Source organism: Colwellia sp. MB3u-4 (genome assembly GCF_014077065.1).
Taxonomy (GTDB): Bacteria; Pseudomonadota; Gammaproteobacteria; order Enterobacterales; family Alteromonadaceae; genus Cognaticolwellia.
Window position 1 is genome coordinate 1 of record NZ_JACGVE010000066.1, and the last position, 57,671, is coordinate 57,671.

Annotated in this window: 52 protein-coding genes and 1 pseudogene (1 of these 53 running past the window's edge); 38 read left to right on the forward strand and 15 right to left on the reverse strand. The window is 36.8% G+C overall.

What is annotated here, in order from left to right:
- Positions 1-247 precede the first annotated feature (247 nt).
- Complete coding sequence (locus tag H4J61_RS02930; RefSeq protein WP_182183530.1) at positions 248-1,132, reverse strand: LysR family transcriptional regulator; 885 nt, start codon at positions 1,130-1,132, stop codon at positions 248-250.
- 366 nt (positions 1,133-1,498) lie between these two features.
- Here H4J61_RS02930 and H4J61_RS02935 point away from each other — a divergent pair, with 366 nt between their 5' ends.
- Positions 1,499-2,329 (forward strand): sulfite exporter TauE/SafE family protein, encoded by an 831-nt coding sequence (locus tag H4J61_RS02935; protein WP_182183532.1) that lies wholly within the window; start codon positions 1,499-1,501, stop codon positions 2,327-2,329.
- A 128-nt stretch (positions 2,330-2,457) separates the two neighbouring features.
- Here H4J61_RS02935 and H4J61_RS02940 read toward each other — a convergent pair whose 3' ends face one another.
- Complete coding sequence (locus H4J61_RS02940) at positions 2,458-3,501, reverse strand: methionine synthase (RefSeq protein WP_182183534.1); 1,044 nt, start codon at positions 3,499-3,501, stop codon at positions 2,458-2,460.
- A gap of 103 nt (positions 3,502-3,604) precedes the next feature.
- Entirely contained in the window at positions 3,605-4,585 is a 981-nt protein-coding gene (locus H4J61_RS02945) for a DUF1852 domain-containing protein (RefSeq protein ID WP_182183536.1), read from the reverse strand.
- Positions 4,586-4,990: 405 nt separating this feature from the next.
- On the opposite strand from H4J61_RS02945, the gene trxC reads away from it, so the two are divergent.
- A complete protein-coding gene (gene trxC / locus H4J61_RS02950; RefSeq protein WP_182183538.1) occupies positions 4,991-5,437 on the forward strand; it encodes a thioredoxin TrxC in 447 nt (148 codons plus the stop codon).
- Positions 5,438-5,779: 342 nt separating this feature from the next.
- On the opposite strand, the gene H4J61_RS02955 is transcribed toward trxC, so the two are convergent.
- Positions 5,780-7,909 (reverse strand): S9 family peptidase, encoded by a 2,130-nt coding sequence (locus tag H4J61_RS02955; protein WP_182183540.1) that lies wholly within the window; start codon positions 7,907-7,909, stop codon positions 5,780-5,782.
- Between the two features lie 665 nt (positions 7,910-8,574).
- Between H4J61_RS02955 and H4J61_RS02960 the strand changes: the two genes are divergently transcribed.
- The 11 genes from H4J61_RS02960 to H4J61_RS03010 all read left to right on the forward strand — a co-directional run bounded on the left by H4J61_RS02960 (position 8,575) and on the right by H4J61_RS03010 (position 18,383).
- Positions 8,575-8,805, forward strand: coding sequence for a DUF904 domain-containing protein (locus tag H4J61_RS02960; protein WP_182183542.1), 231 nt, complete (start codon positions 8,575-8,577; stop codon positions 8,803-8,805).
- On the forward strand, positions 8,805-9,086 hold the full coding sequence (locus H4J61_RS02965; RefSeq protein WP_182135755.1) for a cell division protein ZapA: 282 nt from the start codon (positions 8,805-8,807) through the stop codon (positions 9,084-9,086). Before H4J61_RS02960 ends, H4J61_RS02965 begins: the two co-directional genes overlap by 1 nt.
- Before the next feature lie 147 nt (positions 9,087-9,233).
- Positions 9,234-9,941, forward strand: a complete 708-nt coding sequence (minC, locus tag H4J61_RS02970; RefSeq protein WP_182135754.1) for a septum site-determining protein MinC — start codon at positions 9,234-9,236, stop codon at positions 9,939-9,941.
- A 28-nt stretch (positions 9,942-9,969) separates the two neighbouring features.
- Positions 9,970-10,779 carry a septum site-determining protein MinD gene (gene minD / locus H4J61_RS02975; RefSeq protein WP_182135753.1) on the forward strand — a complete coding sequence of 270 codons (810 nt, stop codon included), beginning with the start codon at positions 9,970-9,972 and terminating at the stop codon, positions 10,777-10,779.
- Between the two features lies 1 nt (position 10,780).
- A complete protein-coding gene (gene minE / locus H4J61_RS02980) occupies positions 10,781-11,059 on the forward strand; it encodes a cell division topological specificity factor MinE (protein ID WP_182135752.1) in 279 nt (92 codons plus the stop codon).
- 385 nt (positions 11,060-11,444) lie between these two features.
- On the forward strand, positions 11,445-11,852 hold the full coding sequence (locus H4J61_RS02985) for a TlpA disulfide reductase family protein (protein WP_259363071.1): 408 nt from the start codon (positions 11,445-11,447) through the stop codon (positions 11,850-11,852).
- Positions 11,853-11,917: 65 nt separating this feature from the next.
- Positions 11,918-13,045 (forward strand): carboxypeptidase family protein, encoded by a 1,128-nt coding sequence (locus tag H4J61_RS02990; RefSeq protein WP_182183547.1) that lies wholly within the window; start codon positions 11,918-11,920, stop codon positions 13,043-13,045.
- A gap of 266 nt (positions 13,046-13,311) precedes the next feature.
- Positions 13,312-14,808: a sodium:alanine symporter family protein gene (locus H4J61_RS02995; protein ID WP_182135749.1), complete on the forward strand. Its 1,497-nt coding sequence runs from the start codon at positions 13,312-13,314 to the stop codon at positions 14,806-14,808.
- A 77-nt stretch (positions 14,809-14,885) separates the two neighbouring features.
- Positions 14,886-15,215, forward strand: coding sequence for a zinc ribbon domain-containing protein (locus tag H4J61_RS03000; RefSeq protein WP_182183549.1), 330 nt, complete (start codon positions 14,886-14,888; stop codon positions 15,213-15,215).
- Positions 15,216-15,240: 25 nt separating this feature from the next.
- Positions 15,241-15,525, forward strand: coding sequence for a YeaC family protein (locus tag H4J61_RS03005; RefSeq protein ID WP_182135747.1), 285 nt, complete (start codon positions 15,241-15,243; stop codon positions 15,523-15,525).
- Positions 15,522-18,383, forward strand: a complete 2,862-nt coding sequence (locus tag H4J61_RS03010; protein ID WP_182183551.1) for a DUF349 domain-containing protein — start codon at positions 15,522-15,524, stop codon at positions 18,381-18,383. Before H4J61_RS03005 ends, H4J61_RS03010 begins: the two co-directional genes overlap by 4 nt.
- A gap of 370 nt (positions 18,384-18,753) precedes the next feature.
- Here H4J61_RS03010 and ansA read toward each other — a convergent pair whose 3' ends face one another.
- Entirely contained in the window at positions 18,754-19,758 is a 1,005-nt protein-coding gene (gene ansA, locus H4J61_RS03015; protein WP_182183553.1) for an asparaginase, read from the reverse strand.
- A 160-nt stretch (positions 19,759-19,918) separates the two neighbouring features.
- The gene (sppA, locus tag H4J61_RS03020) at positions 19,919-21,781 is read right to left on the reverse strand and encodes a signal peptide peptidase SppA (protein WP_182183555.1); all 1,863 of its coding nucleotides are present in this window, start codon (positions 21,779-21,781) and stop codon (positions 19,919-19,921) included.
- Positions 21,782-22,132: 351 nt separating this feature from the next.
- Here sppA and H4J61_RS03025 point away from each other — a divergent pair, with 351 nt between their 5' ends.
- The 11 genes from H4J61_RS03025 to H4J61_RS03075 all read left to right on the forward strand — a co-directional run bounded on the left by H4J61_RS03025 (position 22,133) and on the right by H4J61_RS03075 (position 34,717).
- On the forward strand, positions 22,133-22,681 hold the full coding sequence (locus H4J61_RS03025; protein ID WP_182183557.1) for a nitroreductase family protein: 549 nt from the start codon (positions 22,133-22,135) through the stop codon (positions 22,679-22,681).
- Between the two features lie 570 nt (positions 22,682-23,251).
- The gene (locus H4J61_RS03030; protein WP_182183560.1) at positions 23,252-26,923 is read left to right on the forward strand and encodes an ATP-binding protein; all 3,672 of its coding nucleotides are present in this window, start codon (positions 23,252-23,254) and stop codon (positions 26,921-26,923) included.
- On the forward strand, positions 26,920-27,555 hold the full coding sequence (locus H4J61_RS03035) for a condensin complex protein MksE (protein WP_182183562.1): 636 nt from the start codon (positions 26,920-26,922) through the stop codon (positions 27,553-27,555). The genes H4J61_RS03030 and H4J61_RS03035 overlap by 4 nt, the downstream gene beginning before the upstream one ends.
- Positions 27,556-27,566: 11 nt before the next feature.
- Positions 27,567-28,775, forward strand: coding sequence for a hypothetical protein (locus tag H4J61_RS03040; RefSeq protein ID WP_182183565.1), 1,209 nt, complete (start codon positions 27,567-27,569; stop codon positions 28,773-28,775).
- A gap of 625 nt (positions 28,776-29,400) precedes the next feature.
- Positions 29,401-29,742 carry a PDZ domain-containing protein gene (locus tag H4J61_RS03045; RefSeq protein ID WP_182183567.1) on the forward strand — a complete coding sequence of 114 codons (342 nt, stop codon included), beginning with the start codon at positions 29,401-29,403 and terminating at the stop codon, positions 29,740-29,742.
- A 124-nt stretch (positions 29,743-29,866) separates the two neighbouring features.
- A complete protein-coding gene (locus H4J61_RS03050; RefSeq protein WP_182183570.1) occupies positions 29,867-31,684 on the forward strand; it encodes a serine hydrolase in 1,818 nt (605 codons plus the stop codon).
- A 656-nt stretch (positions 31,685-32,340) separates the two neighbouring features.
- Positions 32,341-32,694 carry a hypothetical protein gene (locus tag H4J61_RS03055; RefSeq protein ID WP_182183572.1) on the forward strand — a complete coding sequence of 118 codons (354 nt, stop codon included), beginning with the start codon at positions 32,341-32,343 and terminating at the stop codon, positions 32,692-32,694.
- A 131-nt stretch (positions 32,695-32,825) separates the two neighbouring features.
- A complete protein-coding gene (locus H4J61_RS03060; protein ID WP_182183574.1) occupies positions 32,826-33,227 on the forward strand; it encodes a hypothetical protein in 402 nt (133 codons plus the stop codon).
- A 213-nt stretch (positions 33,228-33,440) separates the two neighbouring features.
- The gene (locus H4J61_RS03065; RefSeq protein WP_182183576.1) at positions 33,441-33,680 is read left to right on the forward strand and encodes a DUF1272 domain-containing protein; all 240 of its coding nucleotides are present in this window, start codon (positions 33,441-33,443) and stop codon (positions 33,678-33,680) included.
- Entirely contained in the window at positions 33,673-34,077 is a 405-nt protein-coding gene (locus H4J61_RS03070; protein ID WP_182135722.1) for a hypothetical protein, read from the forward strand. The genes H4J61_RS03065 and H4J61_RS03070 overlap by 8 nt, the downstream gene beginning before the upstream one ends.
- Positions 34,078-34,354: 277 nt before the next feature.
- Entirely contained in the window at positions 34,355-34,717 is a 363-nt protein-coding gene (locus H4J61_RS03075) for a hypothetical protein (RefSeq protein ID WP_182183578.1), read from the forward strand.
- Between the two features lie 44 nt (positions 34,718-34,761).
- Here H4J61_RS03075 and H4J61_RS03080 read toward each other — a convergent pair whose 3' ends face one another.
- The 3 genes from H4J61_RS03080 to asnS all read right to left on the reverse strand — a co-directional run bounded on the left by H4J61_RS03080 (position 34,762) and on the right by asnS (position 37,547).
- Positions 34,762-35,079: a CcdB family protein gene (locus H4J61_RS03080; RefSeq protein WP_182183581.1), complete on the reverse strand. Its 318-nt coding sequence runs from the start codon at positions 35,077-35,079 to the stop codon at positions 34,762-34,764.
- The gene (locus H4J61_RS03085; protein WP_182135720.1) at positions 35,079-35,324 is read right to left on the reverse strand and encodes a type II toxin-antitoxin system CcdA family antitoxin; all 246 of its coding nucleotides are present in this window, start codon (positions 35,322-35,324) and stop codon (positions 35,079-35,081) included. Before H4J61_RS03085 ends, H4J61_RS03080 begins: the two co-directional genes overlap by 1 nt.
- An 822-nt stretch (positions 35,325-36,146) precedes the next feature.
- Positions 36,147-37,547, reverse strand: a complete 1,401-nt coding sequence (gene asnS / locus H4J61_RS03090; protein WP_182135719.1) for an asparagine--tRNA ligase — start codon at positions 37,545-37,547, stop codon at positions 36,147-36,149.
- 139 nt (positions 37,548-37,686) lie between these two features.
- On the opposite strand from asnS, the gene H4J61_RS03095 reads away from it, so the two are divergent.
- Complete coding sequence (locus H4J61_RS03095) at positions 37,687-38,055, forward strand: hypothetical protein (protein WP_259363072.1); 369 nt, start codon at positions 37,687-37,689, stop codon at positions 38,053-38,055.
- A 40-nt stretch (positions 38,056-38,095) separates the two neighbouring features.
- Here the strand turns inward: H4J61_RS03095 and bioA are convergent, their stop codons facing one another.
- Positions 38,096-39,400 carry an adenosylmethionine--8-amino-7-oxononanoate transaminase gene (bioA, locus tag H4J61_RS03100; RefSeq protein WP_182183583.1) on the reverse strand — a complete coding sequence of 435 codons (1,305 nt, stop codon included), beginning with the start codon at positions 39,398-39,400 and terminating at the stop codon, positions 38,096-38,098.
- A 234-nt stretch (positions 39,401-39,634) separates the two neighbouring features.
- Between bioA and bioB the strand changes: the two genes are divergently transcribed.
- The 6 genes from bioB to H4J61_RS03130 all read left to right on the forward strand — a co-directional run bounded on the left by bioB (position 39,635) and on the right by H4J61_RS03130 (position 45,108).
- The gene (bioB, locus tag H4J61_RS03105) at positions 39,635-40,615 is read left to right on the forward strand and encodes a biotin synthase BioB (RefSeq protein WP_404842470.1); all 981 of its coding nucleotides are present in this window, start codon (positions 39,635-39,637) and stop codon (positions 40,613-40,615) included.
- A gap of 5 nt (positions 40,616-40,620) precedes the next feature.
- Positions 40,621-41,784 carry an 8-amino-7-oxononanoate synthase gene (locus H4J61_RS03110; protein ID WP_182183588.1) on the forward strand — a complete coding sequence of 388 codons (1,164 nt, stop codon included), beginning with the start codon at positions 40,621-40,623 and terminating at the stop codon, positions 41,782-41,784.
- Positions 41,784-42,569 (forward strand): malonyl-ACP O-methyltransferase BioC, encoded by a 786-nt coding sequence (gene bioC, locus H4J61_RS03115; protein ID WP_182183590.1) that lies wholly within the window; start codon positions 41,784-41,786, stop codon positions 42,567-42,569. The genes H4J61_RS03110 and bioC overlap by 1 nt, the downstream gene beginning before the upstream one ends.
- 92 nt (positions 42,570-42,661) lie before the next feature.
- Entirely contained in the window at positions 42,662-43,339 is a 678-nt protein-coding gene (bioD, locus tag H4J61_RS03120; protein WP_182183592.1) for a dethiobiotin synthase, read from the forward strand.
- Between the two features lie 277 nt (positions 43,340-43,616).
- Positions 43,617-44,135: a hypothetical protein gene (locus H4J61_RS03125; protein ID WP_182183594.1), complete on the forward strand. Its 519-nt coding sequence runs from the start codon at positions 43,617-43,619 to the stop codon at positions 44,133-44,135.
- A 409-nt stretch (positions 44,136-44,544) separates the two neighbouring features.
- On the forward strand, positions 44,545-45,108 hold the full coding sequence (locus tag H4J61_RS03130; RefSeq protein WP_182183596.1) for a YSC84-related protein: 564 nt from the start codon (positions 44,545-44,547) through the stop codon (positions 45,106-45,108).
- Positions 45,109-45,534: 426 nt separating this feature from the next.
- Here H4J61_RS03130 and H4J61_RS18125 read toward each other — a convergent pair.
- Positions 45,535-45,687, reverse strand: a pseudogene (locus tag H4J61_RS18125) (IS3 family transposase); the annotation flags it as partial.
- 822 nt (positions 45,688-46,509) lie between these two features.
- Between H4J61_RS18125 and H4J61_RS03135 the strand changes: the two are divergent.
- A complete protein-coding gene (locus H4J61_RS03135) occupies positions 46,510-46,962 on the forward strand; it encodes a YidC/Oxa1 family membrane protein insertase (protein ID WP_259363073.1) in 453 nt (150 codons plus the stop codon).
- 569 nt (positions 46,963-47,531) lie between these two features.
- On the opposite strand, the gene pepE is transcribed toward H4J61_RS03135, so the two are convergent.
- From pepE to H4J61_RS03150, 3 genes are all read right to left on the reverse strand, one after another.
- Complete coding sequence (gene pepE / locus H4J61_RS03140; protein WP_404852056.1) at positions 47,532-48,269, reverse strand: dipeptidase PepE; 738 nt, start codon at positions 48,267-48,269, stop codon at positions 47,532-47,534.
- A gap of 138 nt (positions 48,270-48,407) precedes the next feature.
- The gene (locus H4J61_RS03145; protein ID WP_182183603.1) at positions 48,408-48,824 is read right to left on the reverse strand and encodes a type II toxin-antitoxin system HicB family antitoxin; all 417 of its coding nucleotides are present in this window, start codon (positions 48,822-48,824) and stop codon (positions 48,408-48,410) included.
- Positions 48,825-49,712: 888 nt separating this feature from the next.
- A complete protein-coding gene (locus H4J61_RS03150; RefSeq protein WP_182183605.1) occupies positions 49,713-50,609 on the reverse strand; it encodes a hypothetical protein in 897 nt (298 codons plus the stop codon).
- 229 nt (positions 50,610-50,838) lie between these two features.
- Between H4J61_RS03150 and H4J61_RS03155 the strand changes: the two genes are divergently transcribed.
- The 5 genes from H4J61_RS03155 to H4J61_RS03175 all read left to right on the forward strand — a co-directional run bounded on the left by H4J61_RS03155 (position 50,839) and on the right by H4J61_RS03175 (position 56,230).
- Positions 50,839-52,017, forward strand: a complete 1,179-nt coding sequence (locus H4J61_RS03155; RefSeq protein ID WP_182183606.1) for a tetratricopeptide repeat protein — start codon at positions 50,839-50,841, stop codon at positions 52,015-52,017.
- Positions 52,018-52,364: 347 nt separating this feature from the next.
- On the forward strand, positions 52,365-52,922 hold the full coding sequence (locus H4J61_RS03160) for a phosphoribosyltransferase (protein ID WP_182137977.1): 558 nt from the start codon (positions 52,365-52,367) through the stop codon (positions 52,920-52,922).
- Positions 52,923-53,119: 197 nt separating this feature from the next.
- The gene (locus H4J61_RS03165) at positions 53,120-54,331 is read left to right on the forward strand and encodes an ectonucleotide pyrophosphatase/phosphodiesterase (protein WP_182183608.1); all 1,212 of its coding nucleotides are present in this window, start codon (positions 53,120-53,122) and stop codon (positions 54,329-54,331) included.
- 103 nt (positions 54,332-54,434) lie between these two features.
- Positions 54,435-54,884, forward strand: coding sequence for a hypothetical protein (locus H4J61_RS03170; RefSeq protein ID WP_182183611.1), 450 nt, complete (start codon positions 54,435-54,437; stop codon positions 54,882-54,884).
- A 131-nt stretch (positions 54,885-55,015) separates the two neighbouring features.
- Positions 55,016-56,230: an EAL and HDOD domain-containing protein gene (locus H4J61_RS03175; RefSeq protein WP_182183613.1), complete on the forward strand. Its 1,215-nt coding sequence runs from the start codon at positions 55,016-55,018 to the stop codon at positions 56,228-56,230.
- Positions 56,231-56,285: 55 nt separating this feature from the next.
- Here the strand turns inward: H4J61_RS03175 and yghU are convergent, their stop codons facing one another.
- Positions 56,286-57,152 carry a glutathione-dependent disulfide-bond oxidoreductase gene (yghU, locus tag H4J61_RS03180; RefSeq protein WP_182183615.1) on the reverse strand — a complete coding sequence of 289 codons (867 nt, stop codon included), beginning with the start codon at positions 57,150-57,152 and terminating at the stop codon, positions 56,286-56,288.
- A 247-nt stretch (positions 57,153-57,399) separates the two neighbouring features.
- On the opposite strand from yghU, the gene H4J61_RS03185 reads away from it, so the two are divergent.
- Positions 57,400-57,671, forward strand: the beginning of a protein-coding gene (locus H4J61_RS03185) for a hypothetical protein (protein WP_182183618.1). It continues 307 nt past the right edge of the window; 272 of the gene's 579 nt are visible here — the first part of the coding sequence; the start codon lies at positions 57,400-57,402; the stop codon falls past the right edge of the window.

Below are 57,671 nucleotides of genomic sequence, written 5' to 3' on the forward strand. Positions count from 1 at the left end.
CTTGTGCTGGTTAAAATACACCAAGGCTACGGTGCTCTCAATCACAATAGCCAGCTATTGCTCAATCAAGCGTCTTGCCCAGATGCATTTTCTCTGCGCACAACAAGATCACAAATTTAATGAAAATGGTATTACTCATAACTGCCCCAAAAGTAGGTTAATGTGTAATCTAAAGGGCAGTATTGAGCTATTATCAGCGATGAAATAGCCTTTAGCGTTAACTTTTCTATTAGACTGAACTCATTGATTATTTTGTTTTTTTAGCTTGAGTAATAAAATCGTTTAAGTAGTCTACTTGCTGTTCGTCCTTTCGAATACCAACAAAAATTTGTTTACTAATACCTTGTTTGCCAAAACGTAGACTTTTGATTGGCATTGATTTTGAGTATTCATCGACTAACCAGCCCGGCAAGGCACAAACACCTCGATTAGCGGCTACCATCTGTAACATGATCTCAGTTGTTTCAATAATTTTATGTTTTTTAACTGAACACTTTGCTGGATTAAGAAATTGACTAAAAATATCTAGCCTCATTGGCTCAACTGGATAACTAAATAACACTTCTTCGCTTAATTGCTCGGGTAATACAAAATCTTGCTTTGCTAGTTTGTGAGATGTGGAAACAACAAGCCTATGCTCATAGTCAAAAACGGGAATGTAGGTTATTTTGGGTTTAAAGAGCGGGTCAGGTGTAATAAGCACATCTATTTCATAACTCAGTAATGCACCTAAAGCGCCAAACTGGAATTCCTGCTTCACATCTATGTCGATGTCTGGCCACTGAACAAGATAAGGCTCTATGACTCTGAGTAACCACTGATAACAAGGATGACATTCCATTCCTATTCTAAGCGATCCCATTTCACCTTTTGCAATCTGATTTAATAATAATTCTGTATGTAAAAACTGAGGCAATACTCTATTTGCAAGCGATTGAATGCGCTCACCAGCAGCAGTAAGACGAAGGTTTCGGCCATCTTTTTGCCATATCGGAGTCGACACTTGGCCTTCTAATTTTTTAATACAGTGACTTAATGCCGATTGAGATAAATGTAATGAATCAGCGGCTTTTGTTAGTGTTCCATGTTCTTTTATTGCCGTCAGTATTTCTAAATGAATCCTTTCTATCATAAGATAACTCCAGTCTTTTATTTTAATGATGAATTATTTTCATTGAATGATGAAGTTATATCATTTTTACTCATCGAACAAGTATTGGTACAATTACTTTAGATAGCTAAATTTGTAAAAGATGATTGAAATTAAGTCATTAAAGTAATCAAAGAATTAATAACTAGCGTTGAAGGCAGTACTTAATATTAGCTTGGTCATAGAGCAGCGAAACAATACGTAAAGTTTGTATTTTTTTACCCGAACCCAGCTGAAGGAACATAGTATTGCTACGGTTTGACATAAATAGCTAACATCGGGGTGGTAACTTAGCCAAGAATCGCGGGCTAAGTTTTTGCCGATCATTAAAAATAGAAGTAGTAGTTAATGAATATCATTGAATTTATAACAAATAATATCCCTACCATTTTAACTTTGGTTACCACCGGAGTATTCGCAGGAATTTTAGCCGGCTTATTAGGCGTAGGCGGCGGTATCGTCATCGTGCCTGTGCTATTTTTCTTGTTCCAGAGCTTTGGCGTATCGCCAGAATCTGCCATGCTGATTGCTACTGCAACGTCATTGGCTACCATAGTGCCAACCTCTATTAGCTCAATTCGTTCGCATCATCAAAAAGGTAATGTAGATTTTGATCTGCTCAAACGTTGGGCTGTATTTATTCTTATGGGTGTATTAGCGGGAAGCTGGTTAGTGACTCGTGTTGAAGGCACTGTGCTTACTCTATTATTTGGCGTAATAGCGACCCTATCTGCGCTAAACATGCTGCTCAGAACTGGAAAATCCGCTTTGTTTCAACAACTGCCTGCTAAAGCAGGTCAAACGGTTATGGGCACATCTATTGGCTTTTTCAGTGCTATGGTCGGCATTGGTGGTGGCACTATTTCGGTTCCGTTACTCACGCTATATAATTATCCAACCCATAAGGCCGTTGGCACCGCAGCTGCGATAGGATTAATCATTTCGTTGCCAGGAGCACTAACAATGTTAGTTATGGGGAACACTCCAACCGATGCACCAGCGGGAACATTTGGCTTAGTTAACCTCATTGGATTCATTTGTATTGTGCCGCTCACGGTATTATTTGCGCCGGTAGGGGCATCGTTGGCAGCTAAATTAGATGCTGCAAAATTAAAAAAGCTTTTTGCCTTGGTATTACTCTTGACTGGCCTACGTATGTTGGCACAAATTTTCTTATAGGTTGTGTTGTGTAATTAGGATATGACTTTAAAAAAAAGGTTACTTTTCCTAAAGCAATAATACAGCGCTGTGATTCATAGCGTTGTATTATTGTGTTCGACTTATTCGACTTATTGGCTTGATTAGTATTAGGCTAAAAGTTCTTTTCGAACAATTTCTGCACCGGCACTTAAGGCATTTAGTTTATCTCTTGCTACTTGATGAGGTAAGGGGGCCATGCCACAATTAGTACAAGGGTATAGCTTGTCAGCATCTACATACTTCAGGGCTTTTCGCAGGGTATTGGCCACTTCTTCTGGTGATTCAATCGTATGGTTTGCCACATCAATGGCGCCAACCATCACCTTTTTACCGCGAATGAGTTCAAGTAGTTCAATGGGCACATGAGAGTTATGACATTCTAGTGAGATAATATCGATAGTAGATTTTTGCAGCTTGGGAAATGCTTCTTCATATTGTCGCCATTCAGAACCTAAGGTTTTTTTCCAGTCTGTATTGGCTTTTATGCCATAACCATAGCAAATATGGACAGCCGTTTCGCATTTAAGCCCTTCAATGGCTCTTTCTAAACAGGCAATTCCCCAATCATTTACCTCATCGAAAAACACATTAAATGCAGGTTCATCAAATTGGATAATATCAACACCAGCCGCTTCTAATTCTTTGGCTTCTTGATTGAGAATTTTGGCGAATTCCCAAGCTAATTTTTCACGACTTTTATAATGATCATCATAAAGCGTATCTATCATCGTCATGGGGCCTGGCAGGGCCCATTTAATAGGTTGTTTGGTTTGCTGACGTAGAAATTTGGCGTCTTCAACAAACACTGACTTTTGGCGACTAACAGGGCCGACAACCGTTGGTACACTTGCATCATAGCGATCACGGATTTTAACGGTTTTGCGTTTCTCAAAATCAACGCCGTTGAGGTGCTCAATAAAGGTAGTAACAAAATGTTGGCGCGTTTGCTCGCCATCACTAACAATATCAATCCCTGCATGTTGTTGATCTTGTAATGACAAACGTAAAGCGTCTTGTTTGCCCTCTATTAATTCATCACCTTGCAATTTCCAAGGCGACCAAAGTGTCTCAGGTTGTGCCAGCCAAGAAGGTTTAGGTAGACTGCCAGCCGTTGAAGTGGGTAATAATTTTTTGCCAATAAGTGTTTTCATAAAAGTGATGCCGTATGTAGAGTGTTTATTTAATGTTGCTATTGCGTATAACGTTTAAACGTAACTATTTAATGTAACTACTTAATGTAACTATAAAATCTAGCTATTGAACATAGTTAGCAGACCATTGCTCAAGTACCGCTTGGTATGGTTTGATGAAGTTCTCCTCAGCAAACTTTCCTTGCTCGCTACCTAACTTGCTACGTTCTTCTCGGTCATAAACGATTTGAGTTAATGAATGATCCTGATTCTTCAAATTGGGTTGATAGGATTTTCCTGCAGCAGCATTGGCATTATAAATCTCAGGTCGGTAGATTTTTTGAAAGGTGCCCATTGTACTGATGGTACTTATCAGCTCAAGGCTAGTGTAATCATTAAGTAAATCACCAAAAAAATAAAAAGCTAAAGGTGCAACACTGTTTGGCGGCATAAAATAACGCACCTGTAAGCCCATTTTTTTGAAATATTGCTCAGTCAAAGACGATTCATTTGGCTGATATTCAACACCCAATACAGGATGCTGATTTTCAGTTCTATGATAGGTTTTGTTATCTGAAACACTAAGACATATAACGGGTGTTTTACTAAAATTTTGTTTATAAACCTTTGAATTAACAAAATACTGAAAAAGTTTGCCATGCAGTTCGCCAAAGTTATCTGGAATACTAAATTTGGACTGACCCTTATTATGAGCTTGTAGCAATACGCTAAAATCATAATCTCGCACATAAGATGAAAAATTATTTCCTATAATGCCTTCAATGCGTTTGTTATTTTTACGATCGACAATATTCGTTTTCAATACTTCAATCGCTGGGAAGCTTTTACCACTGCCTTCAATATCGACATCAACGGAAACTATTTCAAGTTCGACAAAATAACGATCTCCTTTGGGATTATCCCAATGCGCTAAGGCATTAAAACTATTATCGATCATCTTTAAAGCGTTGCGTAAGTTCGCTTGGCGATAGTTTCCTCTGGCCAAATTAGCAAAATTGGTCGAGATACGCGTATTGTTTGATGGTTGATAATCTTCATCGAGACAAATGCTCTTAATGGTAAATGTAAAGTCTTTGTTTTTCATGATCTGGCATCCAATTTATTGTGATTAAACCTAAATTTATTTATTTCTATTTCAGGGTTTTACAAGGTTATTTTCTGATATTTATTATCAGTAGCCGCACAGATTTTTTTGATTTGCATCTACTGGTCAAACTAAGAATTAACGGTAGTATTGCCTAGAGTTAAGAGTACTGTGTGTTTTATACGTGGTTTATAATATGAATAAAATTGATTTAATTTCATTGATCTATGAGATATTTGCATGCATTACTTTGATTTACATTTTTGAGAACATTTTGGCGTAAATTACTGATTAATAGCCCTTGTCCACTTGAATTAAAACCTACAGAAACCCATATTGATAAATACTTTAATAACTGCTTATCTTTTCCAAACAAATTTTATACGACTTTTACGGAGATCTACTATGTCTGATTCACCTATTCAAATAGTTTGCGCAAATTGCAGTACAAAAAATCGCTTAGCTAAAGACAAGCTCAATAATAAACCTGTTTGTGGTAAGTGTGGAAAATTGGTGCTTTCCACTAAACCCGTTGTGGGTAGCGATAAAAACTTTAGCCGTTTTGTTACAGACAATGGTTTACCTGTGGTCGTCGACTTCTGGGCTGAATGGTGTGGTCCATGTAAACAGTTTGCCCCTACCTTTGAACAAGTTGCCGGTGAAATGTTTGCTCAGGCTTGTTTTGTGAAGTTAGATACAGAACATAATCAAAATACCGCAGGCGGTTATAATATTCGTTCGATTCCTACTTTAATGATATTTCATCATGGTAAAGAAATCGCGCGTATGTCAGGGGCTTTACCGAAAGCACAATTTACCCAATGGCTGGCTCAAAACTTACCTGCTGTTTGAATATCTGACATTTAGCGTTAAGAAGTTAAATAAGCTTATTAAGGGCAACTGCTAAGGTAAAATATTAAGGGACGTGATGACAGGTTCACTTGCTATATTGCCTTTTTCTACTGAAATATTGTCGGTGGACAGCCAGTAGTCGTTGGGTCGAACTCGCTTGATAAAAAACGTCTGTTTTGTGCTAGTTGTGATCATGCATTGGGCAGGGGGTATTGTTATTCACAAGTGAAAAAATCCCACTTATGAATAACAAGGTCAACGACTTACTTTATTAACTCTACTTTGCTAATTCTACTCTGATATTTTTAATCAGGTAACTTCACTTAGTTAACGTTATTCTCCTTAAATCTCATTACTAGCTTCTGGTAGTAATGAGATAAAAAAGCTCATCTCCAAGGCGCTTTCTTTTAAACGTTTAAAACGTCCTGATGCACCGCCATGGCCCGCGTCCATATCTGTTTTAAATAGCAGTAGGTTGTCATCTGTTTTAAACTCTCGCAGTTTTGCTACCCACTTCATGGGTTCAAAGTACTGTACTTGTGAGTCATGTAAGCCGGTGGTTACCAGTATATTGGGGTAGTGCTGGGCGCTGATATTATCAATAGGCGAATAAGCTAAAATATCCTGGTAGGCTTGTGCTTCGTTTGGATTACCCCATTCGTCATATTCATTGGTGGTTAGCGGTATGGTTTCATCGAGCATAGTCGTTAACACGTCTAAAAAGGGTACGTGGGCGCCAATGCCTAAATACAACTCAGGTGCTTGGTTTGCTATAGCGCCCATTAATAAGCCGCCGGCGCTGCCGCCTGAGGCAAATATTTTATCTTTAGCGCCATAACCTTGTGCCACCAATGCTTGGGTAACGTCAATAAAGTCATTAAAAGTATTTTGTTTATGTGCCATTTTACCGGTTTCGTACCATGCTCTTCCTAACATCTCTGAGCCACGAACATGGGCGATAACGTAAACAAAACCTCGGTCGAGTAAGCTTAAGGTTTGACTAGAAAAATTAGGATCTATCGTAATGCCATATGCACCATAACCGTATTGCAGCAGCGGGTTAGTGCCGTCTTTTTTAAAGCTACTGCTACGATATACAAGTGATACGGGTACTTGTGTGCCATCACGAGCGCTAATAAATAAGCGCTCTGATTGGTAATCTTCTTTGTTAAAGTCACCTAATACTTTCTGCTGTTTAATCAGCTTTCGCTCACCAGTGGCTAAGTCAAAATCATATAAAGAACCGGGGGTTGTTAAACTTGAATAATAGAGTCTTGCAGTGGTACTTTCTGGCTCAGGGTTATCACCTAAGCAAGAAAAATAGCAGGGATCATCAAACGACAGGGGATATTGATGACCTGCATTTTCACCCTGTGTGGTGTGAACTATAAAACGAATTTGGCCATTTTCTCGTTCGGTAACCACAATGAAGTGATGAAATAATTCAATGCCTTCTAACAGCACATTGCTTCTATGTGGAATAACTTCTTGCCAGTTATTGATATCATTAACCTGATCAACCGCCACCTTCATTAATCTAAAGTTTTTCGCTTGATAGTTAGTGACAATGTAAAAGTATTCGGCCATTTTATCAGCGTGGTATTCGTGTTGTTCTTGATATGGAAACAGCTCAACAAACTTGCCATCAGGCTCGTCAGCACTTAGCGCTAAACAATGTGTTGATTCAGTGGCGTGTAAACAAATATAAATTTGACTGTCATCTCTGCTCTTATCTAAACTCATGTAAAAGCTGTGATCTTCTTCTTCATAAACCAGCACATCATCAGATTGTGCCGTGCCTAATTTGTGACGATAAACTTGCGTACCTAACAAGGTTTCTAGATCTTTTTTGACATAGAATATGGTTTGATTGTCGTTAGCCCAAACCACTTCGCCTTCAGTTTCGACGATAATATCGGTTAAATAAATATCGGCTGAGTCGACAGCTTGGTTTAAGTCTTTAAAGATGATGGTGTAAATACGGCGGCTGTCCGTGTCTTCAGAGATTGACATTAATTGATCATTAGGACTTATCGAAACATCACCTAAATCATAAAACTCATGGTCTTTGGCGCGTTCATTAACATCTAATAACAGGGTTTTGTTTTCACCAGCAAAGCTAGTTGCTCGATAAAAATTTGAAAACTCTTGCTCGCCACTAATTTCGCTGTGATACCAATACTTACCGTCTTTTGCTGGCACGGTATTATCGTCTTTTACCACTCGTGCTTTAAGCTCTTGAAAAAGTAATTCCTGTAAAGGTTTTTGCTCGGTTAACATAGTATCAGCATAAGCATTTTCATCATTGAGGTGCGCCAATACCTCTTCGTCAATGCGCTGGTCATCACGCATCCAATAATAATTATCCACCCGTTGATGATGGTGAATGTTCATTTCATGTGGAATTTTTTTGGCTATTGGCGCGGAAACTGTTTTGTTTGAACTAGCTGATATAAATGAAGATGTTGGCACTAAGTGCTCCTATTTAAAATATATTGTATAGAGTTTCGCTTGAAAATGTGATTGATTATAAGATCTTTACTAATGGTATTTAGCCATTTTTCTGGATGAAAAAGTAGCACACTTAATTAATCACATGTATTTAATTCAATAAAAAACTTAATGAACAAGTCTATCGAGCTTTTATACATAAGATTAGTTAACTGTTTGAATAAGGTTTAATGTCGCTTTAAATTTTTAAGTCGCCTTAAAATCAGCATCTAGCGGTCAATTATAGCAAAGCTGTTAATCGTAAGGTTAGCGGTTTTATATAAAATTCAATTAAAAGAGTGGTTAGTGTCTTTTTTCCAAAAGCGTTCAAATATTTTTTCTACCGCCAAATTGAATAGAAAACGTTTAGCACACACCAAGACGTAAAATAAAGACTGAGTCTTAAGAAAATTTTGCCATTGATTGCGCTAGTTAATATCATGCAGAGTAATGCGTTGGAACAATCGTGATTATTACTGCTTAATTTTACGCCTAACTGTATGTTTTTTAGTCGCAATTGCCTGTTCACCTTCGCTGTTGATAATTGTTACATAAATTAAGCCAATAATTGCGCTAAAAAGTAGCATTTTGTCTCACTTTAGATTAAGTTTGCCGCCTTTATTTACTACAGTTAACCAGAGCGCCTTATGATAGAAAATACTCTTCCTCAACTCGAACAACTGATTGAACAGATCATTGCAAAAAATAAGCTATTAAAAAGCCAAGTGGCAGAATTAGAGTTACAAAAATCAGTGCTAGTCGATGAAAACGAAATGTTACAACTAGAAGCACTTGAAGGTGAAGAAAAACAAAAGCAAACAAATAGCGTATTAACCAGCCTTTTAGGTAAGTTACAAAGTGTAGAAGAGCTTAGTTAATGTTGGTTGAAGACTCCAAAAAGATCAGCATTGAAATTATGGGCAAGCAACACCAGTTTTTTTGTCCGGCTGAACAAGTAGAGGATTTAAAGCAAGCAGCGAGTAATCTTGCTGCTATGTGTGATGACATTAAGAAACAAAAAGGTACGGCGAGCAGTGAGCGTGCTTTATTGGTGGCATCAGTTAATTTAAGTTATTCACTACTCATGGCAAATAATAAAATTAAGCTGTCTCAACACGAGCAAGAGGCTTTGATTTTAAAACTGAAAAGTGCGTTATAGTACTTTAATTTTCCAGCATTACTGCTATCTATTGGTAAGATAACAGTAATACTGGCTATTTTATGTCAAGTTGCATTATGTTTAGTTGCATTTATCAGATAAATTGCATCCAAATACATTGATTTTTTAGTTAGGAGCACCTTCATTATGGCTGATGCAAGCATTGAATTTAAAGGGTCAAGCTTTACCCTTTCTGTTTTACATTTAAGAACGTCAAAATTAGCCGATATTCGTGCTGATTTAATAAAGAAAGTTGCTCAAGCTCCCGATTTTTTTTACCTAGTACCTGTTGTGGTCAATATCGAAAAACTTGTGGGCGGCATTGAATATCAAGCGATAAAAGCATTAATCGAAGAATTCAATTTTACTTTTGTTGGTTTTACTGGTGATATAGCGACAGAGCAACGCAAACTTATTCGTGAACTTGGTTTTTCTTTTGTTAATACCACAAAAGTGAGTACCGCAAAACAAACGGCTATTGCACAAGAAAGTGTGACAAAAATAGCCGCTAGTGCTGAATGTCATCTATACACTGACAAAGTCCACCGAGGCCAAGTTCGCTCTGGTCAGCAACTTTATGCTAAAAATCAAAATTTAGTGGTTATTGGCTCAGTTTCAGCCGGTGCTGAAGTGATTGCCGATGGTAATATTCATGTTTATGGTTCGTTACGTGGTCGAGCAATTGCTGGCGCAAAAGGTCATCATAAAGCGCAAATATATTGCCAAAATCTTGAAGCTGAATTGGTCTCCATTAATGGTAACTATTGGCTCAGTGAGTCAATGCAGCAACATTGGGGCTCACCAGCATTTATACACTTGACTGACAGTGAATTAACGTCATCAAAACTTATTTAATTTCTAACTTATAAAGGATATTCGTTCTATGGCACGCATAATAGTAGTTACATCAGGCAAAGGTGGTGTGGGTAAAACAACATCAAGTGCTGCCATTGGTATTGGTTTAGCATTAAAAGGTCATAAAGTTGTTTTAATTGATTTTGATATTGGTTTACGAAATCTTGACTTAATTATGGGCTGTGAACGTCGTGTTGTTTATGATTTTGTTAATGTTATTAACGGTGAAGCGACCTTAAACCAGGCACTTATTAAAGATAAACGCGTTAGTAGCTTATCTATATTACCGGCTTCACAAACGCGCGACAAAGATGCATTAACTAAAGAAAACGTTGGTAAAGTATTGGAAGAGTTGGCAAAAACTTTTGATTATATTATCTGTGATTCGCCTGCAGGCATTGAAGCCGGCGCGATGATGGCGCTTTATTATGCGGATGAAGCTATAGTAACGACCAACCCTGAAGTTTCATCGGTACGTGATTCCGACCGCATTTTAGGTATGTTAGCCAGTCGCTCACGCAGAGCTGAACTTGGTTTAGAACCAATAAAAGAGCATTTATTATTGACACGTTACTCTCCTAAACGCGTGGAAGAAGGTGAAATGCTCAGTGTTGAAGACGTTGTAGATATTCTCTCAATACCCTTGTTAGGCGTTATTCCAGAATCACAAGCTGTACTTAAAGCATCGAATTCCGGCGAGCCAGTAATTTTAGATATTGAAAGTGATGCAGGGAAAGCGTATCAGGATGTTATAGACCGTTTATTAGGTGAGACGGTTGAATTTAGATTTTTAGTTGCCGAGAAAAAAGGCATTTTCAGTCGTATGTTTGGAGGATAACATGGCACTATTAGATTATTTTTTACAGAAAAAAGAAAAACAGGTAACCACAGCTTTTAAAGCTAAAGAGCGCTTGCAGATTATTGTTGCGCACGAGCGAACTAGTCGAAATAAACAGCCTGATTACTTACCGCAACTCACTGAGGATATTCTTAACGTTTTGCGTAAATATATTAAAGTATCAGATGAAAGTTTTTCAATAAATCTTGATAAAAAAGAGGGTAATTTAAATGTCTTAGAACTTAACATTGAATTACATGATGAAAAGACTACAGACTAAAGGTTATTATTTTTTTGGTTCCACCGCTTAGCAAATGATTATCAGTGTATTAATCGGCTAGTAGTTTAAAAACAGCAGATAAATAACGATAAAAACTATAAACGACAATGCACTATGGTGATCATAACGTAGCGTTCTGTTTGGTAAAAGTTATCATACAGGCGCTAAATCAGGCGCTAAATCTGTTTTTTGATCTGAAAATCTCAAGTGTTACCTGCAGTCAGTCATATTTTAATGATTAAGATGAACAAAAAAATAACTAAACCGGTCTTAACTATTATGATGTGAATTTTTGGAAGTTACTCTTTTGTTGCGTAGTTTATTAATACAGGTAGTGGTTTTTTTATTCATTTTTAATGCTATCTCGATGTTGCGAGAAACGAGCATGCTGTCTACTAGTGCCGATGTTGTGCCTGTTACACATCAACTAAAGACGCTGATGCATAATGATATCAAGCTACAAGCTAAGGGTAAAAAGACCATTGTTTATTTTTTTGCACCTTGGTGCCCGGTATGTAATTTTAGTATTGATAATTTGCAAAGTGTTTATCAAAAAAATCCTGAAATAGATGTCATCGCTGTCGCGTTAGATTTTGTTGATCTTGATGAAGTTAAAAAATTTACTAATAATCATCAATTAACCTTTCCGGTTGCTTTAGGTAATGAGTCAGTAAAAGCTGATTTTCAAGTGCAGGGTTATCCAAGTTATTATGTATTAAATGGAGAAAATACCATCATTGGTCGCTCTCTAGGCTATTCTTCTGAAATTGGTCTGTATTTAAGGAGTCTTTAGTCTTCTGATCTTTTACCGGTTTGTGTACACTAAGGCCATCAAAACAATCATGAGCAAAAGGCCTTATGCAAATTTCTGCAAACTTTGACTCGGGTAATATCGATGTTATCTCAGCAAAAGATCCAAGTAATATTCAACTAGCCATTAAAAAAGATAATCAATCAGCATTCTACCAATGGTTTCACTTCAAACTTCATAATACCGAACATGTTGAACATGTCATGCATTTAACTAATGCAGGTAAGTCGGCTTATGTCGACGGTTGGAAAGATTATCAAGCGGTTGCATCTTATGACCGCCAACATTGGTTTCGTGTACCAACAGAATTTGATGGTGAAAATCTTACTATTACTTTCACACCAGAATATGACGCGACTTATTTTGCCTACTTTGCACCTTACAGTTATGAACGTCATCAAGACTTAATTCACAGTGCACAATTAGATATTGATTGTCAGTTACAGGTATTGGGGCAAACACTCGATGGCCGTGATATGTCGGTCCTAAAAGTGGGTGAAGAGGGTGAAGGTAAAAAAGTTATTTGGTTAACTGCACGTCAGCATCCGGGTGAATCTATGGCCGAATGGTTTATGGAAGGCTTTATTGATCGCTTATTAGATGAAGACGATGGGGTTGCGCGGTCATTGTTAAACAGTGCGGTATTTTATTTAGTCCCCAACATGAATCCTGACGGCTCAGCTCGTGGCCATCTGCGTACCAATGCTAAAGGTGTTAACTTAAATCGTGAATGGCAAACACCCACGATGGAAAATAGTCCTGAAGTGTATCTTGTGCGTGAAAAAATGCTTGCGACAGGCGTAGATATGCATTTAGATATTCATGGTGATGAAGCTTTACCTTTTAATTTTGTTGCCGGTAGTGAAGGTGTTCCTTCATATAACGCGCGTATTAAAGGCCTTGAAGACAAATTCAAAAATGTGCTTTTAGCTATAACGCCAGAGTTTCAAGATGACAAAGGTTACGATAAAGACGAGCCTGGCCAAGCTAACTTAACGGTGGCGGCGAATTGGGTGGGTGAACAATTTAAATGTTTAGCCTACACTGTTGAAATGCCATTTAAAGACAACAATTTATTACCCGACTACAGTGTCGGTTGGTCAGATGAGCGCAGTAGTTTATTTGGTCGCGACTTTTTAACCGCCATTTACCACGTGGTGGATGACTTACGTTAGTTGTTAGTCATAACATAGAGTTATAACTGTGCCACATTTAAGTGTAACTTCAGCAGTAAACTAGGTAAGCCGATTAAAGCTTGATTTGAGGATAAGGGTTATGCCCTTATCCTGTATTGCATAGGTTTTGTGTGTTAGACAAAAGCTAAGTGCATACATACGGCGTAATCTTGCTTTCCTAGTTTAGCTGGCTAAAGGCGAGTGGTTCGGGTATATATTACAACGCAAAATAACTTTAAAAAAATAATAATTATCAGGAGTCTAGGATGCAAGAAATTGTTAATAACATTAATGGCTATATTTGGAGCCCATATTTAATTTATCTTTGTTTGGGAACGGGTGTTTTCTTCTCTATTTTAACGCGTTTTGTACAAATACGTCATTTCCGTGAAATGTTCCGTTTATTACTTTCAGGTAAAAGCTCAGAAAAAGGCATCTCCTCATTCCAAGCACTTGCTGTTTCGTTATCGGGTCGTGTGGGTACGGGTAATATTGCCGGTGTGGCCGCGGCTATCGGTTTTGGTGGCCCCGGTGCTGTATTTTGGATGTGGGTGGTAGCATTTTTAGGTGCAGCGACTGCTTATATTGAATCAACCAATGCACAAATATATAAAGAAGAAGAAGATGGGCAATACCGTGGTGGTCCAGCGTATTATATAGAAAAAGCGTTAGGTCAAAAATGGTATGCGTGGATCTTTGCTTTAGCAACAATTCTAGCTTGTGGTGTACTTTTACCGGTTGTGCAATCAAATGGTATTGGCGATGCTATGGTCAATGTTTTTGGTAGTGGCGGCACAGTTAACTCTTTCATGGGTGAATTACCTTTGACGAAAGTTTATAGTGCGGTATTTATTGTTTTATTACTCGGTTTTATTATTTTTGGTGGCGTTAAACGCATAGCCAACTTTACCCAAGTTGTCGTCCCTTTTATGGCGTTAGCGTACATTATAATTGCCTGTTCAATTATTGCTTTGCATATTGATCAACTACCCAGTATTTTTATGTTGATTATCACTGATGCATTCACTCCTATGGCAGGCTTTGGTGCGGCGATTGGTTGGGGCGTAAAACGTGGAGTTTATTCCAATGAAGCGGGTCAAGGTACTGGCCCTCATGCTGCTGCGGCGGCTGAAGTTGATCATCCCGCCCAACAAGGCTTAGTTCAAGCGTTCTCTGTTTACATTGATACACTATTTGTTTGTTCTGCAACGGCATTTATGATTTTAATCACTAATTCGTATAATGTTATGCCTGAAGGGTCAACAAGCTTTATTGTTAACAATTTAGCCAATGATGTGGTTATTAATGGTCCTGCCTTTACACAAATTGCCGTGGATAGCGTATTAACCGGATTTGGTAAACCGTTTATTGCAATAGCTTTATTTTTCTTTGCCTTTACGACTGTACTGGCTTATTACTTTATTGCAGAAAATAACGTTTCTTACATCAATAAAACCATCAAAATGCCGATACTTAGATTTGTCCTTAAATTGGTACTTATGTCAGCTGTATTTTACGGTACAGTGGCAAAGCCAAGTGCTGCTTGGGGATTAGGTGACATTGGTGTTGGTTTAATGGCTTGGTTGAATATTGTCGGTATTATTGCCATTTTCTTTATGGCTAAACCGGCGATTAAAGCCTTAAGAGATTATGAACGACAGCAAAAAGCCGGTGTTAAAACTTACACTTTTGACCCAAAAAGCCTAGAAATTAAAAATGCTGACTTCTGGGAAAAGCGTTTAGAAGAACAAAATAAAAAATAAATGTTATTTAGTGTAAAAAAACGCCCGCAAGGGCGTTTTTTTTAGGTAAAATAAAGTATCGAAAAAGAGGTGTAAATATGGCTGTTATAAATTGCCCAAAATGTAAGAAGAAAATTTCCGATAAAGCAAAAACGTGCGAGCATTGTCAGTTAGATTTAACCGTGTTGGATGCAGATAAAATAGCGAGTTTAAAGCGTGTAAGTATCGTGGCAAAATCGCAACAATTGATGAATCATTCTTTTATCGCCATGTTGTTATTTTGTGGTGGTTTCTTATTTCTTTATTCGCAAGATGCTCAACCGGGTACTTGGCAATATGTTGTGTCTATCGCCAGTGCAGTTTTAGGCTTTATTCTATATCTTATCACCCGAGTCAGACTTATATTAATCAAGCGTAACCGATCATAATCAACATTACCTAAAAGAGAAATTCATGGATATAATTCAGTTAGTCGACAATATGTCAGAAGAAATGTATTTGCGTTTAAAGTGTGCCGCCGAAACCGGTAAATGGCCAGAAGGGACTCAGGTTGATAAAGAGCAGCAATTAAGCGCAGTACAAATTACTATGGCTTATCAATCCAAGCATCTAAACTCAGATCAAACCCTGTCTATTGGCCCTAAAGGTGAGATGATCATTAAAACAAAACATGAACTGCGTGCAGATTTCCCGTCAGCGTTAGATAGCAACGATATTGCTAGGTTTTCAAATCTATGATTTTCTCTAAATTTTTAAAAAAGAAATGGCAACATAAAGACAGTGTAGTGCGTGTTGAAGCGATTAATAGTAGTTTATCAGTTGATGATCCCGCGCAACGAGACATTATCATAGCGTTGGTCAAAAACGACGACAATGAAAATGTTCGACGTGCAGGCTTGATAAAGCTTGCTAGCTTTCAATCTTGGTTAACTCATAGCCAAGAAAATACCATGGCGAAAGTAAAGCAATATGCTAGCGACAAAGTAGCCGCTATTTTAATGGATCAAGATGCCATTAAAGTTTCTCAGCAAGAAAAACTCAGTTACATTGCTGAGCACAAGCAATATGGCTTGTATGAAAACTGGTTGAAAACTACCGAAGATGCTGATTTGATCATTGCGTTATTTGAAAAAATCGCCAATAAAACGCAAGTGAACGAGCAAAGCAATAAGTTAGCATTAAAGCCTCAGTTATTACTTAACCTCTTCACTCAAAAGCAAAATGTACAGGTTCAACAATACATCATTGAAAAAGTAGCTGACTTAGACACTTTAGAAAAGCTAAAGAAAAAATCACAGCAGACTGAGATCACACAGCAGTTGATTGAAAAAATCACTCAAATGCAGTTTGCTATTGAACAACCGATAGCATTACGCAAAAAAGTAAATTTAGTCTTAGCTAAGCTCCAAGCACTTAAAGATCAATACGAGTACCAAGACTATCTTAATAAACGTGAACTGTTAACTAATGAATGGCAGGTATTAGCTAGTGAGTTTAGTTGTTTTGACGCCGCTGAAATAACCACTTTTAAAGATAAAAAAATAGCCATCCTAGCGCAACTCGATAAATTGTTTATCGCCAAAGCTGAGCAACACGTGCAAGCTGAAATTATTCGTCAGCTTAATGAACAAAAACAGCAAGCGCGTATGCACTTTGATAAAACACTAGCGGTTATTGATCAAACGTTAACCACCAGTATTTTTGAAAATGATAAAATTGAAGAGCAACAATACCAAACGCTATTTGACAAATTAACCAGCGAAATTATTGTTTCAGTGTTAGCTAAAAATGAACAGAACGAATTTATTGCTAAAATCTGTCAACAACAAAAAAAGTTACAGCAATTACCTGAAATTGCCAAATCAGTCAGTGAGGCAACGCATTTAATTTCAAAAATTTCACAGTTAGCTCTACCAACAACAGCTGAAGAAATGGATGAACGACTGCCAGTTTATCAAACATGGTTAAGCGATTGGAAACATGCTGAGAAAAACGCCTCAGGTGCTTTACCAGATTCAATTAAAATTGCGGCCAATGAAATTCAGCAGCACTGGCGCCAAGCATTAAAACCTTTGCAACAAGCACAAAAACAAGAGTTTTCTATAACACAGAAAAAACTCCACGATGTTAGACGATTAATCTCTGCTGGCAAGTACAATGCAGCATTTGGTGTTTTCAAAAAGGCTAAGCAATTATTTAATGCTTTAGCTGAACAGCAACAACACCGTATTCAAAAAGATTATGATTCACTCAGTGAAAAAATTGCCGAGTTAGCTGATTGGGAACGCTACATTGCCACACCACGCAAGCAACAACTATTAGCCGACATTAAAGCGATTGTTGAAACGCCACTTGATAATCCCAACGAACAGGCAGAGAAGGTTAAGCAATATCGTAAGGTTTGGAATAGTTTAGGTCATGCCGATGATGATGCAGAAAAAAGTTTAAATAATGAATTTAATCAACTATGCGAAACAGCGTTCACCCCTTGTCGCTTATTTTTTGCCGAGCAAGAAAAGTTAAGAGCGCAGCACTTGATCACTCGCGAATCATTTGTCGAACAGGCAAAATTACTTCACCAGCAAGTAATTGGTGATAAAAACACTAACGATGAGAGTTCGATGGTTGATTATAAAACCTTAGAAGTAGCATTAAACCAACTGATAAAACAATGGCAAAGTGCCGGCCAGGTTGATCGAGATGTTTATCAAAATATTAATAACCAATTTAATCTCACGTTACAGCCAATAAAATCAGCAATTAAAGCCTTTCACCAAGAAAATAAAGTCTTAAAGCAGCAACTCATTACTGAGGCTGAAAAATTATTGGCGACAGTAGATGTTGTGACCGCCGTTACGCAAGTTAAAGCCTTGCAAACACAATGGCGCAACACGGGGTATGCCGGACCCAAAGTAGAAAATAAACTTTGGCAAAATTTTAGAAAAATCAATGATGATATTTTTGCTAAACGTGCAGAACAAAATGTTTTGGAAAAATCAGCTACCTCAGCTAGGGCCTCAGAACTAGAAGGTGCTTTAAAAACACTTGAAGAAAAATTTGCTCAAGTAACACAATTAAACGATCTGCAAATGTTTGAGCAAGCGTTGCAAGTGTTAAATAAAGATGTTGCGCAACAAAAGCCAAAAATGTTGAATCTTGAAAAACAAATTAGCGCTAAAGAAAAAACTCTTGCTAAGAGAATTGTTGATTGTAAACTTGCTGATGAAAAACGCCAATGGGGTTACTTATTTTTGACCCTTGAAGAAAGTATCAGTAATGAAGAAAGTTTTACTGAGCATAAAGAATATCTACAGCTAACCGCTTCTTGGCAGAAAAAGTTAAAAGAATTAGCAAACAACACCACACATTTTAATAGAGAAGATGCGACGTTAGAGCTTGAAATTTTATCAGGTAATCCTTCGCCAAGTAACTTACAACAACAGCGCATGACAGTGCAAGTCAGTTTAATGCAAGCGCAAATGTCGTCAGGTACAGCTATTGATTTACCCGCTAAGTTTTCTCAGTGGTTAATGTTAGGAAAGTTGACTCAACAAGACCTTGGGTTACTAGAAAGAATAAAACCAATTTTTCAATAAGATAGTTTTATAGTTCGACTAAAAAATCAGCAATTTATTGCTGATTTTTTGCTTTTTGTGTCACACAGTATTGTTATTAGGTTATGAAGTTTGCTGTTTAAAGGCTTAGAGAGAAAATGACTCTGTTAGCTAACATTGCTTTGACGGGGAATAATATAGCGTTTGGTATTTTTGCTAATAACAGTTTAATTGCATTTAATTTTTTGGACTGAAGTGCCACTTTAATATATCAAGCGTTAAGCGGGCGATGAATAGGAGGGCGAAAAAGTATGTGCAGCCTAATAATACTTTTTCGCGTAGCATTGCCCCGACAACAATTAACGGTAACAGAGCCGATTTTTTATCCTTGAGAGTTAATCGCTGCCAGTGATTAACTTAATTCGCCGCGTAAACTCACTTCCAATAATTGGCAAATTTTTTCTTGGCTGTACCCTTTACTCAATAAGTAATGCAACTTAGTTAATGTCGCTTCTAAAGTCATATCATGACCACTAATAACGCCTATTTCACTCAAGGCATTACCGGTTGCATAGCCTTTCATATTGACTGTGCCTTTACTACACTGACTACAATTAACAATAACAATTCCATCGTCATTGGCTTGCTTTAAACAATCTAACATCGCCTGATTTTGTGGCGCATTACCGACACCATAGCTACGAATTATTAACGCTTTTACTGGTTGTTTAATGATATTTTTAATCAGCTCTACTGATATACCAGGATATAAATGTACAACACCAATAGGTTGAGGCGTAATTTGCGCTAATGTTAAAGGTTGAGATACTGGCGTGGAAATTTTTCCTTCGATTAACTTAATGTTAATCCCTGCTTCTAGCAAAGGGGGTAAGTTTGGCGAATCAAAGGCATTAAAGCCATCGGCATAAGCTTTGATACTGCGATTACCTCGAAAAAGCCTATTATTAAAATATAGGCCTACTTCATTAATAGGAAAGTTAGCGGCAATATATAATGAATTTAGTAGGTTTTCTTGTCCGTCTGAACGTAATTGGCTAAAGGGTATTTGCGAGCCCGTAACAATGACAGGTTTCCCTAAATTTTCCAACATAAATGAAAGCGCAGAACTTGTGTAAGCCATGGTGTCTGTGCCATGCAATACGACAAAGCCGTCATATTCATCATAATTTTTTTTGATATCATCAGCAATATGTTGCCAATCTGAGGGTGACATATTTGATGAGTCAATCAATGGGTCATATTCATTAATGGTAAATTCTGGCATTTCTTCACGATGAAAATCAGGCGCTTTCATTATCGCGTCGGTTAAATGCTGCTTCTGTGGAATGTAACCATTTTCGCTCGGTTTCATACCAATGGTACCACCAGTATAAGCGATATATATGCGTTTTCTCATAGCTTAAGTCTTAATATAGAAATTGGCATAAAGTAATAGTGCCAACAAAGTGATGAAATTGCTCGAGATTGTAACACAAAGCACGCAGGTAAAACGGCTAGCTAGCGATAAAAAAAGCCCCGAGAATTCGAGGCTTATATAGCTTGATTAAGTTAAATAATTATTCAACTTCACAGGCAAGGCAAAAGGAATAAATACCTTGCGGATCATTTAATTGTGCTAGTTGCTTAAGTTCAAGTGACAATGTGTTAATAAGACTAGTGAGCTTATTTTCACTGTAATGACTATCTGCTGGCGGGCCAAAAAATATTGACGCTTGCCCAAGCAAACTTTGTAAGAATAGCGCACGGGGGCTTTTTTCTTTTTCAATTAAAAGCCTATCGTAATCTTCTAAATTTGCTAGCTGGGCTGCTGCTTCAATAGCGTTATCAAGATCGCCCAAGGCATCAACTAAACCCAGTTCTAACGCTTTTGAACCCGACCATACGCGGCCTTGAGCGATAGCATCAACTTGCGCTGTTGTCATATTTCTATTATTGGCCACCAATTCAACAAAGTCGCGATAACCCCGTTCGATATTTAATTGTATAATATTAGCCATACCTGGGGTTAACTCACGTGTGATGCCAAAACCAGCAATATCTGTGGTGCCAACACCATCGGTATAAATACCTAATTTACTTAAGGTTTTTTCAAAGGTCATAAAAAAACCAAATATGCCAATTGAGCCAGTAATAGTCGTAGGTGATGCATAAATTTTATCAGCCGGGGCAGATATCCAATAACCCCCTGAGGCGGCATAAGTCCCCATTGAAGCCACCACAGGTTTGCCGGACGCTTTTAATAATTCGACTTCTTGGCGAATTATTTCTGAAGCGTATGCACTACCACCTGGGCTGTCAACACGAAGTACCACAGCTTTAACATTGTCATTGTCACGGGCTTGGCGTAATAAAGCGGCGGTACTTGTGCCACCAATGGTACCGGGTTTTTGGTTACCTGTTAAAATTGTGCCTTTGGCTACGATAACGGCAACCTTATTAGTGCTGATACTTTCCATTGAACTGTATGAGTTGATCAGCGTTAAATAATCATCAAATGCTATGTTTTTATAACCTTTATCGCCGTTACTGCCAACCACATTGATTAAATCTTGCTTCATCTGTTCTCGTGTTTTTAAGGCATCAACCCAATTGTTGGCTAAAGCATACTCGGCAATGTTGCCATTAGCTGCTTTTAGCTTGGTGACTAACACATCAATGTTTTCATCAAAATTACTGACTGCAAAGTTGCGCTGTTGGGCAACATCAATTTTATATTGCTGCCACAGATCGGTTAACCACAATTGGTTAGCTTCTTTAGCTGCAGCTGACATACTGTCGCGAATATAAGGTTCAACCGCAGACTTATAAGTGCCAACGCGAAAAATATGCTGGCTAATAGAAAGCTTTTCTAAAGCAGATTTAAAGTAAAGTTGATAACGTCCATAACCGTCTAATAACATCCAACCTTTGGGGTTAAGCCAAATATCATCGGCATAACTGGCCAAGTAATACTGGTCTTGGCTGTATTGTTCACCAATAGCGATTATTTTTTTACCCTGACTTTTAAATTCTGTTAAGGCTTTGGCTATATCACTTAGTTTGGTAATGCCAGAGCCTTGCATATTTTCTAGATCTAGCACCATCATACTAATACGGTCATCAGTTGTTGCTTGTTTAATGACAGATAATATATCAGTTAACAGCACTTCAGCAGCGGTATTAGGTTGTTCAAGTGCTTCGCTAATAAAAGCGTCCATTGGGTCAATGTCATGTTTTTGTTCAACAATATCACCACGTATATTTAATATCAGCGCTGATCCTGGTTCAACGGTAATGTTTTTTTCATCGCGAGTAATAGCAATAATAAAAATCAATAGCAGAGTAAAAAACACTAAATTAATAATGATTTTTCGCGAGGTATTGAGCAAACTAAATAGCCCTAAGGTTATTCTTGCTATCGTACTCTTTTTTTCTTTCATAAAACGCTGTCTATAGATTGCTTTAGTATTAGATAGCTATATGCTACTGAAAATTGCCTCGCTTAAGTAGTCGTAAATGTAAATATTTTTGTTTTTAGATAATTGAAAGAAATTTTGGCTGATTACGTTCTACTGTACAAATATCGCCGATCCAATTTACAAGTTATTTCGTATAAATGTTAAATAAAAGTATTAACTTGTATTATTTTAATAACAAATTAATGCTAATGTATAAGATAACAAGGAGATAGCGTTTAAATGCACTAACAAGGTACTTAACTTGGTTGCCGTATTGAACAACCTATTAGTCATTAAACCCTAAAGAACGAAACAACAGGAATTTACAGTTTTATGAACGTTTTGGAATTTTTACATACTCGTCAGTCTAATCCTTATTTACATGGAAATAGTCCTGATGAGCACGCCATTAGTAATATTCTTAAGGCCGGCATGCGCGTCCCTGACCATGCAGGTTTAACACCATGGCGCTTCACTATTGTTAAAGATGATGGCCTGACAAAGCTCAGTAAAGCCTTCAAATCAGCGGCTATCAGTGACGGCGGTGATGAACTTAAAGTAGAAAAAGCAGCTAAAATGCCTTTTCGTGCGCCTTTAATTATTGTGATTAGTACTAAGTTTCATCAACACGTTAAAGTGCCAAAACAAGAACAGTTAATAGCGGCAGGGTGTACAGTGCATGCAATGCAGATGGCAGCCACCACATTAGATCTAGGTGCTGTGTGGCGCACGGGTGAAATGAGTTACCATCCTTTAGTCAAAGAGCGTTTAAACATTGAGCTACATGAGGAAATTGTTGGTTTTCTCTATATCGGCGAAAAGTCGAAAGAATTACCGGTAAAAAAAGCTAGAAATTTCGACGATTACGTTAGCTATTTTTAATTATGCTTGTTGTTTTCGCGGTAGTTAATGGTTATCGAGCAAGCTCATAGTCAAGTACCTAGTTAACAGTCTTATTGCTATGCGAATACAATAAGGCTGTCTATTTTTAAATATTTTTATTTCTAGCCATAAAGTGTCAACGGCTCTTAATACCTCGATAATTTACACCTTACTCTTTACAACACCGGCATTAATGTCATCTTTAGCTTTTCATCCAATGATATAAATATCACTAGCTTTCGCTCCTGCGATATCCTGGGATAATTGCATCAAGTAACCAGTTTATTATCATCTTCACATCATAGTTTCAGGTGTCTTGTGCTCTTAGCTTGTTTTACCGTCTAATTTAATGATCATAAACCAAGCGCTAAGTTTATATAGCAGATAATGACTACTGCTCCAAAAGGTTAATAAAGCATCTAATACAGCGCGGCTATTCACTATGCTATGAACCATAGTGCAAAGCCAATCTCAATATTCTCTGTTCGTGCCATGGTATCAATGAGCCAGTCGTATTACACTAATCACCAGCAGATTAAAGCATAAATAATACCGTCAATAGGAAGATAAATGACCTTGAAAGTTGCACCAAGTAGCAAACTATTACGCATAATTTTGATTGATAGCTACTTTAAGGGGAGAAGGGTTGAGGTTGACGTTAGTGGTCATACTAATCTCAGTGGCACCAATGCAGCGGGCAAAACGACCTTTTTAAAATTGGTCAGAATATTCTTTGCTGATGCCCCCGGCGATGTCGTTAAAGTACGGGGTAAAATCAGAGAGTCTTTTGTAAACTATTACCTCCCTAGACTGACCAGTTATATTGTTTTTGAATATCAAACGCACTCAGGCATTAAGCAAGCCGTGTGTTTTAGTAAGAACGAAAGTATAAACTACCTATTTGTAGATAAGCCGTTTGAACTTGCCGATTACACTGCGGAGCCTTCGCCAGATGGCACACTAAATTTAATTCCCTGTACAAACATCTATCGCCACTTCCGTTTAAAGCAGGTGCCTGTTAAAGCAGTATCTTCGCCATCACATTATCAAAAAATTATTCTTGGTACGGCAGTATTTAGTGACAAGGATCTGACCGAAGCAAAGCATAGGTTTTCTCTTGCCGCACCGGGGAAAAATTTATCAATGCTCAATACCGTGGTGGGTGCTGCATTAGAGCGCAACACGGACTTTAAACGTATTAAAGAACTGCTATCGTCCATTATGCTCAATGGCGGTAAAAATGAACTTGAGTTTACTATGGACGTAGCGAGTCTATCTATCTGGAAAACCGATTATAACGCGCTTAGGACTTATGATGATTTAGCCAGTAGCGTATTACCTAAATTATCCAAATCTCTTTATACGGCAGAAAATTCTGAAGCCATCTTGGCTGAGTATAAGCACAACTTGTTAGCTTATACTGAACAATTCGATTATTCAGTTAAAGCGCTAACGCTTGAGCTTGCGGCATTAAATACGGAAAACTCGACTGCAAACTTAAAAACTTCAGATGAAAAAAGCAGCTTAGCCGATCAAATTAGTGACAATAATCGCATCGTTGACGGTGCCAAAAGACAAATAGAGACCATTGAAGCTGAAAAGATTTCCTGGGAAGAAAAAGATGTTGGCAGCTTAAAAAGTGACTATGCCAATATTGATCTTTATCAAGCACAACTTGACAATGCCAGTGTTGAAAAAGCAAATTTACTGGACGAAGCTCAAAACATTACCGCGAAATTCGACAAACTTAAAGCTAAACGACAAGCACAGTTTTATAACTTAAAAGATCAACTGAGTAGCCAGCTTAGCGTCGCCAATGCTGAATATAGCGAGATTACAGTAAAACAAAACAGGGTAATGAGCGAAGCGGGATATGATCTAAAAACCGCCATCTCAGAGAATGAAAATCAATTACAGCAACTTTCTGCCGATTATGAAAATAAACTCAGCCATTGTCATTTTAAATTACAAAGTGTTGACGTCAGTAAGGAAGCAAGGGCACAACTTAATTTAGCACAACAGGAATTGCAACGGGCAAACGAAGCGCTTAACGCAGACTCAAGGCAAGCAATCGATTTTGAGCGTCAAGCACAAAATAGTGCGATACAAACGGATAAAATACTCAGCGAAATGGCCGATACAGCCAACACAATAAAAACTCAGGTATCAGCAAAAAATGACTTAGAGCGCTTACTCAATCCGCAAAAAAATTCGCTGCATGAGTTCTTGGTGAACAATGTTGATGACTGGTCTGAAAGTATAGGTAAGTTTCTTGCACCAGCGGTATTAGCGTCAACCGATCTTAACCCTGATTTTAGCGCTGAAGGCTCAAAAAATGACTTCAAAGGCTTAACGCTAGATTGGGACCGTGTTTATAATGATTTTGCCAAAACAAGTGACACTATTAGCGCCGAAATTGAACAAATTGACCAGCATATTTTGCAATTAAATGAGACAAAAGAAAAACTGTCAGGCAAAGTTAAAGCCATTGCCAACGAGCAAAGTGCGCTGCAACAAGACCTTATTAAGATTAAAGCTAAAATAGCGTTAAAGCAGCAATTACTTGAATCTATTAATGCCAATATCAATCAGCTCAACATTGAACAAAAAAATGCCATTGAACAAGCCAAGTTAGTTTTAGAGACTGAAGCTAAAGCACTTAACAATGCCTTGAGTAAACTGGGTCGAGAAAATAAAGAAAAGCTAAGTCAGATTAATCAACAGCACTTAGACCGTATTCGAAGTTTACAAGAACAACATATGGGGCAAAATGTTGAGCTAGAAGGTTATATCAAACAAACAGAAGACAAAAAAAGCCAAAACACTGCTGAATATAGCTTAGCGATCAGCCGCTTAGCCGCGGATGAAAAAAATCAATTAAATGATAAAAACATTGATACTGAATCGCTAAACAAACTTGATAATGAAATAGTCACGTTAGAAAAACAACTTAGCCGACTGAAAAATGCTCCAGGGATTATTAGTAGTTATAACGCCTTTATGAGCAACAGCTATAGCCAACTTGACAGCCTTAATGATAAATCGTTTAAGGCTTCGCAAGGGGTAACAAACCTGACTCAATCACTTACTGAACTTACTGACATGATTAAAGCCCGTAAAGCCGCTTTTATCATCAACCGTGACGCGATTACGGTTAAGCTGTCAAAGGTTAGCCAACAGCACGAAATGGCCTTACGCTTAACCAACCGATTAGGCGAATTTGAGCAAGCTTTTGACACGGCACAAACCCATTCATTTGAAACAATTTGCGGTGAATTAGACAACATATTAAAAAGTCATCGTAAGGCATTAAAAAGCATTAAAGGTTATGCCGAACAAGTTATCTCCCAAATGAATATCCACTTGAATAGTGCGATAAAAAAATCCATTGATATGAAAAGTAATGCCTTGGAGATAGATCCTAATCTCAGGCTTATTTCAGATTATATTGTTAAAGAGTTACCCTTAGTTATTAATGAAGTACGTGATTTAATTATCGAGAATGCGGCACTACGGGGTATGGAATTATCTGGTTTTTATGATCAGCTCAAACGTTATGAATCTGATATTAATGCTTTTAGTTTAAGAGTTAATAGCTACTTAGAGAAAAAAACTGTTTTTAGCGCCTTAGGTAAAATATCAATTAACCTGACACCTTTACTCGAATCTCACGAAGTATTCTCGGCCTTAAAATCATTTAAAAAAACCTATGAAGCTTGGAGCAAAGACAATCAACAAAGCCTACCTCCTGAAAGTTATGGCGTGGCTATGTCAGAAGTTTTGACGAAATTTACCCATAACAAACTGGTAGAGAGGCACTCTAATTTATACGATATTTCTTTTGAAGCTGTGGTTAATAATGAAAGAAAAATCGCGCGTTCAGGTAATGATTTAAAAGACATCTCTTCTAATGGCATGAGTTACTTAATTCTGCTGGCGTTTACCACTTCATTAGGCTCTATGATCAAAGGAACACAAGATGTTGATATTTTATATGGCGTTGATGAATTAGGTGAAATCTCAGTTGAAAACGTCGACTCACTATTCGCGATGTTTGATAAAGAAAAAGATACCATTTTTACCGCTATTCCTAATGCAGATAATAACTTCATGGGGGTTTATCACAAACGCTATTTTATTAATAAACCGAAAAATAGGTTTGAACAAATCACCGCTAACGATGATCCTTTGCTTAAAGCAATAAGTGCCGCACAAACCAGTGCAGTAGGTACCCCATCATGATTTTTGATGAAGTGTTCACCAACACAGTAGAGTCACTTTTAGCCGGTAAATTCATTTGCCCTATAACCTGTGCTACAAGTTACGACTTTCTAAACTCAGATATCAACAGAGAGCGTGTACAGACCTACTTATATCAAACCGGCAAAACATTATCTCATATCGACCACGAATTTTATTATGCCTCCTACGAGTCTATGACCCCGGATAGAAGGCGAGCGTCAAGAGCGGTATTTAAGCAAACTCAGCAAGAAATAAGGCCAGTAGTTGAGTTTCTAAGCTTAATGATGCGCGTGAGTAATGACGAACGTTCACTCTATACCGGTGATGAAATTCACCTAGCTCAAATTGTCAGTAAAATTGAAAACGATAAATCACTGTTAAAATCATTAGACCGGATCATTATCCAGATAAAAGGTCAGTTAAAAGGCAGTGTTTTTGATAAAACCAAACAATTGATTAATAGCCTAGTTAAAACTGAAATTTTAAAGCAAATTGAACCCAAGATAGATATCTATCTTTGTACGGGTAAGCTTGCCTACTACATTAACTTGATGGAATTTATTATGACTTATCAAGCTGAGAAATTTGATGACATCGACTTAGATGAGCCAGCACAGGATGATTTGATATAATGTCGGGTGCCATGAAAAAAATGTTTCGTATGCTAGCAAAACATGCGTCAACCATTGACACCATTATAACCGAGGGAGTACTTCCGCCTACTGAAGAAGCACTGAAAGGTTTTGATGAACTTCACAATTACAATCTGGCTTTTGAAACCGCATCAGGCAGTATAAGACTCAGCAGTGCTTTTCAAAATTTTTTAGAAAATGCGCTTAAAACAGAAAGAACACTGGCTATTAATCTGGATGTGGGGGGCTATTGGCGCAGTATTTTATTTAATATAAATCAATTAAACCACTCAAATACCCTTGGCGCTTACAGTGACAGCGATATGTATAAAAGACTGGTCATTGACTCTATCTATCAATTACTCGATGGTATAAACAACAACATACAACAATTAAGAAACCGTATTGAAAATCAATTTGGTTATGTGCATTCAATATCAGCAAAGCGTAAAGAAAATGAGCAAGCCATTGCAGAAGCAAGAACCCTTAGACAAGCGTTAAATATTATTGATGAAGCAGAACTCTTGGAAAGGCCTATAACCGATTTACGACTGCGTTCCATTATCAATAACGACTTATTTGGTGGTAAACAAAGTGCGATTAAAGAACTCATTAATGCACTGACACTGATGCAAGCCTTGTTGATTGGCTTTAGAAAATTGGAAGGTAGAGGTAAACTTGTTAGGCAATTTAAACAATACTTCGACACAAAAACCGATCATGACTTTAGTGATCTTATCAGTGTTGAAGACATTAGCATGCCGCCAAACATCACCAACTTAGTTAAAGCAATGAACATCGATGTTTATCCTGACGAGTCGAGTTTATTAACCCGCAATGATTTAATCGATCTGGCACAATCGCTTAACTTAGAGGAAGGTGAACGCTTTAAAAAAGAAAGGGACAATAATTCTTCTCTTGATATGACACAAGACAATGTTGAAAAAGCAGTTGAAACACCCATAGGCGCAAAGTGGCTAGAAGATATACTGTTAGCGTTAATCAAAACACCAGGCGATAAAATCCTAGTGAATAACATTTACCAACAACTACAACCTGAATGTAAACCGCAATTATTTTTAGATGCTATCTATACTGAAATTTTAAGATTACCCGCGGAAAAAAGTAAGTTTTTCATCTTTAAACCCCTAGGTAACTATTCAAAATCATTTAACGGTAACTTTGATATAAAAGATATTTCAATACACTTCAATCATTAACAAAATAAGGCTTCAACATGCTTGTCGCCTTATTTACCAACACTGTCAAAAATGAAAAGAAACGACTTCACTCAAAAATATATTACTTTGAAAAAGGCAATGAATTTAAAGCTGTAATTGGCTTTGCTTCGCTACCTATTATAACCAACAACTTTAGTCCGCTTAACGCCGCGTTATCGATACCAAACCTAATCCGAAGTGTTAAGTCTCTTTAAAAGCTAATGTCTCAAATGTGCCTTCCTGACATTCCAGCTAAAAATCTTGCCCTATATTTTCTAATGAATTAACTACTAGCGTAAACGCTGTAATACCCTTTTATATGGGAGTTAATATGATTTTTCGAGGTGTGTTACTAAGACGTCTTATTAACACACGACTTATTGTAACAAAAACTAAATAAAGTCACTTAACTGCCTGAATTTAATGTATTTTATTTATTTTTTTGTTCAGATTATATTACTGAGAGGTCTTAGTAACACGCCTTAATATACATGTGATTTAGCATTACCAGATTCTAATGCTTTGAAAGTATGAGATATTAATGTTAATTTAATGTTATTTATGATGTGTGTGTTACTAAGACGTATACATTATAAGCTGTTAGGTTTTTAAAGGAGTAAGACTTTTGAATTCAATTAGGAAGATTCTATTAATTAGTTTGTTTTTACCATTTGCTGCTTTCGCAGATGGTAAAATTGGGATTGCCGCAGGCGTGTCTGTTGATGGATTCTTTAGTCCTGAAATAACCGAGTTTAAAATTGATAAAGTTCACCCTGGATCCCCAGCAGAAAAAGCTGGAGTTAAAGTTGGTCAATTAGTTATTGAACTTGATGGTTGCAAAATCCCGGGCTGCCCAGCGGATAAAGCTAAAAAACTAATGGATAAAGAAATAGGTGAAATATTACCATTGCTAGTTAAAAACTTAGATGGCAGTAAAGTTTTGCTAAAAATCCATGTAGGTGAGTAAAAACCTATAAGAAATTAAACAGGGACAAAAAAAAGTTGGCTTTTGCTCCTTCGTCGCTAATTTTAGCCAACAATTTTTTGCCCGTTAATTGTGTCTAAAGCGCTAGTCGTATACTGAGAAGTTGATGTTCCAAAAAATATTATCATTATTTTTAGTTTTGTTTTCATTAAATATTGCTTATGCCAAAAGCGATATTCATATTGAAACCCAAATCAAAAAGACTATCGAAAATGAAAATATTGTAGGATTATCTTGGTCAACAATTTCAAATGGACATGTTGAGGTTGGTAGTGCGGGCTATGCAAATATTTCAAAGTTTGAACCTATGAAGCCTGCGCAAAAAATGCATGTAGGCTCTGTTACCAAATCGGTTCTGGCAATGGGCGTTCTTCATTTAATATTTGAAGAGAGACTCTCGTTAGACAGTAATGTTGAATCATTACTGTCGGAATTAAGTTTCGACAACGCTTGGAACGATCGTTCACCTATCAAGGTCAAAAACTTACTCGATCATACTTCTGGATTAGACAACATTCGGATGTGGCAATTATTAAGCACTAAACCTTTGCCAAATACACCATTAGAAGAAGCTTTTGAGTCAAGCCAATACAATCTATTAAATATTAGAACAGAACCAGGCACACAATACTCATATTCCAATATGGGGTATACCTTGCTTGCGATGGTTATAGAAGCTGTCACCAACGAGCGTTACGAATATTTTCTCGATGTTAACCTTTTAACTCCTTTAGAAATGCATGATAGTAGCTTTGAGTTCATCAGCCAACGAGGTCAGTTCGCAGATCCATTATTGGCGATGGGCTATTATGAAAATAATGTTGCTCAAGCTGCTGTGCCTAGTTATTTAAGGCCAGCTGGACAATTCACAACAACAGCTCCTGATATGGCTAAGTTTATGATGTTTGTGTTGAGTGATGGCAAAGTGAATGGTGAAGGCTTTGTGCACCCTGAACATATGGATATGCTTACAGAGCCTTTAGGCACTGAAGCACATATAGCTGGCCTGAATATTGGACATGGGTTAGCGTTTGCTAAGAGAGATCGGCATAACGTGCTTGGTATGTGTCATCCCGGCACAACATTTGGATTTAGAGCCTATATTTGCCTTTTTCCTGATGAGAACAAGGGATTTTTTTATGCTACTAACACTGATAATGAAACTACTGACTATGAAAAGTTTAATAAATTATTTATCAATAGGTTAAGTCTAACACCAGCGAAAATTACAGAGCCTATGGGAAAAGGAGTTGAGCTATCAAGGTTGCAAGGCATTTACTTGCCATCGCCAAATAATATGGCTGAATTTGAATTTATTGATATGCTTTTCAATTTTATTTGGTTAGAACAATCAAACGATCATCTTCTAATTAAGTCATTGCAAAATGCTGATAGGCGATTGATTCAAATTGACGAAAGCTTATTTCGAGATGTTAACAGAACACAAGCTTCTCATGTTGTTTATTCTAATGATAAAAGTCGATTGTTTATTAGTGATGGGCTTAAAACGTTTCAAAAAGATTCTGGTATAACGCTAGTGCTTTATTGGGTAAGTTTAATTTTTGGTCTAATTGGACTGATTTATATCTTTTTAGTAGGATTAATTAGAATTGCTAAACGCGATAAAGATGGCTTAGGACGCATTAAATTGGTGTTTATAAACCTTTTACTATTTAGCTTACCCATATACCTCTATGTTAATCAATCCTTTCTAAAGTTTGGTGATATTACTGCGGCAAGCATTTGCTTGGCTTTTTTATCAGGGCTTTTGCCAATAACACTTTTATTTTCTTTATGGATTTCTTTAAGAGGAAAGATGCAAAGTAAGTTAATAAAATTGGATATTGCATCGATCATGATGTCTATACAATTTTGTTTAGTATTGGCTGCTTGGGGGCAGATACCCACTATATTTTGGCAATAAATTGTAGCGCTTTAACAAGCAAATCAACAAGGACTAAAAACAGCGTGCTGTTCGCTCCGCTCCATTTTAGCCTGTTATTTTGTCTATGTGTATGGCCACACGGGCTTTAATCTCAACATGGATGTAAACAAATGATAAAATTATATTTTGCGTTATCAGTTTTGATAGGAACTTCTTCTAATGGGTTATTCAGAAATTTATTTTTCGCTTTCAATAGCGGAAAAGTTTCAAGTACTGTAACTACCAAATTCGAACTATATTTAAACTTGTTATATATTTTGGCTTTTATTTTATCAGTAATAATTTTTAAACAGATCGCAAAATATTACGATTTAAATATTAAAAACAAAAAATGTATAGTTTTACCATTGGGTGTTGTTATTTTTTACTCTAATTTGATTCTAAAAATAGTGGCAATAACTCCCCTGATAAAAACACACAGGACACCCGCCGCTCACCAACCTACGCGGCAGTTAACGAGGCGTTAGGTTAATTGACGCAGTTGGTGACCTCTGTTATATTTCTCCAGTCACTGCTTTGTGGTGGCACAGCTATCACAGCTGGAGGAGAATCCAACTCAAAGTGCTAACAAATCCTTCAAATTTAATACATTTGTTTTGTCTGTTATAAAAGGATTCACGGGCAAGGAGAAACATATGTATATTTTACAAAATAAATCCCAGCTTAACTCTTTCGTCAATTCTATTCGTGATCAATCATTAGAATCGTTTAGGTTCTCACCCAAGCCAACAAAGCTCAAAGAGCTAATCTCACGTTGTTTAAGTTTTAATACTTATGCCAGTGTAATTTCAAAACTACCAATTGATATGGAAGAATTTGATTATACTTTCCCAAAACTTTTATCTGATGCTTTAATTGCACAACCTTATGGTTTAAGAGTCGATTATTTAATTATGAAAACTATTTACGATAATGCTATTGAAAATTGTGCATATTGGGACGATGAGCGAGCACTTATGTCACTCCATATGGCGGCTGATGGAATGTAATTAACCTAATAAGAAAATAAACTAGGACACGTAACAGTTGGCTATGTTTCGCTATTCGCTACACAATTTTAGCCAACTATTTTTGTCCGATTAAGTGGGCGTTGGTAAATAATTAAACTTGGCAAAATAAAATGAAAAATTGGCAAATATCTACATCTAAAACAGTTAAAGAAAAAATTACAAATGCTATGAAAAATGAAGTTAGTAAAATTGCATGTGATTTAATCGATAAAACTTTAAAGCCTAAACACATAAAACCAGAGCTAAATAACCCAAGTTTCAATAAACTTGTAGATATATTTATTAAATGGCGGGGAAGCTCACTGTATTTTTATGCTAAATATAAAAGCTGTGGGGAAGATGCTATTTCACCAATTTTTGAAACAAAATTTGCGAGGTTAGTATATGCGGGGGAGGATAAGTTTAACCTCTCTTATATGCGGCACAATGAGCAATGGCTTAATTTACATTCGAATTTTACTGGGCTGGAATGTTGCAATGCTATTGAATACGAACCATATTTCGTAGTGTAATTTGCTTATAAGCTGTTAAAACAGGACAAAATTTAGTTGGCTGTAGAATAACTAATTAAGCCAAAATCACTAAATTCTTTTGTTCCTGTATCACGCTGTAGACGATTTACTCGATATAGGTAATGCATTTTTTACCCCGATTTTTAGGGGTAATTCATAATAAACGAGTTATTCTACAAGCTCGTTATGTGTATCTCTAGAAGGGAGTTCTAAATGTTAGAATTGAGACCTAATTGTGAGTATTGTGATTTTGATTTACCACCTGAATCGAATGAAGCTGTTATTTGCACATTTGAATGCACATTTTGCGTTAAGTGTGCTGAAAAAATATTAAAGAGTATATGCCCAAACTGCTCAGGTAACTTGGTTCAACGACCCATCCGACCTTTAGCGGCATTGAAAAAAAATCCTGCATCAACTAAACGAGTATTAAAGGAGAAGAGGCATGTTTAAATCTCGAAATATAGAGGGTAAAATTGATTGGTTAGATGAAACTGGTATTAAAATTTATACTATTTCTGCCTGTAATAGTTTAGTCGACCAATCTAAATATTTATATCGACTCAATGAAATTAAAGCAGCACGTAATATCAACTGGATTAATACTCCAGCTTTCGTCATTTTTCATGATGGTTCCGGTTGTGATTATTTGGTTTTAGTCTGGTGGGAAAATGATAATGAATTATTCACATCCGTATCAGTTAAAGTTGATGATGAATGGGTAGAAGACGCCAGTAAATATTCGTTCTGCTTGTATGATCTAGAGGTGTTTTGGACTGAGCGCAATATTTATATAACAACAATTGATTGTGAACTACCATCACTAAAAAAATATCAGGTTTCGCGTTAAGTACACATAACATGCTGTTAAATAAAAATAAGCTGGCTGTTTTTGTCCCGCTTGATATTTTAGCCAATTAAATTTTGCCTCTTAACTGGGCGTTGAGGCTGTAGAATAACTAATTCAGCCAAAATCACTAAATTTTTGTGTTCCTGTATCGCGCTTTAGACGATTTATTCGATATAGGTAATGCATTTTTTACCCCGATTTTTAGGGGAAATTCATAATAAACGAGTTATTCTACAAGCTCGTTATGTGAATAATTCGAGCAGTAGGAGTGATGTCGATGGATATCGTTAGTTTTATGGATGTTGAAGAGACGGAGAATGACTTAATTATTTCCTTTGCTCTCGATATTGGAGAAGGTTATATAAAGACGCTTCTCTTGCACAGGACATTGTTTTGTGAATTTATTATGCCTGAAGAAGAGCGCGGTACAAAAGTTAGTCTTGAAGACCTAGATATAGCTGAAGAGCATATGAATACTCTCGAGTGCGTTACATTTCACGAAAAAATCATAAAAATCAAAGCTCGGTTTAGCTCTCACGAAATAAACTTACGAAAGCTTCAACTAGAAGAAATAGATCAAATTAAAGAGTCTTTAACTCATCATAATTATGATGAGAGGTTTGAGATTAAATTCACATAAGCAATTCAACGTGACACGCAACACTTGGCCCGTTAATGTGGGCGTTATATGCCCGTAATAGCAAAGTCGATCGCTGCAATAATCTCATCTCTTAATGATACAACTGAGCCAACAGGGTTTTTGAGTAAATTTGCTGGCATTGATGAAATCTGTGGTGTGAGTAAAATGAATTGTTCATTTTCATATTCTATTGCTGGAGTTAAGCCATCCATCTTTTCATTTCTAAAATGATTAAGCTTCCCTAAAGGGATCACAATTCTCGTTGCGAGATCGCTAATTAATGCATTTTGGATATCAATTATATATGGATATGCTTCCCTGCTTTTTTTACTTGGGTTTATGTATACATCAAATTGTGCCATTAAAACTCTCTAAACTCGTCACCAAAACAGCCATTTTCATCTACAAAATCATTGTAGGCTTTTATAGCGTTTTTATTTTCTTTTACCCATCTTTTAGCTTCAATACTTTTCAATTTGTCTTTTAGTGCTTGCTCTAAAGTTGCAGATAAATTAATGTTAAGTGCTCTTGTTTTTTTTAGTAAGTCACTATTTAAGCTAAGGTTTGTTGCTTTTTTAGGGGCTTCAATATCGTATAATGCTTGCATAGTATGTCTCCAAGTAATCATTGCGTTTATTATGCGCACTCTAATGCGTATTGTAAAGGCCGTATAAGCCATTCAAGCAGGACAAATAACAGCTGGCTATTTGCTCCTTCGTCGCTTATTTTAGCCAACTATCATTTGCCTCTTAATGGGGCGTTGAGGCTGTAGAATAACTAATTCAGCCAAAATCACTAAATTTTTATGTTCCTGTATCACACTGTAGACAATTTATTCGATATAGGTAATGCATTTGGTACCCCGATTTTAGGGGGAATTCATAATAAACGAGTGATTCTACAAGCTCGTTATATGTGCAGGAAGTTTGAGTATTAAATTCATAATTGGTTACTTAAAAAAGGATTTTAAATTTAGGTTTTTCTTCTTACTAGCCTCTATTTCTATAGGGTTTTATTTGTATTTTAACTTATATGAAGATGGTGTTTTTATCAGAATAGATAATATCTATTCATTTAAAGCTGTTTATATCTTTATATTTAGTACAGTTTGTATTTTTATACCTTGGCACTTATTCAACAAAAAGTAGTGCAAAGTGCATATAACAAGCAAATAAACTAGGACTTAGGCTTTGGGATAAAGCCATGCTTAGCTTCAGCTGACAAAGGATTATATATCATGGATTGATGATGAATGGTTGCTAGGACTGACATCATTCATCTCCAAAGTTATTAAGTTATAACAAGATTAGTATAGGTACATCAAAATGTTTTTAGCTGGTAAGTCTGTAGGTAGTGGGTATGGTTGGTAAGTTGACTGTAAATAAAAAGCCCTCAATTGAGGGCTTTTTTAGTTTTATATGATACTAACTTAGAAAGCCGCGTTATTCGGCGTTCTTGGGAAAGGGATCACGTCACGCACGTTTTGCATGCCAGTTGCGTAAACGACCAAACGCTCAAAACCTAAACCAAAGCCTGAATGTGGCACTGTGCCGTAACGACGTAAATCACGATACCAGCTGTAATCTGCTGGATCTAAATTCATTTCCGCTAAGCGTTTGTCTAACACATCTAAACGTTCTTCACGTTGGCTACCACCAATGATTTCGCCAATACCGGGTGCTAAAATATCCATAGCCGCAACGGTTTTGCCATCGTCATTTAAACGCATGTAGAATGACTTAATATCTTTCGGATAGTTTTGTAACACTACCGGACCATTAAAATGCTCTTCAGCTAAATAACGTTCGTGCTCTGAGTTTAAATCAACGCCCCAAGCCACTTTGTTTTCAAACTTCTTACCACAGTTTTCCAAAATGGTAATCGCGTCAGTGTAATCTAAACGCACAAAGTCGTTGTTGATCACTGAGTTTAAACGCTCTACTACCGTTTTATCGACACGTTGTTCAAAGAAAGCCATATCGTCGGCGCGTTCATCAAGCACGGCTTGGAAAACATACTTCAACATTTCTTCAGCAAGATCAGCGGCATCAGAAAGATCAGCGAAAGCAATTTCGGGCTCTATCATCCAAAATTCAGCTAAATGACGAGTCGTATTTGAATTTTCAGCACGGAATGTTGGGCCAAAGGTATACACTTTAGACAGCGCACAACAATAAGTTTCAACATTTAGCTGACCTGAAACGGTTAGGAAAGTTTCTTTACCAAAAAAGTCTTGGTTGTAATCCACTTTGCCTTCATCATTTAACGGTAAGTTTTCCATATCAAGCGTACTAACACGGAACATTTCACCCGCGCCTTCACAGTCACTACCAGTAATTAATGGTGTGCTGATCCAAAAGTAACCTTTGCTATGTAAAAAACGATGTACTGCTTGTGCCAAGGTATTGCGCACACGTGCTACTGCGCCACCTATATTAGTACGTGGACGTAAATGTGCTTGTTCGCGTAAAAACTCGATACTATGGCGCTTTGCTGCCATTGGGTAGGTATCAGGGTCTTCAACAAGGCCTAATACTTCTACTTGTTCTGCTTGGAGCTCAAACGACTGACCTTTACCTGGAGATTCAACTAAAATACCGGTAACTTTTACTGCAGCACCTGTAGTAAGTTTTAATATATCAGTCTGATAATTATCCAAATTGCTCGGAGCAATTGCTTGAATAGCGTCAAAACATGAACCATCATGTACCGCTAAAAATGAAATACCTGCTTTTGAATCACGACGTGTGCGGATCCAACCATGGATAGTAATTGATTCATTAACAGGATATTTTCCTGCCAAGATATCAGTAATGGCAATGACTGACATTTACAAACCTCTTTTTTGTCAAAAATGTACTCAAATTTTAAGGGGTGCTATGTTACCTTGCTTGTAAGGTTTAACAAGTAAAAATTTTTAAATCGGGTCTTTATAAAAAAATAACGTGAAATTAGGGATGAAAAGCGGTATGAAGTATGAAATATCGGGCAAAGAGCGCAGGAATGCTGCTGATTTATGGACTTATGCGTTAAGAGTATTGGCTATTCTTGGTTGGAGCTTGTTTGTTTGCGCTATCATTGTTTCTTATTATGCGGCACCTGATGTCGACTATGGCATTTTGCGTTACCATAATATTGAAATTAGAAAAATTTGGCAGACACCACTGACCGGCTATTTATACATTGTTTTATTGCTAAGTGCCCTAAGTAGTTATTTTTGTTTAATCATTGATAATTACCGTAGCCGGCGTAAAAACGATGGTAAGTATTTTAATATTTTATTATTACTTGTGATTACCATCGCCTGGGTTAGCTTTATATTGGTACAACTTTATTAAGTCGCCAACCTTATTTTATAGCGCAGCGCTAACAAGGGGGTTAGTTGCGCTTAAAACACTTATCTTCATCTAATACGATACTAATGGCATTGATCAGTAAACTTAGTTGTGTTTTATCGCTAATAAATGGCGGCATAATATAGATAAGTTGTCCAAAAGGACGTATCCATACGCCCAACTCAACAAAGCGCTTTTGAATCTCGGCCATGTCAACATGCTCAGTGCTTTGAACTACCCCTATAGCGCCTAACACTCTTATATCCTGAACCCTGTGATGATTTTTTAAAGGCAATAGTTTTTGCTTAAAAACCTGTTCAATATTAGTTACTTGTTGTTGCCACTGATTACGTTTCAATATTTTAAGGTTGGCGTTAGCAAGGGCACAAGCCAGCGGGTTACCCATAAAGGTAGGTCCGTGCATAAAGCAGCCCGCTTCACCATGACTAATAGTATTAGCCACTTCATCAGTGCATAGGGTGGCTGCCAGTGTCATGTAGCCACCGGTGAGGGTTTTACCTAGACAGATAATATCAGGACTAATATCTGCCCATTCACAGGCAAATAATTTGCCAGTTCGGCCTAAGCCTGTGGCAATTTCATCAGCAATCATTAAAACATTATATTGATCACAAAGTTTGCGGCAGGCTTTTAAATAGTTAGGATGATATAAGCGCATGCCACCCGCACCTTGGACTATTGGCTCGATAATAAAGGCTGCTATTTGCTGATAATGTTGTGCAAACATGGCGGTTAACGCTTCAACGTCAGTAGCATTCCATGCTTGATCAAAGCGAGTTTTTGGCGCGGGAGCAAATAAATTCTTCATTAACACAGGTTCAAACAACTGGTGCATGCCATTAACAGGGTCGCATACCGACATAGCGGCAAAGGTATCACCGTGATAACCATTTCTTACGGTGAGTATTTTATGCTTTTCAGGCTTATTTTTACTGTGCCAATACTGTATCGACATTTTTAACGCCACTTCTACTGACACTGAACCACTGTCACTTAAAAACACTTTATTTAAGCCCTCAGGCGTCAGCTCAATGAGTGTTTTCGCAAGTTCAATCGCCGGTTCGTGGGTTAAACCACCAAACATCACATGGGCAAATTTTTCAGTCTGTTTTATTAAGGCCTCGTTTAATTCGGGGTGATTATAACCGTGCAATACAGACCACCACGATGACATACCATCAACAAGTTTCTCACCACTGGCCAAGGTAATATGAACACCTTCGGCAGATTCGACCAGATAAGAAGGTAATGGTTTCGACATAGAAGTATAAGGATGCCAAACGTGGTTTTTATCAAATTCAAGGTTTTCTGTTTGTTTAGTGTTCATATGTAAATGTTACTTCGTTAGCTTGGTTGACATATTTGAGTTGATGCATAGACTACCGATTAATATTAATAGATGCAATTGACAAACGAGTGAATAACTATGACACAGCAAACATCAGCGGTAAGTGAATCTAGCTCAAATACCAACGTTAATACCCCAGTTAATAATACCAACCAAGGTAGTAGTGAAGTACGCCATAACTGGCAAGCAGACCAAGTTAAAGCACTGTTTGACATGCCATTTAATGATTTGATGTTTAAAGCGCAAGTTATTCATCGCGAAAATTTTAATCCCAATGAAGTACAAGTGAGTACTTTGTTGTCGATTAAAACCGGCGCATGCCCAGAAGATTGTAAATATTGCTCTCAAAGTGCCCGTTATAAAACTGACATTGATAAAGAGCGCTTGATGGAAGTGAGTAAAGTGCTTGAAGCGGCACAAGCGGCGAAAGATCAAGGTTCAACACGTTTTTGTATGGGCGCTGGCTGGCGTAACCCAAAAGCAAGAGATATGCCTTCAGTGGTTGAAATGGTTAAAGGTGTAAAAGCACTGGGACTTGAAACCTGTATGACACTCGGCATGTTATCTGCTGAGCAAGCCGATGAGTTACAAGGTGCCGGCTTGGACTACTACAACCATAACTTAGATACCTCACCAGAGCATTATAATCAAATTATCACTACACGTACTTTTCAAGACAGGTTAGACACTTTATCTAATGTACGAAGTTCAGGCATGAAGGTCTGTAGTGGTGGCATAGTAGGTTTAGGCGAAGAAAGTAAAGACCGGGCGTCATTATTGGCACAATTAGCTAACCTTTCACCGCAACCTGAAAGTGTGCCGATTAATATGTTGGTAAAAATTGAAGGCACGCCGTTATCTGATGTTGCAGACCTAGATCATTTTGAATTTGTGCGCTGTATTGCGGTGGCACGCATCATGATGCCAAAAAGCCATGTACGTTTATCAGCAGGGCGCGACGCGATGAATGAACAAATGCAAGCCCTGTGCTTTTTAGCGGGCGCGAATTCAATATTCTACGGGTGTAAATTATTAACCACAGGTAATCCTGAAGCCAATAAAGATATGATGTTATTTAACCGCTTAGGTATTAATACTGAAACCATTGCCAGTTCAGCAGCAGACGAAGCAAAAATTACTACCGCTGTGGTTGATCAAAAAAATAGCGATCTATTTTATAACGCGGTTAATTAATATTTATGGCGTTTGATTTCTTAACTACAACTATTGCCGAGCAGAAACAGCGCGCACGTTATCGTGTGCGTCAGTGTGTTGCTGAGCAAAATGGCCGTTATGTTAAAATTGATCATAAAAGTTACTTAAACTTTTCATCAAATGACTATCTGGGTTTAAATCATCATCCAAAAATTAACCAAGCTTTGCAAGCCGGCGCCGAGCGGTTCGGTACTTGTGCGAGTGGCTCAAGTTTAATCACAGGTTACTCTTATGCCCATCAAGCACTAGAAAACGATATTTGTGATTGGCTTAATAAAGCTAAATGTTTGTTGTTTGCCAGTGGATTTACCGCTAATAACGCGCTTATGCACGCCTTGGGTCATAAAAGCTGCGAGCTGTATTTAGATAAACTCAGTCACGCGTCATTAATTGATGGTGCGTTATCAAGTGACGCTAAAGTAAAACGCTTTTTACATAACGATACTGAGCAACTACAAAGATTTTTAAGACAAGGTCAAGCTAAGGCTAATGATGACGGTAAAGAGTTAAACCAAGTTATTGTCTCAGAAGGGGTTTTTAGTATGGACGGCGATCAGGCTGACGTAACTCATTTAGCGAAAATAGCCCAACAACATAACGCTTTATTATATCTAGACGACGCACATAGTATGGGTGTTGTCGGTGATAAAGGCCAAGGTAGTAGCAGTATTGCAGCCCCTGATATTGTGATGGCAACCTTTGGTAAAAGTATTGCCACGAGCGGCGCTTTTGTGGCTTGTGATGAATTACTGGCTGATTACTTAGTTAACTTTTCTCGGCATTATATTTATTCCACCGCGATATCTCCGGCCTTAGCTTGGGCAACAAAAAAGAGTATTGAAATTATTCAAACGGAACATTGGCGTCGAGAAAAAATTGTTGAATTAAGTCAATTACTCGCCTCAAAATTAAGCCATAAGGTTCAACTTATTAAAAATTCTTCATCAATTCACGCCATCGTTATTGGTGATGAAGTTGCCACACTTGATGTTTGTCAAAAACTTCGAGATAAGGGCATTTGGCTCAGTGCTATTCGTCCTCCGACGGTTCCAAAAAATAGCTCGAGGTTACGCGTAACTGTAACCTCGAGTCATGAAATTAAAGATATCAATTACTTAGCTAATTGTATTAACGAGGTTATAGCATAATGTCTGAAAAGACTAACCGTTTTAAAATAGCGAGATCTTTTGGCTCGGCCACGACTTCTTATGATGTTTCAGCACGTTTACAACGTTATTGTGGCCAGCATTTAATGCCATGGTTACCTAATAGCCATGATATAACCGTCTTAGATTTGGGCGCAGGTACAGGTTTTTTTACTGAGCTGCTATCAAGTCGTTACCGACAAGTGATTGGTTTAGATGTATCAAAAAAAATGCTGCACTTTGCCAAAGATAATCGCAATAAGGGTATTCATTGGCTTGAAGCAGACGCTTATAAAATACCATTACAAGATAACAGCATTGATTTTGTCTATTCAAACCTAATGATCCAATGGTGTGATCCGCTAGACCCAGTATTAAATGAAATAATACGGGTGTTAAAACCTGGTGGTTCATTTGCTTTTAGCACGTTAGTTGACGGGACTTTATTTGAATTAAAGTCTGCTTGGGCGGACGTTGACAATGATCAACACGTAATTGATTTTAAAATAGAAAGTGAAATTATAGCGTTATTTGATGGCGCAGATCGAAAGCTATTGCACGCTAAGCAGCAGGATATTGTTTTAGCGTATGAAAATGTTTTACACTTAGCCCATGAGTTGAAAAGCCTTGGCGCTAATCATCTGCCTAAAAAGCAGGGCAAAGGACTTGCGGGTAAAGATAAATGGCAAAAAATGACCCAAAACTATCAAGAATTTTTGCAACCCAGTGGGATATATCCTGCTACTTATAAAGTTTTATCTGGGCTAGTGGTTAAATTAAAAGATTAAGCCTTGTCTCTGATCTTTTTGTCTTATTAAGCCTAAGAACCTGATAAACAGCCAATCATAAAACAATGATTGAATTTTAAGAGTGACCTATTATGTTAAAGTTATTTGTTACCGCCACCGACACAGACGCAGGTAAAACCTACGCAGCCCAAGCACTTGTAAATGCCTTAGTGGCCCATAATAAAAAAGTGGCGGTCTATAAACCGATTTCCGCGGGTTGCGAGCGAGTTAATCATCAGTTAGTTAATAACGATGCTTTGTTATTGTTAAAACAGTCTAATTGCCAACAAGTGATTTCACAGGTTAATCCGATTGCTTTTGAACTACCTATTGCACCACATATAGCTGCAGCTCAGATGCAACAAGCCATTAGCTTAATAGATATTCAACGTGGCTATGAAAAAATTACCGCATTAGCTGCTGATGTTGTTATTTGTGAAGGCGCGGGTGGCTGGCGTTTACCGCTAGGGCAAGGGCAATATTTATCAGCGTTCGTACAAGCAAGTTGTCAAGATGTTGTACTTGTGGTGAATATGAAACTAGGCTGCTTAAACCATGCGGTATTAACTTATCAGTCAATTGTAGCTGATGGCCTAAACTGTGTGGGCTGGATAGCAAACTGTCCAGAAAGCATGCCTTATTTAGCGGAAAATATTAGTGAGTTGACTACACTACTACCCATACCTAAATTGGCAGAGTTACCTTTTGAATTAGATATAACTAAAGCAGCGCAGCGAATAGATATTAGGTTATTAACCTCACTGATTTAACGTCTGTCTGTTCATTTTTATAAGTAGTAAACATTGGTTAACCCAGTAAGAAAATTTAATTTTTTATTGATGTTTTTGATTGTAGATAATTTTTGATATTAACTCACATTATAACCACCAACACCACAAAGTGGTCGGTTCTTGTTATTCAAGAACCGACCAAGCAAGGCACAAAATTACAGGTATTATTAACGACGATTTTTTTTAACCTATACTTTAATGCTCGTAACTTAATTATTGAGTTATAACTTTAGATGATAAAAAAGGAAAATATTAGATGAAATACACAATACTTATAATAATATCCTTGTTGTCTGTTAATTTTGCGGTATTAGCAGAGTCAAGCGAAACCAAAATCAATCGGGCCATGGCCGCTGCACCGCCGTCTATAAGTCAACAAGCGACTATCCTTGATTCAGACGGACAAGTTTTACAAAAAGGTACTAACGATTGGACTTGTATGCCTGACACTATGCCAGGAGATAAAGCACCTATGTGTAATGATGCCCTTTGGATGGAGATGATGAGTGCGGTTGGTTCTAAAGCTGATTTTAAGGCGAAAGGAATTGGCATTTCATACATGTTAAAAGGTGATATTGGTTCGGGAGTGAGTAATGCGACGCCGTATCATCCTGATCATAAGAAGGCTCATGATTATACAGAAACTGGTCCCCACTTAATGATCATTGTTCCCAAAGAAATGCTAAAAGGAATAACTCGAGATCCTCAATCAGGAGGACCATTTGTTATGTGGGGAGATACTCCATATGCTCATATTATGGTGCCGATAAAATAACTTGGTATTTAAAGCAACTCCATTCTGCCTGCTTGAAATAAAGAATTAAGCAGTATTTGGCAAATAACTATTCTAATACCAATTTGATAGCTAGTAGGTAAGTCATACCATATCTTTGACTTTCCTACTTTCCTACTTTCCTACTTTCCTACCGTTACAAGGGTATTTGATTTTATCAATTTTTCCGCATGAATTCTTGCAGGTGCTTTCACTTTTGCCCTTTCTTTTAGTGTAGTTAAACCTGCATCGATTACGGATTTAAGCAATCAACCAAATAGTGATATTATTAATATTAAGTCTGTGTCGCATTTTCGGACACTAATTGAAATCATATATTAAACATAACGTTGTATGTTATTAAAATAGCATAAGATTAAGTGATATAAACTTGAAATGAAGAGGATAAAAAATGTTATCGATTAAAAATTTAACCTGTCTAATTCTTTGCTTTACCTTAGTGGCGTGCGCGTCCATGGGGACAGGTAGTAAAATGGAAAAGCAGCAAGAGATACTTACCATGAAAGATAATGTCTTAACCCAGCTTTTTGCTAATAAACCCGATACTCGCGCACAAATAAACGCGGCTCCAGGTTACGCGGTATTTTCTAATGCCAATGTGAATTTGATACTGATCGCAGCAGGTACAGGTTATGGCGTCGTAAAAGATATGAACACAAGTAAATATATTTATATGAATATGGCTGAAGGAGGCGTTGGCTTAGGACTTGGTGTGAAGGACTACCGTATCGTAATGGTTTTTCATACCAATGAAGCAATGAACAACTTTGTTAATAAAGGTTGGACCTTTGGTGGTAATGCAGATGCCGCCGCAAAAGCAGGCAATAAGGGTGCATCAGTTGAAGGTGAAATATATTATGGTGACGTTACCGTATACACTTTCACCGAAAATGGTTTAGCACTACAAGCTACGATTAAAGGAACTAAGTTCTGGAAGGATAGTGAGCTAAATTAAAATTATTTAGTGCATTCGCCTAGTATATTTTTTGCCCCTGTAACAAAAACGGTTACAGGGTCATTTTTTTGAATACAAAGGGACCTTTGAATATGATTTTGCTTTATCTGTTATAAGTACCGGCAGTTAAAAATTTCCTTTAAAATCAATCTGCAAAGTAAAAACTGTCCGTACGTGCTAATAAGCAGAAAATTTACCTTGGATTAAAATTTAGTCATCAATAAATTCATTTTGTCATCTTATTTTTTGCCCCACGTAGCTGTCAAACCTACTAGGCTGGCATGGTCTGATTGATTCAACTACCTTAGTTAAGCAATCATTTATAATACTCTAATTAATCATTAAAATTTATTTGGACTTTGATAACCTAGGATAACCCAGATAAGAATGCAGTCAGTGGCTGTCGTGCTAGATTATTGTTTAACTCAGCACATCCTGCTGTGTTTGGTAACGTGTTTCATGGTTTTGCCAACGAAGGCGTTCCTGCTTTAAACTATTAAATAAAATTTCAGCAATGACATTATTCCAACATCAAATTTTTTACTTATTGCTATCCATAAACCCATGAGATTTGAGCAATCAACAATGTTTGTGGTTAACATATTACTCCCTCAGCTAAGTTAACTATCTGTGTTTCTTTGTCTTGTAGTTGCTAAATAGTCACTGTTAACGCATCAAAAAAATTGCACTTTCATTCTATATCCCATGACCTATGCTTCAGTCGACAACCGTAACTATAAAGAAAACTTAAGGGTTAATAAGAGAACCTTCATATTCAGGAATTTCGCTCGTGTTGGCAATCAGGATGTAATTGCGTCATGGGTTTTACCGTTACTTAGCCCTCATAAATTGGCCAAGAACATATAGCATACAAAGCTAAAACACCCATGTTGATACCAATGGAAAGAATTTTGGCAGCAATCACAAGTGAGTGAATTATTTTTCTTACTAGGAGCGGTTGATTAATTATTGCTTAGACTGATTGCATTGGAAAGAAGTGAGCATAAGTTTTTGGCAACGCTATACTGAAATTTAAACTTGGTTATGGTTAACAACCAATAAAAAAATTAAATAAGTTAATGGTGATTCAGCTGTAAGAGAAGTAACGCAATATCAGTTAAAAGCAACACCACTTAAAACAATAAACGAACTTTGACGTAGAAATAGTAAATTATCACAAAGTTTCAGGACTTTGATTATCTATTAATAACTACTGCTATTAATAGATAACAATGTAAGGAAAGAAGGAAGTAGTAAAGCTTTAATATTGTTCACTATCATTAATTGAATAATAACCTTAAGCAGACTCTAAATTTGGTGTGAAAAAATTTAATACTACAACAATGAAAAAAGGACGAACTCATGAAAACAGTAATTAAAGCAATAGTTATAGCAAGTGTATTGGCTTCACCGGTATTTGCCTATGATAATCATAAAGCTGAAATGAAAGATGAAGGTATGATGATGGGCAGCATGATGGGAATGATGAATCATGAGCAAATGATGAAAATGCATCAACATATGCAAGAGATGCAATCATTGATGGAAAAGATTAAAAAAGAAACGGATCCAAATAAACATCTAGAATTGATGGAGCAACATATGGAAATGATGAAACAGCACATGGAGATGATGCCAAAAGACATGCATATGATGAACGGCAAAGGTGACATGATGGGAGACAAAGGCGGCATGGCACAAATGAACAAGAGTAAAGAAATGAGTATGGAAAAACGTATGGGCATGATGGAAAACCACATGAACATGATGCAAATGATGATGGAGCAAATGATGAATCATAATGCAGAGGAAGATAAATCACATGAATACGATGATAATGATGATGGAAAATAGTGCAGAGGAGACAGGATCTAGGTAAACATAAACGTTAGTATACCTTCCTTTATTCATAGGAACTTGCTGATTTAGTGGTATAAATATCATTCTATAGCTTTATTTTTCAAGTTCCTAGCTGTCTCAAACACCTGAAGTTAGCCGCTTCGAGTGCTAAGAAATATAACCAATGCAAAATAATTTATAATCAGAGTATAACCATTAAAATTTACTTGAGCCTACCAAGTGAACACATACAAAACGTATTCAAATGTATGCTTCATTGCTTAGAGCATTATAAAAATGAACATGACAGGTATTGGATTACCTATATAGATATGAAAATCTATTGGCAACAGTGATTCAAGGTTTTGTCGATAAGTCTAGTGCTGGTTTGTTAAGAATTTAGTGCTTAGAATCTTTAGAAAGACAATATATTACGACAAATAACCACTGTGGCGACCGACTTGTAGTGGCCAAATTAATTATGCCACTACAGTGAACATCTCTGCTAGCTTGAACTTAGTAAGCTTTATTTGAAGATCACATATATGACATAAATCACTTATATCTAGTTTATAATTTATAATTTATAAAAGATAATCTAAGTTATCTTCAGTGGTGATAATAGTTTTTTTACCTGCCTTAAATAAAAACCCATTAGCTGCAGTTGCTGAGCCTTTTGTATCAGATAAGCCCGATACTAACTTAATGGTATTTTGCTTAATATCTAACGCGGTTCCTTCGACAATCGCAACAATGGGTGTAGTCGTGTTTAGCACCATAAATTCGGCTAAACGTTGTGCACGAGTTTCGCCATTATGACCCGGAGGGTTATAGTCGGTATAATGTGGATTCAGCTGAAAATCAACAAGTTGCAGAGCATTGAAACTTTCAGGTTCAATAATAGGCATATCATTTGTCGTGCGAATAGAAAGTCCCGCAATATTTGAACCTGCACTCCAGCCTATGTAAGGCGTGCCTTGTGCTACTTTGCTTTGAATGGCTTTAATTAACTTGTTTTGATATAACTGATGCAATAAATTAAAAGTATTGCCACCACCAACCGCTATTGCTGGCGCGGCATTAATTGCGCTGACGGGGTCAGCATACTGATGAATACCGGTTACTTTAATGCCTAGCTCAGTTAATGCATTTTGCACCATTGCCGTGTAGTCATCGTAATTGACTGTCACACCGGCATAAGGAATAAATAATAATTCATTAACACCCGTAAGCTTTGCCTTTATTAAAGCTAATGCATGTTGTAAGTAGGTTGTATCACCAACACGAGAGCTACTTAGTAGTAGTAAGTTTGCATTTTCAATAGTCAATTTTTTAGCCTTTTCAATTCATTAAGTGGTATCATGTCACTTGATTTATAAGGAGAATTTTAACCATCATTGGTTTTTATACTCAATATAACTCAGCCAGAACAACGACCTCAAACGTTAGTTTGAAGTCGTTTAATTGTGTTTAGTATTAGCTAACTCTGTTAAACATGCCATGGCAATAAAACCAGAGCGTGTTTTGTAATTTGAAGATTTAGCCACCCGATCATCAATTTTTTTTATTAATAGTTCAGGTAAGGTTACATTGATTTTATGGCTTTTCCCCATGTAGGGGACAATGTCAAAATCAAGCATGGCCCAAATAGGTGAGGCGGCAGTAGATAACAACATATGCTCTTCAATAGTTTTTGCCTGTGGCACTTTTTCACCGTATTCAACCAATATGTTTAAGTGTGAAATCATGGCGACATTTAATAATAAAAAGCCCTCGTCAATGGTTGCTGCTTTTACCTGACAACCCGGTAAATCCACAACTGAAAGCAGGTAATTTTTATCATCGTTATTGCGTAAAACCAAGACTGGATATTTCATAGCTTTGTCCTTTATCTTATCTTTACCAAGCATAACCCCAACACCTCCATCTGTAAATACTCAGATAACCCTTAGGGTTACCATTAACAAGCGAGTAGTAACCCTGATAACTCCTGTTAATCGAAAAAAGACAACCCCAATAACTCTATAATTTTACGGTGTGATTATTCACTTACCTTAATATTGTTTATCAACTGAGATGATTTTTTTATCATGGGTTTTTTCATTATGTTTTTAATAAAATCTGATATTTAAAAAGAAGATTATTTATAGGGTTATTGGGTGCAAGAATGTAGTGAAATAATTTCAGCAATAATGATTGATTTTACTGCTGAGTTGGTAGTACCGGCCTTTTATGACATTTTATATTTACTGTTACTAGTGAGTTTTGGCTTTAATTAGCACAGGGTAATATCATTATAAGATGATAAAAACTGACTAATAAAACTGACTAATAAAACTGACTAATAAAGTTGACGATTAAAAGAGCTATAAATGAGTTGGTTGATGGCTTTTGAACCAGAAAGTTATCCGAAAAAATTTAGCGTTTAATCGCGGTAGATAGTGAGAAATTTAGTTTTATATTAAAAATAATCATATGATGAGATGAAAAACTGTTCCTTTTGTCAGGTGATTATGCCAATTACTGACCCAATGAACTCGTTTGCTAGGTGAGATTTTGACCCTGTTTTAATTATGCTGAGTGAGTAACTACCCATATTTTTTAGTCATAGTTTGTTAAAACTAAAAATGTTCCGAAGCGCGTCTTAAGTGTTTTTTAAAACCTAGCTCAAGTAATACATCTCGTGTGTCATGCACCATGGCGGGATTACCACATAAATAGAAAAACTCGCTAATTTTTAATGCTTAAAGTTGAGCAATTAAAGCTTAAAATTTATGTTTTTCGACATCATTAAGGTTTATTTCGTAGGCGTTCCTGCCAATACCGAAAAACTCTTCGTCAGTAAAGATAATAACCTCTTCATTAAGAAAGGTTATCGCTTCTTTTTGCGTCACAATACCTAAATCAATACGATACCTATCTCCAGAGAAAAAATCATCACCTTGCCAATTCTCAAACAGCCAAATGCGTTGTGAGTCGAGCAGTACCAGTTTTTTCTTACTCGGACTTAAAGCAGCTGACGTTATCCAACAGAGTTTTTCTGCAATAGTGCAGGTTTTAAATTGACTTATTTTTTCTGCATCATGATTAGCCGCGTAAGCGCCAATTTTATATAAGCTAGTTATACCGTTAAAAGGTACGGTACGGTTTTTGGTAAATAAATAAAGGTACTTTTTATAAAAAACGAAAGCTTCGACATCAAATACCATTTCATCGGCTTTAGGTGGAAAACTGGTATGTTCAGGATAATTAAATTTAATAATTTCTGCCTGCGTTGTTTCACCTTTTATATCGATGGGATTTTCAATTTTATATATCGTTAACCATTTACGCAGATTGTCATTATTACCAAAGTCGCCTAAAAAGAAATGACCAAAATCGTCTTGAGTCATATCCTCCCAGTCAATATTTTTAGCGTTAGTAATGGTGATTTCTCTATCAATACCACCTGTTTTATTTAGCTGGTATAACTTTGCCTGGTCGCCACCATCATTAATTGCCCACAGTTTATTGTGTTTATCAAACTCAATACCTGATATTTCGTTTAGTTGAGCATCAATGGTGGCATATTTGTTCTTATATAACTGATAGCTCGTGGTAGCTATGATTATGATAACGGCAATAGCACTTCCGGTAAAAAATCCGGCCAGTGTTTTTTTCATAAATGTAAAACCAATAAAATTTAGCAAGTTAATTAAGCCGAAGCATAGCAGGGAATAAAAAAAATTACTCGTCCATTTGTAGGCAAGGCTTTGAATTGGCAACTCAATATAGTGATGATGTCGATTAATGAAGTGTAATTTTTTATTAATCTAAGGTAAAAAACGGCTAAATTTCATAATAAGTAATATGCTTAAAGTATATCTAAGTTGATATTGTCTTGGAGTATAGATGAAAAAACCACCAATATTCTGCGCTATAGGCATAACCTTTATCTTATTAACTGGCTGCCAGTCAGGTAATACATTACAAAACTATTATCTTGGCGATAGCCAAGCTAGTGAATTTTTAGATGATAAATTTATCGGCTATAAAGATATTTTAATAGAAACTGATACTGAAATATTTGCCTTAAGTACCGAGATGAAAACCATGGCAAAAAGTATTAGTTTAGAGCGTGATGCCCGCAAAAAAGCGACCAAACTACTTCAGCATTTCTTTAGTCCTGAAGACATCAATTTAGCTTATGAGTCTGGTGCCAATGTTATTGCTGCCCAAGCATTTAAAAACCAAGCGGCTAATTGTTTATCATTAACCATTATGGCTTATGCGATAGCCCAAGAGGCGAAGCTAAGCGTTGCATTTCAACGTGTTGACGTGCCTGAATACTGGGTGCGTAATGGTCGTGTTAATATGCTTACTGGTCATATTAATCTCACTGTTTTGGATGAAAAATCTCCTGATAAAAGGGTACTTTTTCAGCGCACAAGTATTGAAATTGATTTCGACCCTTTTGTAAATAAACAGCCCTTTGAAAAACATAAAATAAATAAAAACACCGTGCTGGCAATGTTTTACAATAATAAAGCCGCTACTGCCATGGTTAATGGTGATTATGTTACGGCTTATGCTTATTTAAAAAAAGCCACCAAAGTCGATCCTCTTTTTTCTTCCGCGTGGGGTAACTTAGGTATTTTATATCGTTTTAATGGTTATCAGCAAAGTGCGATTGACACTTACCGATACGCGATAAGTTTAAACCATAATAATTTAACCACGATGGCTAATTTGAGTATGTTATTACATGCCAACGGGTTGTATGAAGAAGCGAAACATCTAGACAGCTATATTATGCGCAAGCGAGCAAATAATCCTTATTATTATGCGTTACTCGGTGATGAAAAGTTTTATCAAGGCGCTTATAAAGAGGCAATGAATCACTATAAAAAGGCGATAAAACTTAATAACAACATTCATGAATTTTATTTTGGTTTAGCAAAAGTTTACTATATGTTGGATGAGGTAGGAAAGGCGAAAAGCTACATCAAAAAAGCCATGGCAAAAAATCATCTCGCTCAACTCGATAAGCAATACTTAGTGAAGTTAACTATTTTAAATCAAAAAGAGTAAATCTTGATATTAAAATAATAACCTGTGCTTTACTTTACATATAACTTTGGCTTTATTGTTATCAAGGTATTTTTAGTTTGTGATTTACTAGGCTTATTTGGATTAGTTGATATTGAAATATAGTAGCCAGTTTACAGTATCTTGCTTACCACCTTTACGTTTGTTTTTTATCATGCAGGTAGCTGAATAAGCACCCTTGTTTTTATTATCGCCTTTGCTGTTATCTTTCTGAAAATCAGCTTTGTGGCTCAAAATATATAAATAAGTCGACTGGGCTACTCTGGCTAGTAAAAAACACGTTATAATGCCCCTCAACAAAAAATTAATTTAATGAGGTTAGCTCATCAATGGAAAAGCGATTTATAACAGCACAAGAGTTGCTTGAAGATTCATTTCGTGTTGCTGCGAAAGTTTTTGAAGACGGTTTCAGACCACAATTTATTGTTGGAATTTGGCGTGGTGGTGCACCTATTGGCATTGCAGTACAAGAATATTTTGACTTTAAAAAAGTAGAAACTGACCATATAGCGGTTCGCACGTCTTCTTATTACGGTATAAACCAACAAAGCAAAGAAATTAAAGTGCACGGTTTACATTATATTATTGAAAATGCCAATGCCGATGACGGGCTGTTAATTGTTGATGATGTTTTCGATTCTGGTCGAAGTATTGAAGCGTTAATAGCTCAAATGAAAAAGTTAACCCGCAATAATATGCCAAAAGATATCAGAATCGCATGCCCTTGGTATAAACCCACAAATTCCAAAGTGGATTTAGTGCCTGATTATTATGTTCATGAATCAACAGAATGGTTAGTTTTTCCACATGAATTATCAGGTTTAACACCTGACGAAATAGCCCATGGTAAAAAAGATTTGGTCAATATTTTAGACTTATTCGAATAGCCGTTATTTTATCAGTTAAAGCAACTAACATACGGCCTTAACCTGTGTTGGTTGTTATATCAAGGAAATAGGCAGAGTGAAATTTTCAGTCGTCTAGCGTAAAGACCAAAAGCTTAAGCTACTCGCTTGTAAAAAAATTATTATTACCTTATCTTACACAGTCTAAAATTAAAGCGAACTTAATCTGGTTGTGTCGAATGAATCTAAAAGCATTAATACTTTTGGGCTGTTTTTTTTCCTCTGTGAGTTTGGCTAAAACGCCGCTCGTACTATTATCTATCGATGGCTTTGCTCAAGGTTATATAGCACAATACCAACCTAAAACGTTAATGTCGCTCATGCAGCAGGGCACCAGTGCCAAAGCTTTGTTACCGGTTTATCCTAGTAAAACCTTTCCAAATCACTTAAGTATTATCACCGGTCGTTATCCAATAAATCATGGCATTGTGCATAATAGCTTTTATCATCGAGATATTGATAAAGACTATAAATTTGGTGATGGAAAAAACGATGCCCGCTGGTTAACTGCCAAGCCACTTTGGCATATCAATGAAATGCAGGGCAATAAATCGGCGGTTTATTTCTGGCCAGAATCTGAGACAGCCATAGATAATAAAACGGCTAGTTATTATTATCCTTATAAGCATTCCACCCCGAATAAAACAAGGCTTGAGCAAATACTGGCATGGTTACGCTTACCTGAATCCGAACGACCAAATTTTATCGCGGGTTATTTTGCCAGTGTTGATGATGCCGGTCATGAATTTGGTGAAAACTCTCCACAACTTATTGATGCTATAAGCAAACTTGATGCTTTACTTGGAGATTTTGTCCAACAAATTAATCAGGAATTTAAGGGTAAGGTTAATTTAGTGATTGTTTCAGATCATGGCATGACTAAAATTAATAAACACCATGTTATAAAATGGCAGGAAAATATTATCGAGGGTGTAAAAGCCATTAATGGCGCCACACAATTATATTTGTATAGCGATAACGAGATTAAATTACAGCAAAGTGTTCAGTTATTTAATCATGCCCAAGCCAATGCTCAAACCGAGAACAAACAAGCCCAATACCGTGTATATGAATACCTTAACTTTCCAGCCCATTGGCATTTAAACCGAAAAACAGCGGTAGTACCTAATGTTATTATTGAAGCCTTACCATCTTATGTTTTTAGTCAAGGTAAGGCGAATATCAAAGCAGAAACACATGGTTACGATCCAAAGTCATCTCAAGACCTTGAGGCTATTTTTATCGCAACGGGACCTGCATTTAGTAAAAACAAGCAAACTGCAGCGTTTGAGAACATACATGTATTACCTATTATTACTCGAGCATTAGGGCTAACAGATGTCGATAATATTGACGGTAGCTATCAAGTAGCTGAGCAAATAGTTAAGTAATCGGTTAAATAGCCTTACCAATGATGCAAGCACAGAACTTAGTTAAGCTAGTCAGTTTTACTTTGCTCAGCAAGCCCGGCTCAAGCTAAATAAAAAGGCACAAATGGCGATATTTAAATTTACCGTGGTAAAAGGGCATCAAGTGGCGTCAGGTCGTGCAAATGATCCTAGATTCCCTCGAGGCACTATCGGCGCACAGTTACCATTTTTTCAAGCGCTGGGGTTGGATCTTAACGGATACTATCTCGCAACAATAAATGCTCAATTTAACTGCCATGCCATTGTTATGAATTTTTATGATCACTATTTTAAGCAAGTAAAATGGCATGAAAATATGCCGGCAGAAAACTTCAAGTTTTGTCGATGTCATATTTTAGCCAACTCTACCTCTTATCCTGCGCTAATTTATCAACCGCAACTTGATACTAAAATAGAGCACTTACAGCCAATAAATCAACTTGAATTACTTGCGCCATTCATTGAACACCTTCATTACGGTGATGTAATTAGCTTAGACATTGCAAACGCTAAGGTTACTTTATTTGACGTTTAGCCATAGTCTATTTGCATGCACTTATTACATAGCCGATAAAAATTAAAACTTAGCTATTTTTTAAATAACTTTTCAATAAGATGGAAAATAAGCTATGTTTTATTAACCATCCGTCTTTAAAGAATCTGCCTATGCAAATAAGCTATATTGCTCGTCAAGCCATACTAGACAAAAATAATCAAACGCTTGGTTACGAACTTTTATTTAGAGATAGTCCAGAGAATAAATTCCCCGAAATAGATCAAGATATTGCCAGTTCTAAATTGATCATACAAAATCATTTTCAGAGTGACATTCAATCGGTTAGTTTAGGTAAGTTAGCCTTTATAAATTTTACTGAAAAGTGCCTGATCAATAACTATCCGCTGATGTTCAATAAAGACAGTATTGTCATTGAATTAGTGGGGCATAAGTCAGCCAATGATCGGCTGTTAACAATCGTCAAGTATTATCATGATCAAGGTTATAAAGTCGCTTTAACCGAATATGACCTAGATGAAAAGTGGGATGTGTTGTTTCCCTATCTCGCGATGATAAAAATCGATATAGAAAAAACTAACGCTAAACGTATACGTCCAGTTTTGGATAGAATCAAAGCTTTTGATATTAAGTTAATTGCTGAAAAGGTTGAAACCAATTATCAGTTACAATCGTTGGCGGAAATTGGCTTTAGTTATTACCAAGGATTTTTCTATCATGAGCCCGAAATTATTGCTGGGCAAACGTTAGTACCCATTAAATCGCAAATGCTACATTTGATCAGTGAAACCTTTAATAAGCCCCTAAACTTTAACCGTATAGCGGAAATAATTGGTCACGATGTTAATTTAACGGTTGGGTTACTTAAATTAGTTAACAATGTAGCAACCGGCACACGGGTAGAAATAACTTCGTTAAAACAAGCTGCAGCATACTTAGGTGAAGACAAGCTTAAAGAGTTCGTTACGATTCTTGCGTTATCAAAACTAACAACTAATAAATACAGTGAAGTTTCAAAACAATCTTTGATAACCGCTAAATTAATGGCGAAAATTGCCAATGAAAGTGTATTCATTGCCGTGAGCGACTTTGCCTTTATTACCGGTTTATTAAGTGCAATAGAGGTGATTTTGAGCATGCCAATGAATGAAGTTTTAAAAACCATGCCCTTAGCGAAACCGATTGAAGATGCGCTAGTAAATCACACTGGGTTACTAGGAAAACTGTTAGATTTAACCACAAACTACATTACCGGTAAGGGTGAAAATATTCAGCCATTAGCTGAGTTATATCGACTTGACCCAAACTTTATCCACAAAGAATTCGTTCATGCCAGTAACTGGTGTAAGTCTTTAGATTTATATTAGTGTTGGTACGGTATGATAAAAGAGCGCATTTATCATACGCTCTTTTGCTTTTACACTACTCTTTGGCTAGTTTATCTTGTGTACGTTCTAAAAAGTCGCTGGCATCATGTCGTTCATGTAACTGGCTTGATAGCTCTCCCCAGGTTTTATTGACCATAACACCACGTTTTACTGCAGGTCGCTGATTTATTTCTTCTGCCCAACGCATTAGATGTTTATAAGACGATAAATCTAGAAATTCTGCGGCATCATATAAACGATTTAAAGCAAGTGCACCATACCAAGGCCAAATAGCAATGTCGGCAATGGTATATTCATCACCACATAAGTAATGATTGTTTTTAAGATGCTTGTCGAGTACATCGAGTTGACGTTTTACTTCCATAGAAAATCTATCAATACAATATTCTATTTTATCAGGGGCGTAAGCATAAAAATGGCCAAAGCCACCGCCAAGATAAGGTGCGCTACCCATTTGCCAAAATAGCCAAGACATACATTCAGCACGTTTGTTGTCACTGGGTAAAAAGGCATCAAATTTTTCAGCTAAGTGAAATAAAATAGAACCAGATTCGAATAAGCGAATTGATTGCTCATCACTATTATCTAACAAGGCAGGTATTTTTGAGTTTGGATTAATTTCTACAAAGCCACTACCGAATTGATCTCCTTTGCTAATGTCAATTAGAAAGGCATCGTATTGTGCTTCCTTACCTAAGGCCAGTAACTCCTCAAACATAACGGTGACTTTAACGCCATTGGGCGTTGCAAGGGAATATAACTGAAAAGGGTGCTTACCTTGTTCTAATACTTTATCGTGTGTTGATCCAGAAATAGGGCGGTTAATGCTTGCCCAATTACCACCATTGCTAGTATTCCATTGCCACACTTTGGGTGGGATATATGAATTTTCTTCACTCATGCCTGCTCCAATATTTATAAATTATACGTTTGGTACGTTATGCTTAAAGTTAATAACATACTAGTTTTATTATCAAAATTTTATATAGATTGCGACCAGTGAAATAATAACCAGGCGTAATAGATTTTAGGGTGAAAATTTGATTAATTAAATGCGTTTCAATATATTCGCTATATAAACAAAACCCTAAAAAGCCTATATTAACGAGTAATATAATGTTCAATATTTTCTAATGGGTAAATTTAGCGTGCAGATAAAAATCATCAAAAATATTTTTTTGTTAAGCTTTAGTTATATTTTTTTAGTTGGCTGCACAAATATTGTTGAACATAAAACATCTGTATTTAAAGGTGAAAACCTCATTACGCCTTATTCTGGCTTTTTAGCTGGTTGGCATGTTTCGATTGAAAATAAAGAAAATTACCATACTAGAATGTGGCAACATCCCATTCATGGCTTTAAAGATGCTTACGTTATCAGTGTTACTGCACCAAAAAATAAAAAAATAGCTTACTTTCG

What these genes read in the sequence shown, in the direction of transcription:
- H4J61_RS02930 (WP_182183530.1), bottom strand. Translation starts at nt 1,132, where the DNA reads ATGATAGAAAGGATTCATTTAGAAATACTGACGGCAATAAAAGAACAT.
- H4J61_RS02935 (WP_182183532.1), top strand. Translation starts at nt 1,499, where the DNA reads ATGAATATCATTGAATTTATAACAAATAATATCCCTACCATTTTAACT.
- H4J61_RS02940 (WP_182183534.1), bottom strand. Translation starts at nt 3,501, where the DNA reads ATGAAAACACTTATTGGCAAAAAATTATTACCCACTTCAACGGCTGGC.
- H4J61_RS02945 (WP_182183536.1), bottom strand. Translation starts at nt 4,585, where the DNA reads ATGAAAAACAAAGACTTTACATTTACCATTAAGAGCATTTGTCTCGAT.
- trxC (WP_182183538.1), top strand. Translation starts at nt 4,991, where the DNA reads ATGTCTGATTCACCTATTCAAATAGTTTGCGCAAATTGCAGTACAAAA.
- H4J61_RS02960 (WP_182183542.1), top strand. Translation starts at nt 8,575, where the DNA reads ATGATAGAAAATACTCTTCCTCAACTCGAACAACTGATTGAACAGATC.
- H4J61_RS02965 (WP_182135755.1), top strand. Translation starts at nt 8,805, where the DNA reads ATGTTGGTTGAAGACTCCAAAAAGATCAGCATTGAAATTATGGGCAAG.
- minC (WP_182135754.1), top strand. Translation starts at nt 9,234, where the DNA reads ATGGCTGATGCAAGCATTGAATTTAAAGGGTCAAGCTTTACCCTTTCT.
- minD (WP_182135753.1), top strand. Translation starts at nt 9,970, where the DNA reads ATGGCACGCATAATAGTAGTTACATCAGGCAAAGGTGGTGTGGGTAAA.
- minE (WP_182135752.1), top strand. Translation starts at nt 10,781, where the DNA reads ATGGCACTATTAGATTATTTTTTACAGAAAAAAGAAAAACAGGTAACC.
- H4J61_RS02985 (WP_259363071.1), top strand. Translation starts at nt 11,445, where the DNA reads ATGCTGTCTACTAGTGCCGATGTTGTGCCTGTTACACATCAACTAAAG.
- H4J61_RS02990 (WP_182183547.1), top strand. Translation starts at nt 11,918, where the DNA reads ATGCAAATTTCTGCAAACTTTGACTCGGGTAATATCGATGTTATCTCA.
- H4J61_RS02995 (WP_182135749.1), top strand. Translation starts at nt 13,312, where the DNA reads ATGCAAGAAATTGTTAATAACATTAATGGCTATATTTGGAGCCCATAT.
- H4J61_RS03000 (WP_182183549.1), top strand. Translation starts at nt 14,886, where the DNA reads ATGGCTGTTATAAATTGCCCAAAATGTAAGAAGAAAATTTCCGATAAA.
- H4J61_RS03005 (WP_182135747.1), top strand. Translation starts at nt 15,241, where the DNA reads ATGGATATAATTCAGTTAGTCGACAATATGTCAGAAGAAATGTATTTG.
- H4J61_RS03010 (WP_182183551.1), top strand. Translation starts at nt 15,522, where the DNA reads ATGATTTTCTCTAAATTTTTAAAAAAGAAATGGCAACATAAAGACAGT.
- ansA (WP_182183553.1), bottom strand. Translation starts at nt 19,758, where the DNA reads ATGAGAAAACGCATATATATCGCTTATACTGGTGGTACCATTGGTATG.
- sppA (WP_182183555.1), bottom strand. Translation starts at nt 21,781, where the DNA reads ATGAAAGAAAAAAAGAGTACGATAGCAAGAATAACCTTAGGGCTATTT.
- H4J61_RS03025 (WP_182183557.1), top strand. Translation starts at nt 22,133, where the DNA reads ATGAACGTTTTGGAATTTTTACATACTCGTCAGTCTAATCCTTATTTA.
- H4J61_RS03030 (WP_182183560.1), top strand. Translation starts at nt 23,252, where the DNA reads ATGACCTTGAAAGTTGCACCAAGTAGCAAACTATTACGCATAATTTTG.
- H4J61_RS03035 (WP_182183562.1), top strand. Translation starts at nt 26,920, where the DNA reads ATGATTTTTGATGAAGTGTTCACCAACACAGTAGAGTCACTTTTAGCC.
- H4J61_RS03040 (WP_182183565.1), top strand. Translation starts at nt 27,567, where the DNA reads ATGAAAAAAATGTTTCGTATGCTAGCAAAACATGCGTCAACCATTGAC.
- H4J61_RS03050 (WP_182183570.1), top strand. Translation starts at nt 29,867, where the DNA reads ATGTTCCAAAAAATATTATCATTATTTTTAGTTTTGTTTTCATTAAAT.
- H4J61_RS03055 (WP_182183572.1), top strand. Translation starts at nt 32,341, where the DNA reads ATGTATATTTTACAAAATAAATCCCAGCTTAACTCTTTCGTCAATTCT.
- H4J61_RS03060 (WP_182183574.1), top strand. Translation starts at nt 32,826, where the DNA reads ATGAAAAATTGGCAAATATCTACATCTAAAACAGTTAAAGAAAAAATT.
- H4J61_RS03065 (WP_182183576.1), top strand. Translation starts at nt 33,441, where the DNA reads ATGTTAGAATTGAGACCTAATTGTGAGTATTGTGATTTTGATTTACCA.
- H4J61_RS03070 (WP_182135722.1), top strand. Translation starts at nt 33,673, where the DNA reads ATGTTTAAATCTCGAAATATAGAGGGTAAAATTGATTGGTTAGATGAA.
- H4J61_RS03075 (WP_182183578.1), top strand. Translation starts at nt 34,355, where the DNA reads ATGGATATCGTTAGTTTTATGGATGTTGAAGAGACGGAGAATGACTTA.
- H4J61_RS03080 (WP_182183581.1), bottom strand. Translation starts at nt 35,079, where the DNA reads ATGGCACAATTTGATGTATACATAAACCCAAGTAAAAAAAGCAGGGAA.
- H4J61_RS03085 (WP_182135720.1), bottom strand. Translation starts at nt 35,324, where the DNA reads ATGCAAGCATTATACGATATTGAAGCCCCTAAAAAAGCAACAAACCTT.
- asnS (WP_182135719.1), bottom strand. Translation starts at nt 37,547, where the DNA reads ATGTCAGTCATTGCCATTACTGATATCTTGGCAGGAAAATATCCTGTT.
- H4J61_RS03095 (WP_259363072.1), top strand. Translation starts at nt 37,687, where the DNA reads ATGAAGTATGAAATATCGGGCAAAGAGCGCAGGAATGCTGCTGATTTA.
- bioA (WP_182183583.1), bottom strand. Translation starts at nt 39,400, where the DNA reads ATGAACACTAAACAAACAGAAAACCTTGAATTTGATAAAAACCACGTT.
- bioB (WP_404842470.1), top strand. Translation starts at nt 39,635, where the DNA reads ATGCCATTTAATGATTTGATGTTTAAAGCGCAAGTTATTCATCGCGAA.
- H4J61_RS03110 (WP_182183588.1), top strand. Translation starts at nt 40,621, where the DNA reads ATGGCGTTTGATTTCTTAACTACAACTATTGCCGAGCAGAAACAGCGC.
- bioC (WP_182183590.1), top strand. Translation starts at nt 41,784, where the DNA reads ATGTCTGAAAAGACTAACCGTTTTAAAATAGCGAGATCTTTTGGCTCG.
- bioD (WP_182183592.1), top strand. Translation starts at nt 42,662, where the DNA reads ATGTTAAAGTTATTTGTTACCGCCACCGACACAGACGCAGGTAAAACC.
- H4J61_RS03125 (WP_182183594.1), top strand. Translation starts at nt 43,617, where the DNA reads ATGAAATACACAATACTTATAATAATATCCTTGTTGTCTGTTAATTTT.
- H4J61_RS03130 (WP_182183596.1), top strand. Translation starts at nt 44,545, where the DNA reads ATGTTATCGATTAAAAATTTAACCTGTCTAATTCTTTGCTTTACCTTA.
- H4J61_RS03145 (WP_182183603.1), bottom strand. Translation starts at nt 48,824, where the DNA reads ATGAAATATCCAGTCTTGGTTTTACGCAATAACGATGATAAAAATTAC.
- H4J61_RS03150 (WP_182183605.1), bottom strand. Translation starts at nt 50,609, where the DNA reads ATGAAAAAAACACTGGCCGGATTTTTTACCGGAAGTGCTATTGCCGTT.
- H4J61_RS03155 (WP_182183606.1), top strand. Translation starts at nt 50,839, where the DNA reads ATGAAAAAACCACCAATATTCTGCGCTATAGGCATAACCTTTATCTTA.
- H4J61_RS03160 (WP_182137977.1), top strand. Translation starts at nt 52,365, where the DNA reads ATGGAAAAGCGATTTATAACAGCACAAGAGTTGCTTGAAGATTCATTT.
- H4J61_RS03165 (WP_182183608.1), top strand. Translation starts at nt 53,120, where the DNA reads ATGAATCTAAAAGCATTAATACTTTTGGGCTGTTTTTTTTCCTCTGTG.
- H4J61_RS03170 (WP_182183611.1), top strand. Translation starts at nt 54,435, where the DNA reads ATGGCGATATTTAAATTTACCGTGGTAAAAGGGCATCAAGTGGCGTCA.
- H4J61_RS03175 (WP_182183613.1), top strand. Translation starts at nt 55,016, where the DNA reads ATGCAAATAAGCTATATTGCTCGTCAAGCCATACTAGACAAAAATAAT.
- yghU (WP_182183615.1), bottom strand. Translation starts at nt 57,152, where the DNA reads ATGAGTGAAGAAAATTCATATATCCCACCCAAAGTGTGGCAATGGAAT.